General features: G+C 46.9%; 49 protein-coding genes, 1 other RNA gene and 2 pseudogenes (2 of these 52 only partly in view). 13 read left to right on the top strand and 39 right to left on the bottom strand.

All coding sequences use genetic code 11. The annotated features are described in order from the left end of the window. From ACESTD_RS01145 to ACESTD_RS01135, 3 genes are all read right to left on the bottom strand, one after another. Positions 1 to 548, bottom strand: the 5' portion of a protein-coding gene (locus ACESTD_RS01145; protein WP_016272851.1) for a CatA-like O-acetyltransferase. It extends 112 nt beyond the left edge of the window; 548 of the gene's 660 nt are visible here — the first part of the coding sequence; its start codon is at positions 546 to 548; the stop codon falls past the left edge of the window. 62 nt (positions 549 to 610) lie between these two features. Beyond that, positions 611 to 2,644, bottom strand: a complete 2,034-nt coding sequence (locus ACESTD_RS01140; protein WP_057097799.1) for a cytochrome c biogenesis protein CcdA — start codon at positions 2,642 to 2,644, stop codon at positions 611 to 613. Between the two features lie 17 nt (positions 2,645 to 2,661). Next, positions 2,662 to 2,970 (bottom strand): Dabb family protein, encoded by a 309-nt coding sequence (locus tag ACESTD_RS01135; RefSeq protein WP_008665385.1) that lies wholly within the window; start codon positions 2,968 to 2,970, stop codon positions 2,662 to 2,664. A 102-nt stretch (positions 2,971 to 3,072) separates the two neighbouring features. On the opposite strand from ACESTD_RS01135, the gene udk reads away from it, so the two are divergent. Together udk and ACESTD_RS01125 are read left to right on the top strand one after the other, a co-directional pair. Further along, entirely contained in the window at positions 3,073 to 3,684 is a 612-nt protein-coding gene (gene udk, locus ACESTD_RS01130) for a uridine kinase (RefSeq protein WP_022401974.1), read from the top strand. 69 nt (positions 3,685 to 3,753) lie between these two features. Beyond that, entirely contained in the window at positions 3,754 to 5,175 is a 1,422-nt protein-coding gene (locus tag ACESTD_RS01125) for a transglycosylase SLT domain-containing protein (protein ID WP_005832767.1), read from the top strand. Between the two features lie 40 nt (positions 5,176 to 5,215). On the opposite strand, the gene metH is transcribed toward ACESTD_RS01125, so the two are convergent. From metH to ACESTD_RS01080, 9 genes are all read right to left on the bottom strand, one after another. Further along, positions 5,216 to 7,981, bottom strand: coding sequence for a methionine synthase (gene metH / locus ACESTD_RS01120; protein ID WP_009038110.1), 2,766 nt, complete (start codon positions 7,979 to 7,981; stop codon positions 5,216 to 5,218). A gap of 1 nt (position 7,982) precedes the next feature. After that, positions 7,983 to 8,435 (bottom strand): SsrA-binding protein, encoded by a 453-nt coding sequence (gene smpB, locus ACESTD_RS01115; RefSeq protein WP_005831836.1) that lies wholly within the window; start codon positions 8,433 to 8,435, stop codon positions 7,983 to 7,985. 8 nt (positions 8,436 to 8,443) lie between these two features. After that, positions 8,444 to 9,016, bottom strand: coding sequence for a Yip1 family protein (locus tag ACESTD_RS01110; RefSeq protein WP_005832772.1), 573 nt, complete (start codon positions 9,014 to 9,016; stop codon positions 8,444 to 8,446). Between the two features lie 7 nt (positions 9,017 to 9,023). After that, entirely contained in the window at positions 9,024 to 9,896 is an 873-nt protein-coding gene (locus ACESTD_RS01105; RefSeq protein WP_005831838.1) for a hypothetical protein, read from the bottom strand. Between the two features lie 92 nt (positions 9,897 to 9,988). Beyond that, a complete protein-coding gene (locus ACESTD_RS01100) occupies positions 9,989 to 11,158 on the bottom strand; it encodes a hypothetical protein (protein WP_373158599.1) in 1,170 nt (389 codons plus the stop codon). Between the two features lie 29 nt (positions 11,159 to 11,187). Next, entirely contained in the window at positions 11,188 to 11,610 is a 423-nt protein-coding gene (locus ACESTD_RS01095) for a DUF3244 domain-containing protein (RefSeq protein WP_008665376.1), read from the bottom strand. A 143-nt stretch (positions 11,611 to 11,753) separates the two neighbouring features. Further along, complete coding sequence (locus tag ACESTD_RS01090) at positions 11,754 to 13,097, bottom strand: tetratricopeptide repeat protein (protein WP_373158598.1); 1,344 nt, start codon at positions 13,095 to 13,097, stop codon at positions 11,754 to 11,756. 24 nt (positions 13,098 to 13,121) lie between these two features. Continuing rightward, positions 13,122 to 13,439 (bottom strand): hypothetical protein, encoded by a 318-nt coding sequence (locus tag ACESTD_RS01085; RefSeq protein WP_373158597.1) that lies wholly within the window; start codon positions 13,437 to 13,439, stop codon positions 13,122 to 13,124. A 94-nt stretch (positions 13,440 to 13,533) separates the two neighbouring features. Beyond that, positions 13,534 to 14,031, bottom strand: coding sequence for a DMP19 family protein (locus ACESTD_RS01080; RefSeq protein ID WP_008665373.1), 498 nt, complete (start codon positions 14,029 to 14,031; stop codon positions 13,534 to 13,536). A gap of 443 nt (positions 14,032 to 14,474) precedes the next feature. Here ACESTD_RS01080 and ACESTD_RS01075 point away from each other — a divergent pair, with 443 nt between their 5' ends. Both ACESTD_RS01075 and ACESTD_RS01070 read left to right on the top strand, forming a co-directional pair. Then, positions 14,475 to 15,176 carry an iron-sulfur cluster assembly scaffold protein gene (locus tag ACESTD_RS01075; protein WP_005831848.1) on the top strand — a complete coding sequence of 234 codons (702 nt, stop codon included), beginning with the start codon at positions 14,475 to 14,477 and terminating at the stop codon, positions 15,174 to 15,176. An 18-nt stretch (positions 15,177 to 15,194) separates the two neighbouring features. Beyond that, complete coding sequence (locus ACESTD_RS01070) at positions 15,195 to 16,205, top strand: GGGtGRT protein (protein ID WP_373158596.1); 1,011 nt, start codon at positions 15,195 to 15,197, stop codon at positions 16,203 to 16,205. A 59-nt stretch (positions 16,206 to 16,264) separates the two neighbouring features. Here the strand turns inward: ACESTD_RS01070 and ACESTD_RS01065 are convergent, their stop codons facing one another. The 8 genes from ACESTD_RS01065 to ACESTD_RS01030 all read right to left on the bottom strand — a co-directional run bounded on the left by ACESTD_RS01065 (position 16,265) and on the right by ACESTD_RS01030 (position 25,667). Beyond that, positions 16,265 to 17,302 (bottom strand): alcohol dehydrogenase, encoded by a 1,038-nt coding sequence (locus ACESTD_RS01065; protein WP_005832802.1) that lies wholly within the window; start codon positions 17,300 to 17,302, stop codon positions 16,265 to 16,267. Between the two features lie 27 nt (positions 17,303 to 17,329). Further along, positions 17,330 to 18,127, bottom strand: a complete 798-nt coding sequence (locus ACESTD_RS01060; protein WP_373158595.1) for a TrmH family RNA methyltransferase — start codon at positions 18,125 to 18,127, stop codon at positions 17,330 to 17,332. Between the two features lie 51 nt (positions 18,128 to 18,178). Next, positions 18,179 to 20,866 (bottom strand): transglutaminase domain-containing protein, encoded by a 2,688-nt coding sequence (locus ACESTD_RS01055; RefSeq protein WP_009038104.1) that lies wholly within the window; start codon positions 20,864 to 20,866, stop codon positions 18,179 to 18,181. A gap of 85 nt (positions 20,867 to 20,951) precedes the next feature. Beyond that, positions 20,952 to 21,365 (bottom strand): DUF2141 domain-containing protein, encoded by a 414-nt coding sequence (locus ACESTD_RS01050; protein ID WP_005832808.1) that lies wholly within the window; start codon positions 21,363 to 21,365, stop codon positions 20,952 to 20,954. Between the two features lie 27 nt (positions 21,366 to 21,392). After that, positions 21,393 to 23,318, bottom strand: a complete 1,926-nt coding sequence (locus ACESTD_RS01045; protein WP_009038103.1) for a TonB-dependent siderophore receptor — start codon at positions 23,316 to 23,318, stop codon at positions 21,393 to 21,395. 137 nt (positions 23,319 to 23,455) lie between these two features. Next, a complete protein-coding gene (locus ACESTD_RS01040) occupies positions 23,456 to 24,367 on the bottom strand; it encodes a LytTR family DNA-binding domain-containing protein (protein ID WP_008665300.1) in 912 nt (303 codons plus the stop codon). A 66-nt stretch (positions 24,368 to 24,433) separates the two neighbouring features. After that, positions 24,434 to 25,036: a sugar O-acetyltransferase gene (locus tag ACESTD_RS01035; protein ID WP_005832814.1), complete on the bottom strand. Its 603-nt coding sequence runs from the start codon at positions 25,034 to 25,036 to the stop codon at positions 24,434 to 24,436. 55 nt (positions 25,037 to 25,091) lie between these two features. Further along, entirely contained in the window at positions 25,092 to 25,667 is a 576-nt protein-coding gene (locus tag ACESTD_RS01030) for a Crp/Fnr family transcriptional regulator (protein ID WP_373158594.1), read from the bottom strand. A 245-nt stretch (positions 25,668 to 25,912) separates the two neighbouring features. Here ACESTD_RS01030 and ACESTD_RS01025 point away from each other — a divergent pair, with 245 nt between their 5' ends. Beyond that, positions 25,913 to 26,053 carry a hypothetical protein gene (locus tag ACESTD_RS01025; RefSeq protein WP_005832819.1) on the top strand — a complete coding sequence of 47 codons (141 nt, stop codon included), beginning with the start codon at positions 25,913 to 25,915 and terminating at the stop codon, positions 26,051 to 26,053. A 79-nt stretch (positions 26,054 to 26,132) separates the two neighbouring features. Here ACESTD_RS01025 and ACESTD_RS01020 read toward each other — a convergent pair whose 3' ends face one another. The 11 genes from ACESTD_RS01020 to ACESTD_RS00970 form a co-directional block, all read right to left on the bottom strand. Further along, positions 26,133 to 27,698, bottom strand: coding sequence for a hypothetical protein (locus ACESTD_RS01020; RefSeq protein ID WP_227212788.1), 1,566 nt, complete (start codon positions 27,696 to 27,698; stop codon positions 26,133 to 26,135). A gap of 84 nt (positions 27,699 to 27,782) precedes the next feature. Then, complete coding sequence (locus tag ACESTD_RS01015; RefSeq protein ID WP_373158593.1) at positions 27,783 to 28,916, bottom strand: DUF4249 domain-containing protein; 1,134 nt, start codon at positions 28,914 to 28,916, stop codon at positions 27,783 to 27,785. A 12-nt stretch (positions 28,917 to 28,928) separates the two neighbouring features. Then, complete coding sequence (locus ACESTD_RS01010; protein ID WP_022401959.1) at positions 28,929 to 30,092, bottom strand: DUF4249 domain-containing protein; 1,164 nt, start codon at positions 30,090 to 30,092, stop codon at positions 28,929 to 28,931. A 6-nt stretch (positions 30,093 to 30,098) separates the two neighbouring features. Further along, positions 30,099 to 32,837, bottom strand: coding sequence for a TonB-dependent receptor domain-containing protein (locus tag ACESTD_RS01005; RefSeq protein WP_061412320.1), 2,739 nt, complete (start codon positions 32,835 to 32,837; stop codon positions 30,099 to 30,101). A gap of 1 nt (position 32,838) precedes the next feature. Beyond that, positions 32,839 to 33,522: a hypothetical protein gene (locus ACESTD_RS01000; protein ID WP_005832827.1), complete on the bottom strand. Its 684-nt coding sequence runs from the start codon at positions 33,520 to 33,522 to the stop codon at positions 32,839 to 32,841. Between the two features lie 241 nt (positions 33,523 to 33,763). Next, the gene (locus tag ACESTD_RS00995) at positions 33,764 to 34,138 is read right to left on the bottom strand and encodes a YccF domain-containing protein (protein ID WP_005832831.1); all 375 of its coding nucleotides are present in this window, start codon (positions 34,136 to 34,138) and stop codon (positions 33,764 to 33,766) included. Positions 34,139 to 34,175: 37 nt separating this feature from the next. Next, complete coding sequence (gene dinB / locus ACESTD_RS00990) at positions 34,176 to 35,282, bottom strand: DNA polymerase IV (RefSeq protein WP_057097794.1); 1,107 nt, start codon at positions 35,280 to 35,282, stop codon at positions 34,176 to 34,178. A 31-nt stretch (positions 35,283 to 35,313) separates the two neighbouring features. After that, the gene (locus ACESTD_RS00985; protein WP_057097793.1) at positions 35,314 to 36,660 is read right to left on the bottom strand and encodes an MATE family efflux transporter; all 1,347 of its coding nucleotides are present in this window, start codon (positions 36,658 to 36,660) and stop codon (positions 35,314 to 35,316) included. A 223-nt stretch (positions 36,661 to 36,883) separates the two neighbouring features. Next, entirely contained in the window at positions 36,884 to 37,972 is a 1,089-nt protein-coding gene (locus tag ACESTD_RS00980) for a 2-aminoethylphosphonate--pyruvate transaminase (RefSeq protein ID WP_022401953.1), read from the bottom strand. A gap of 36 nt (positions 37,973 to 38,008) precedes the next feature. Next, complete coding sequence (phnX, locus tag ACESTD_RS00975; protein ID WP_022401952.1) at positions 38,009 to 38,803, bottom strand: phosphonoacetaldehyde hydrolase; 795 nt, start codon at positions 38,801 to 38,803, stop codon at positions 38,009 to 38,011. An 11-nt stretch (positions 38,804 to 38,814) separates the two neighbouring features. Beyond that, positions 38,815 to 40,272, bottom strand: coding sequence for a DUF5690 family protein (locus ACESTD_RS00970; RefSeq protein WP_081106195.1), 1,458 nt, complete (start codon positions 40,270 to 40,272; stop codon positions 38,815 to 38,817). Between ACESTD_RS00970 and ACESTD_RS00965 the strand changes: the two are divergent. The 5 genes and pseudogenes from ACESTD_RS00965 to ACESTD_RS00945 form a co-directional block, all read left to right on the top strand. Next, positions 40,273 to 40,830: pseudogene (locus ACESTD_RS00965) on the top strand (hypothetical protein); the annotation flags it as partial. 97 nt (positions 40,831 to 40,927) lie between these two features. Next, positions 40,928 to 42,868 (top strand): heavy metal translocating P-type ATPase, encoded by a 1,941-nt coding sequence (locus ACESTD_RS00960; protein WP_061412306.1) that lies wholly within the window; start codon positions 40,928 to 40,930, stop codon positions 42,866 to 42,868. Between the two features lie 5 nt (positions 42,869 to 42,873). After that, complete coding sequence (locus ACESTD_RS00955; protein ID WP_005831909.1) at positions 42,874 to 43,308, top strand: Fur family transcriptional regulator; 435 nt, start codon at positions 42,874 to 42,876, stop codon at positions 43,306 to 43,308. A gap of 71 nt (positions 43,309 to 43,379) precedes the next feature. Continuing rightward, positions 43,380 to 45,021, top strand: a pseudogene (locus ACESTD_RS00950) (sigma-70 family RNA polymerase sigma factor). An 81-nt stretch (positions 45,022 to 45,102) separates the two neighbouring features. After that, a complete protein-coding gene (locus ACESTD_RS00945; RefSeq protein ID WP_098031974.1) occupies positions 45,103 to 45,900 on the top strand; it encodes a bifunctional 2-polyprenyl-6-hydroxyphenol methylase/3-demethylubiquinol 3-O-methyltransferase UbiG in 798 nt (265 codons plus the stop codon). A 199-nt stretch (positions 45,901 to 46,099) separates the two neighbouring features. On the opposite strand, the gene ACESTD_RS00940 is transcribed toward ACESTD_RS00945, so the two are convergent. Further along, positions 46,100 to 46,585, bottom strand: coding sequence for a helix-turn-helix domain-containing protein (locus ACESTD_RS00940; RefSeq protein ID WP_008665278.1), 486 nt, complete (start codon positions 46,583 to 46,585; stop codon positions 46,100 to 46,102). Positions 46,586 to 46,790: 205 nt separating this feature from the next. Beyond that, positions 46,791 to 47,189: a transfer-messenger RNA gene (gene ssrA / locus ACESTD_RS00935) on the bottom strand. A gap of 816 nt (positions 47,190 to 48,005) precedes the next feature. Here ssrA and ACESTD_RS00930 point away from each other — a divergent pair. The 3 genes from ACESTD_RS00930 to ACESTD_RS00920 all read left to right on the top strand — a co-directional run bounded on the left by ACESTD_RS00930 (position 48,006) and on the right by ACESTD_RS00920 (position 53,183). After that, positions 48,006 to 50,834: a beta-glucosidase gene (locus tag ACESTD_RS00930; RefSeq protein ID WP_022401947.1), complete on the top strand. Its 2,829-nt coding sequence runs from the start codon at positions 48,006 to 48,008 to the stop codon at positions 50,832 to 50,834. Between the two features lie 101 nt (positions 50,835 to 50,935). Then, positions 50,936 to 52,063: a lactonase family protein gene (locus tag ACESTD_RS00925; RefSeq protein WP_022401946.1), complete on the top strand. Its 1,128-nt coding sequence runs from the start codon at positions 50,936 to 50,938 to the stop codon at positions 52,061 to 52,063. Between the two features lie 70 nt (positions 52,064 to 52,133). Then, on the top strand, positions 52,134 to 53,183 hold the full coding sequence (locus ACESTD_RS00920) for a DUF4831 family protein (protein WP_016272886.1): 1,050 nt from the start codon (positions 52,134 to 52,136) through the stop codon (positions 53,181 to 53,183). Positions 53,184 to 53,190: 7 nt separating this feature from the next. Here ACESTD_RS00920 and ACESTD_RS00915 read toward each other — a convergent pair whose 3' ends face one another. From ACESTD_RS00915 to ACESTD_RS00890, 6 genes are all read right to left on the bottom strand, one after another. Next, on the bottom strand, positions 53,191 to 53,544 hold the full coding sequence (locus ACESTD_RS00915) for a PqqD family protein (RefSeq protein WP_005831929.1): 354 nt from the start codon (positions 53,542 to 53,544) through the stop codon (positions 53,191 to 53,193). Positions 53,545 to 53,563: 19 nt separating this feature from the next. Continuing rightward, positions 53,564 to 54,955: an MFS transporter gene (locus tag ACESTD_RS00910; protein ID WP_005832845.1), complete on the bottom strand. Its 1,392-nt coding sequence runs from the start codon at positions 54,953 to 54,955 to the stop codon at positions 53,564 to 53,566. A gap of 153 nt (positions 54,956 to 55,108) precedes the next feature. Continuing rightward, positions 55,109 to 55,498 (bottom strand): preprotein translocase subunit SecG, encoded by a 390-nt coding sequence (gene secG / locus ACESTD_RS00905; RefSeq protein ID WP_009038088.1) that lies wholly within the window; start codon positions 55,496 to 55,498, stop codon positions 55,109 to 55,111. 4 nt (positions 55,499 to 55,502) lie between these two features. Then, positions 55,503 to 56,276 (bottom strand): hypothetical protein, encoded by a 774-nt coding sequence (locus ACESTD_RS00900; RefSeq protein ID WP_005831938.1) that lies wholly within the window; start codon positions 56,274 to 56,276, stop codon positions 55,503 to 55,505. 4 nt (positions 56,277 to 56,280) lie between these two features. Next, positions 56,281 to 56,805 (bottom strand): LptE family protein, encoded by a 525-nt coding sequence (locus ACESTD_RS00895; protein WP_005831940.1) that lies wholly within the window; start codon positions 56,803 to 56,805, stop codon positions 56,281 to 56,283. Beyond that, positions 56,792 to 57,671, bottom strand: the 3' portion of a protein-coding gene (locus tag ACESTD_RS00890; protein WP_005831941.1) for a sigma-54-dependent Fis family transcriptional regulator. It continues 371 nt past the right edge of the window; the window shows 880 of its 1,251 coding nt (coding positions 372-1,251); its start codon lies off the right edge, out of view; its stop codon occupies positions 56,792 to 56,794. Before ACESTD_RS00890 ends, ACESTD_RS00895 begins: the two co-directional genes overlap by 14 nt.

The raw sequence follows: 57,671 nt of genomic DNA, 5'->3' as shown, positions 1-57,671 counted from the left end.
CGGCCTTCACGAGATACGGCCTTGCCGGCAGTCATCAACGGATAACTGCAACCGTTGCCTGCTTCGGCAAGTGTATAGGTTATCGAGGTGAAATACATTTTGGGAACCGCACTCAGATGGACCACATCGTAATCGCCTTGCTCGGCAAGAATCTTTTCGGCTCCATAAGGGTCACCGTCCTCGGGCATGTTTGTTATCAAGGCGTAGGCTTCGGCATAGAAACGTTCAAAGTCTTCGTAATAGGGAATGCGCACGGTATAGAATGTTTTCCCAGGAACGGCTATCGGAGAAATGATGTCCACCCGGTCGTGAAAAACAACCCGGCCTTCCTTGTCGGTACGGTAACGGAGTTCATCGACTTCATTGGCCGAACGCACCACAGCATACAGATAATAAAGGAAAAAGGAGCGCTTTGCAGCCCGGGCTGCAGCACTGGCTTCCGTGCAGTCAATCTCTGTGGTGACGGAATACCAGGAATTTACAAAACTGCGGAAAAAGCCGTAGTTATCCCGGCGTTCCCAAGCATCAATGTCTATAATGTGTTTCATACAAAAAGGGGATTTAGTGAAAAAAGGATGCCTTTTTACAAGCATCCTTTTTCCAATTCTATTTATTTCTCTTTCTTATAATTCTCCAGTCCGGTCTGCAGGAACTCGATATACTTAGGTATATCCTCGTCGTAGGAGTAGGACTTGTTGAGCGGCTTGCCTTCGTTGTCAATCAGCACGTAGAAGGGCTGCGCATTGGCGCCGAACTTGACACGCTGCAGATAGCTCCATTTGTCGCCTACGGTGCGCAGCGTGCGTTCCGTGCCGTTCTCCACAATCTTCACGGGAGAAGGAAGCGGGGTCTTGTTGTCCACGTAGAGCGTGATAAGCACATAGTCGTTGTTGATGATGTCGCTCACCTTCGGGTTGGTCCATACGGCAAGCTCCATCTTACGGCAGTTCACGCAGCCGTAGCCGGTGAAGTCGAGCATCACGGGCTTGCCATGCTGGCGGGCATACTCCATACCGAGGTCGTAATCGTCGAACCTGGCATGCACCTCATTATTGTAAAGGTTGAAATCCTGCGTCTGCATGGGCGGCGCAAAGGCACTGACCGCCTTCAACGGCGCTCCCCACAAACCGGGAACCATATACACCGCAAACGCCAGCGAGGCCAACGCCATGAAGAAACGGGGCACGCTGACCTTCGTATCGTCATCATCGTGCGGGAACTTGATTTTGCCCAGCAGGTAGAAGCCCAGCAGCGCAAAAAGCACAATCCACAAGGCGAGGAACGTCTCACGGTCGAGGATGCGCCAGCCGTAAGCCAAATCGGCCACCGAAAGGAATTTCAGGGCAAAGGCCAGCTCCAGGAAGCCGAGCGTCACCTTGATGATGTTCATCCATCCACCGGACTTGGGCATGGACTTCAGCCAAGACGGGAACAGGGCAAACAGCGTGAAAGGCAATGCCAAAGCTATGGCAAAGCCCAGCATGCCGATGGCGGGAGCCACCACGCTGCCCGTCGTGGAAACCTGTACCAGCAGGAATCCGATAATGGGTCCCGTGCAGGAGAAAGATACCAGCGACAAGGTAAATGCCATCAGGAAGATGCTGAGCAAACCGCTTGTCGCCTCGGCCTTGCTGTCTACAGCCGTACTCCACTTGGAGGGCAACGTTATCTCGAACGCTCCGAAGAAGGAAGCCGCAAACACCACCAGCATCAGGCAGAAAAGGATATTGAATACTGCATTCGTAGAGAGTGCGTTCAGTGCGCTGGCTCCGAAAATCAGCGTAATGGCCAGTCCGAGCGTCACATAAATCACTACGATGGAAGCACCATACGTCCATGCATCACGGATGCCTTTCTTCTTATCCTTGCTACGCTTCAAGAAGAAGCTGACAGTCATCGGGATGATGGGCCATACACAAGGGGTGAAGAGCGCTAACAGTCCGCCGGCAAATCCGGTAATAAAGATATAAATCCAGGACATATCCTCCTGCGAAGTAGTTTCGCCCAAAGATTGCAATTCATTGATGACTGGCTTCCAAAGGTCCACCTTGTCCGTCACATTGATTTCCGTCGGCCCGTCCGCACCGCCAATAGCAGCCACAGAAACCGTATCGGCGGCAGTCTCCTGCTCTGCGGACTGTGTTTCGGCTTTCATTTCAGCCGTAGCGGCAGCAGCTTCTTTGGCAGCCCCTTCTACCTTACCGGAGAATTGGAAAGGCACTTGTGTGGGCGGCAGACAATTTTCATCGTTGCAAGCGCCATACTCCAGATATCCTTCCAGCTGATAGGCACCACCCGTCAATTTTAGCTTCTGCACAAATTGGGCCGTATTTTCAAAATAGCGTACCTTCATTTCGAACAACTTATCGAAAGTAGAGATTTCCTTGCCTACGGGCTTCAGTTTGCCAACCACTTCCGCTCCGAATATTTTCTCCACATTGAAAGTCGCCGAGATAGGCCCTCCATCGCCCAAGTCGGTGGAATAGACATGCCAGCCCTTGTCAATAGCAGCCGTAAAAACGACCTCCGCTTCATCGGCAGCCAAAATCTTCAGTTCGGAATTGAACTTGACGGGGTCTTGTATCTGTGCCTGCATCGCCACAGCGAAGAGCAACAGAACGAAAGGGAACAGTAATTTCTTCATGTTCTCTGATTTAATTTTTAATTTTCAATTATCTCGTAGTCCACGCAGGCACGACTCTCTTTCACAGCAGCGATAAGCTTGCCGGCAGCTACATGGTCGGGATGGGTAGCATAGTATTTCACGTCATCCAACGTATCGAACTCACTGTAAAGAGCGATGCTCCAAGCCTCGGCAGGATTGATGTTCAATCCGACTTCAATCTTGCGGATAACGGATATTTTAGCCGGAAGCGCTTCGATAGCTGCCTTGAAACTGTTCATCGCAGCCAACTTTTCGTCAGCCGGTGCCTCATCTTTTAACTTAAATAATACAATGTGCTTTACCATAACTTTGCCATTTAAATGATTTATCACTATATTTGTCAGCCTAAGCGGCTGTTTTAACAACTGCAAAAATACTGGTTTTGTTTCAAATATACACTTAAACGGATGTTAATAATAGGAATTGCAGGCGGAACCGGCTCGGGAAAGACCACCGTCGTACGTAAAATTATCGAAAGCCTACCGGCTGGTGAAGTGGTATTATTGCCACAAGACTCTTACTACAAGGACAGCAGCCATGTGCCCGTGGAAGAACGGCAGAACATCAACTTCGACCATCCCGACGCCTTTGAGTGGAGCCTCCTTTCCAGACATGTTGCCATGCTGCGCGAAGGAAAAAGCATAGAACAGCCCACCTACTCATACCTGACGTGTACACGCCAGCCCGAAACCATCCATATCGCCCCCCGGGAAGTCATCATCATAGAAGGTATCCTTGCCTTGTGCGACAAGAAACTGCGAAGCATGATGGACCTCAAGATATTTGTAGACGCTGACCCCGACGAACGCCTAATTCGTGTAATCCAGCGTGACGTGGTGGAACGCGGACGCACGGCCGAAGCCGTCATGGAGCGCTATACACGCATACTAAAACCCATGCACCAGCAATTCATAGAGCCCTGCAAACGATACGCCGACCTCATTGTGCCGGAAGGCGGAAACAACCAGGTGGCCATTGATATATTGACCATGTACATCAAGAAGCACTTGGGGAGTTAATTTGTAATGGAGAATTGATAATGGAGGATTGATAATGGAGGATTAAGAACGCACTAAACCCTATGAGATATGAACAGCCTGTTTTCTTTCGCCAGACATAAATCATCCATTATCAATTCTCCCGTCCCAATTATCTTGCTGTTGTTGTTGTGCTGCATCGCAGGATGCCGTGGAGGACATCCTGCCGAAAAAGAAGAAGCGGATGACCTGCAACAGATAAAGGATAGCGGAGAACTGGTTGTATTGACACTGTACAGTTCCACTTCCTACTTCATCTACCGTGGCCAGGACATGGGATTCCAGTATGAGCTAAGCGAACAGTTTGCCAAGAGCCTGGGAGTAAAGCTAAGAATAGAGGTAGCCCGGAACGTGCACGAACTCATAGAGAAGTTATTGGCAGGCAAGGGAGACCTCATTGCCTACAACCTGCCTATCACTAAAGAATGGAAAGACAGCCTGATATATTGCGGTGAGGAGGTCATCACGCACCAAGTCATCGTGCAACGTAACGGCGGACGCACCAAACCACTGAAAGACGTGACGGAACTCATCGGGAAAGATGTATATGTGAAGCCCGGAAAATATTATGAACGGCTGGTCAATCTGGACGAAGAGCTCGGAGGAGGTATCCACATCCATAAAGTGACCAACGACAGTATCAGTGCAGAAGACCTCATCACCCAGGTGGCACAAGGAAAAATCCCCTATACCGTAGCAGACAATGACGTGGCACAGCTTAATACCACCTATTACCCCAACCTGAATATCGGACTCTCCATCAGCTTTGACCAGCGTGCATCGTGGGCAGTCCGGAAAGACTGTCCGCAACTGGCAGCCGCCGCCAACAAATGGCATGAGGAGAATATGACTTCACCTGCCTATACGGCAAGTATGAAACGATATTTTGAAATCGGCAAGGCCATTCCCCACTCTCCTATCCTCTCCCTGCGCGAAGGAAAAATTTCCCATTACGATGATTTGTTCAAGAAATATGCTCCCGAAATAGACTGGGACTGGCGTCTGCTGGCGTCTCTGGCGTATACAGAATCCAACTTCGACTCCACTGCCGTATCTTGGGCGGGTGCCAGGGGGCTGATGCAACTGATGCCTGCCACAGCCAGGGCTATGGGGCTACCCGAAGGAAAGGAACAGAACCCTGAAGAGAGCATAAAGGCTGCCGTGAAATACATAGGCGCCACAGCCAAAAGTTTTTCCAAGATACCCCAGGAAGAACGCATCAACTTTGTGCTGGCATCTTATAATTCCGGTATCGGCCATGTGCTGGATGCCATGGCACTGGCCGAAAAATACGGCAAAAACAAATATGTCTGGCGTGATAATGTAGAAAACTTCATTCTGCTAAAAAGCAATGAGGAATACTTCACCGACCCCGTTTGCAAAAACGGCTACTTCCGTGGCATCGAAACTTATAACTTCGTAAGGGATATTACGTCACGCTTCGAGCAATACAAGAAGAAGATAAAAAAATAGGGATTAAGGATTAATCCTTAATCCTTATTTTCCTTCCTATTTAAAACAGATTCAGTTTGTTCTTTCTCGCTTCTTCCAGGGAAACGGTTGTCACTTGTTTCTCCCGGTTCTTTTCGCACAACTGCCGATACTTCTCATGCAGTTCTTCTTCCAGCTCCTCCTTTGTCTTAGGATTCATCAGCTTGGCTGCTACTGTAGCATTCTGTGAAGCGTCCTTCAGATGGATTACGGGAGCATGATAGACCGGAGCAATTTTCAGAGCTGTGTGAAGCGGTGAAGTCGTGGCACCACCTATCAGCAGAGGAACGTCCAGACCTGCCTTTTCCAGCTCAATGGCTACATGCACCATTTCATCCAGCGAAGGGGTTATCAAGCCACTCAATCCTATCATGTCTACCTTTTCCTCTATGGCATGCTGTACAATGGTTTCGGCAGGCACCATGACGCCAAGGTCTATTATTTCGTAGCCGTTGCATGCCATTACTACCGAGACTATATTCTTGCCAATGTCGTGCACATCACCTTTCACCGTAGCCAGTAGTACCTTCCCGGCAGCAGTCGCACCTTCTTCTTTCTCCGACTCGATTACGGGCTGGAGGATGGCAACCGCCCTCTTCATGGTGCGCGCCGTCTTCACTACTTGCGGCAGGAACATCTTGCCTGCCCCAAACAAGTCGCCGACATGATTCATGCCTGCCATCAACGGACCTTCAATGATGGAAACAGCCTTGGGATACAGCTTCAGCGCTTCGGCAAGGTCTTCTTCCAGATAATCGCCGATACCCTTTGTCAAGGCGTACTTCAACCGCTCTTCCACAGAAGTCTCCTCTCTCCAGGCAAGTTGGGAATGGGCGGCAGCCTGCCGCTCTCCTCCGGAAGTTTTTGCCGCCTCTGCTTCCGCTTTCAAGCGTTCGGCAGTTTCTATCAGGCGCTCAGCAGCATCGGGACGACGGTTCAAGACCACATCCTCTATGCGCTCCAATATATCAGCGGGAATATCGGTGTAAAGAACGGAGGTAGCCGGATTGACGATACCCATATCCATGCCCTCGCGGATGGCATAGTAAAGGAATACGGCATGCATCGCCTCGCGAATGTAATTATTGCCGCGGAAAGAGAAGGAAAGGTTACTCACTCCTCCACTGACATGCGCACCGGGCAGATTCTTGCGTATCCATCCGGTGGCACGGATAAAGTCTACAGCATAATTGTTGTGCTCGTCCATACCGGTTGCCACGGCAAGTACATTCGGGTCGAAAATTATATCATGGGGATTGAAACCTATCTTGTCCACCAAAAGACGGTATGCCCGTTCGCAGACCTCAATCTTACGTTCGTACGTGTCTGCCTGCCCTTTTTCATCAAAAGCCATCACCACGGTCGCCGCACCATATTGCTTGATGGTACGCGCATGCTCCAGGAATTTATCTTCCCCCTCCTTCAAGGAGATGGAGTTGACGATGGACTTGCCTTGCAAGCATTTCAATCCGGCCACAATCACTTCCCACTTAGAGGAGTCTATCATGACGGGAACACGGGCAATCTCCGGTTCCGAAGCTATCAGATGGAGGAAAGTCGTCATCTCTGTCCGGGCATCCAGCAGTCCGTCATCCATATTGATGTCGATGACCTGCGCACCGTCTTCCACCTGCCGGCGAGCGATGCTGAGCGCCTCGTCGTATTTCTTTTCATTAATCAGACGCAGGAATTTGCGCGAACCTGCCACATTGCAGCGTTCACCCACATTCACGAAGTTGTTTTCCGGCTTCACTTCCAGAAGTTCAAGCCCGGAGAGCCAAAGATTTTCCGGTCTGGGAACCGGCTGATGGGGCGTTGCACCGGCAATCAGCGAGGAGTACTCGGCAATGTAGGCATCTGTCGTTCCGCAACAACCACCGATAATATTCACCAATCCCTCATGGATATACTCTTTTACTTCATGTGCCATATCGGCAGGAGTCTGGTCGTATGTGCCCAAACTGTTGGGCAGTCCGGCGTTGGGATAAGCACTGATATAATAAGGTGCACGGACAGCAAGCTGCTCCAGGAAAGGTTTCAGCTGGCGGGCGCCAAAGGAGCAGTTCAACCCAACTGAAAAAATATCGGCATGTTGCACGGAGGCGAGAAAAGCATCCAAAGTTTGTCCCGACAGAGTACGCCCTCCAATATCAGAAACAGTCACAGAGAGCATCAAGGGTACATGAACTCCTACAGTTTCCATCGCCTGCCCGGCGGCAAAAATAGCAGCCTTGGCATTCAGCGTATCAAAAATGGTTTCTATCAGCAAAGCATCCACACCACCTTCGAGCAATGCTTCCATCTGCTCACGGTAGGCATCGGCCAGTTCATCGTAGCTCAAGGCACGAAAGGCCGGATTGTTCACATCGGGACTCATGGAGCAGGTCTTGTTCGTCGGTCCTACGGAGCCTGCCACAAAACGGGGTTTGTCGGGAGTAAGAGAAGTAAACTCATCTGCCACTTTGCGTGCCAGGCGCACTGCGGCAAGATTCATCTCACGCACATAGTCCTGCACATGATAATCGGCCATACTGACGCGGGTGGAACTGAATGTATTTGTTTCGATAATATCTGCACCTGCCGCCAGATACTTGCGGTGAATGTCTTGTATCACATCGGGGCGTGTCAGACAAAGCAAGTCATTGTTACCTTTCATCTGTCCGGGAATCTGCGAGAAGCGTTCACCCCGAAAATCTCCCTCTGTCAAGTTGTATTGCTGTATCATGGTGCCCATTGCACCATCCAAAATAAGGATGCGCTCACGCACCAAACTACCAAGTTTACTCATATTATCTTTTAAACATACGCGCCATATCGCGTTTGTCATCTTTTTCCTTCAGTGATTCGCGCTTATCATATTGCTTCTTACCTTTGGCAAGTGCCACCACAAGTTTGGCCAGCCCTTTTTCATTGATAAACAAGCGCACGGGAACAATGGTGAAACCCGGATCTTTCGTGCCGCGCATCAGTTTTTCAAGTTCCTTCTTATTCAACAAAAGCTTGCGCTCCCTGCGTGCATTGTGGTTGTTGTACGAACCATAGAAGTATTCGGCCACATGCATGTTCTTCACCCACAATTCGCCGTTGGCAAAGTAACAGAACGTATCGACTAAGCTTGCTTTCCCCAACCGGATGGACTTGATTTCTGTGCCCGTAAGCACAATGCCGGCCGTATAGGTGTCCGTCAGTTCGTAATCGAACGTAGCACGCTTATTCTTTATATTTACAGGAGCTTGTTTCATAACATTTATCAGTTTAGCACTACCGTCAGCTTATTGAATATCCATTCAATGGCCACCGGACAAGCTATTAACAAAATAGAAGAAAGAATGGTGAAACGCAAACGGTCTTTTTCCGCTATCTGCATCACCTTTTTGCTTCCTTCCCACACAACATACACGATATAGAATTGGAGCAACAGAGCCATAATGCCGAAATCAGGCAATATGCCGATAACAATCCTCAGCATGAACACCACTACCAGTGCATAACCTGCAAACTGTTGCGCCAAAGGAATATCACTGTCCAGCATAAACATGCGGACACGCAACCCATTGATGAGATAGGCTGCCAAAAAATATCCTCCAAACAAGGATACAGCCACCGCACAGCATTGTGTCATGGCATATTGAAAGCTTTGCGGCCCGTCCCATCCCATCTTCATCAAAGAGCCGATGAAAACGGACAACCCGCATAAACCAATCATAGGATAGACAAAAGCAGTAAATACTTTTCGCCTATCCTCTAAACTAATTTCCTCCCAGGCACGAGCCGGAGAGGAAATCAGTAGTATTGCTATATGAAATAAATCTTTGTAATTCAATATCAATTTATTGATTAGTAGACGCAATTTTGTATTCTACAGTATATTCCGTATAGTTTTCCGGTATTTCTGTATTGCTATTATTTCCACTTTCATGCGACTTAATAACTAATTTAGTAGGAAGATTTCCTGCTTTTTCTTTAAACCTTTCTAAAGCATTTTTTATATCATACCCATACCAATTAGAATAATAAACATCTGTCTTATCATCAGCACCCTTATCATGACGTAGATAGAAAACAAGGTCTGTGGCCCCTGCTTCAATTTCATCCAGTACACAAGCTAAAGCAAATTTATGCATCTTAAACTTATCGTTGTCATTTTGCAGTCTCCAAGCTATAGGAGTTACAAGTATATCCTTGTTATACAAAAATGGCTGAACTGACCCATTTTCCAATTTCAAAGTTATCACCGGTGCTGTTTCCGGCGCATCAACAACCAAGCTTTCTGCTGTCATTGATACGACAGCGTTTGCAAAAGAAATAGGCTGAAAATTCTTCAAAGTGAAGTTGGTAGTTTTAGATTTTTCATTCGTCTCAGGTTCTATGCTCTTTCCTAAGATGATTCCCATTCGAGAATCTGAAATCTTCAAACTCGAATTTGCCTCAAATTGAGTAACAGAAGCCGATGTAGGTTGATAAGTGTTACCCGCAGCATCTTCAAAAGAGAGTAATCCCATATAGTTATTCACTAAAACCATGCCATAAATGTCATCATACTCTCCGTCATCTGAATTCAGACACGAAGTAAACGCAATGCCCATCAACAATGTCAAGGCAACCATCAAGAATTTTAATTGTTTCATCTTTCCTATAAATATTAGAGTTTGCAAATTTAGATAAAAGAATTGAGTAATATAGCACTCTCCTCGTTTTTTCATTGTTTTTAAGATTAAATGAAAGATTAATCTAAATACTGCACGCCCCAATATTTATTTAACATTTATAAACAACCATAATTTAGACAATCACATTATTCTAAAACATATTCTCCTACCAATTTCCCTGTTGTTGGATTATATGTTCTAGCTTCAAAAGAAGAAAAGCAGTCTCCACTCCATTTTCCTTTAACTCTAAACGTTTTAGTATCCCCTATTTTCCTTAATGTAGCAACGTAAGTCAAACTACCTTTGTACATGACTAACACCGCATCAAGTTTTACAGTTTCACCTGGTTGAATCGGGATTTGTCCAGTTCTCGTTTTTGTTACCGTTTTACTATCACTTGTACCATAAGTCCAAGATTTATTTGTCTGCTGCTGTACAGAAACATTTACTCCAAGCGAAGAATCATCTCCTACCACATTAGGTATACCCACGTTCAATCCTCCTGAAATAGCGACACTTACTCCTTCTGTTTTTGAAAAATCAGATTTTTCTGTATAGCTTGTAGATAAAGAATAGTTCCATGTATCAACGCTTAAATGTTCATTTGTATATTCATCATGGTCACAAATCACTTCTGTAGGTTCAAAGCTGTCAACCGTAGTCCGTACATACTCTAAACCAACAAGTTCATATTCACCAACAGGAACTATTTCCCATAAAGCGAGGCTTGAGGAATTATTCGTTTTAAACTTTACAGAGGAAGACGTTGAAGATTCTGATTGCAAATAATAAGAAGACAAACCAGTATTAAAGTTTCCATACATCGTATATATCATACAATTAGCATCAGCCAAACAATTAAAGCTTAAGCCAGGTCCAGCCAAAGGTGAATCAAAAGTTGATTTATTCCAATAACTCAAACGAAGATTATCAGGTATTTCTGAAGATAAATAGTTATTAGGAGTAACAACTCCATATGTATCGGATGTCACTCTATTATTTCCCCCAGCAACAACAATAGTTCTTCCATACTTCAGATACCATCTCTGCCTCAAAGATCCATCATCTTTATCTGTTAAACAAATTTCAGTACCTTTCTCTTTACAAGTAAGATACTTTTGTTTAGAGTTTCCAATATTCAAAATATTCACTGGAATTTCGGCAAGCTCACTTATCGGATCAAAATCCGCACTAGAACCTATCGCCCTTGTCATCACCTGCCCCACACCACTACTTTCCACAAAGTTATCCAATTCCTCTTGCTCACAAGAAAATAGAGCTAACACTCCTACCAACAATAAACTAATCTTTTTCATAAGCATTACATTTTTTAGTTAACAATATATCATAATTCAAAACAGCCATATGCATATGCCCCATTATCTCCTTTAATTTCTATACAATACTCCCCTGATACTCCGAAAGGAAGTTGCAAATATTTCCGAAGGGGAGATAGAATATTCTCGGAAGAAGAATAAATCACAGAACCATTTTGGGAAATGGCAATTTCCACTACCCCGATTCCTTCCATAAAATCCAATTCCACGGAATAATTAGAATCTTCAACGAATACAACAAATGGCACTAATGGTATAACGGAACGGCTTCCATCTTCTTTTCCCGTAGTCAGAATTTCAAAAGGAATATCATTTGAATGCAAAAAGACTTCTTCTTTTCCAGAAGCAATACTTATGTCGACCAAAGGATTAGCATCGACCTTTAATAAAGAAAATAACAACAATACAGATAAGATAATTTTCAGTTTCATAGTCTTTCATTTTTTATTTATACAAAATTAGGGACTATTCAACAATAATTCAGCAATAACTATGCGGACAAAAATAGGGTAGGTAATAAATTATATATCAACACACTACAAAGAAACATATAGGACAAAAAAACGTTTTTTTCTCAATACATCATTATCATTTGCTCTAAAGAATCATTCTTAGTAAGTCCTAAATCTGCTTTTAGTCTTTGTCTGTTTTTATATATGGATTTCATTTCACAATCAAAAACAATCATTAATTGCTTGTTAGAGAATCCCACTTTCAGCAACGCAGCCAACAATAATTCATTTTTTGTTAAATCAAACTCTTGTTTAAGTCGAGTAATAAAATTCGCATGAACCAAATCCAGAAAGTCAAATATATGTTGCCGTTCAGCAATAGTCATATTACTAATAATCAAATTTCCTTGCTTCAATTCCTCTAATACAAACAAGGCGTCAACACTCGAATTCTCACATACTCGCTTATTTTCTGCTATTAAACAAAGGATTTTTCTATTCAGGATTCCTATTTCCTCTTTTTTAGCCTGACGTTCTTGTAAGCTCACATTCTCCAATTCTGCAATTCTACAAGCATATCTATTAATAATTGCATTATTATTTCCAATAATCTCGACATTACGCAACAATTTTGTTCGATACCTTTTCCTAACCAGAAAGAAAGCGATGATGCCCAACCCTAATATGAATACAAATAAAAACAAATAAAAATAAGTCTGTTTCTCATTTTCCAGCCTTATCTGTTTATTTTCCAAAATAAGCTTATCATTTTCATACTTATTCTGCAAATCCAACAACTGCTTTTGCAGTTCAGCATTACGAGTCACCTCTAATAATGAATCAGACTTCTCTTTATACAAAAACGCTTTCAAATAATTACCATCTTTTTTATGCATATCAGCCAAATAGTAATATGCACCCGAAGACACAAAAATATTAGTTGCATTGATACAAGAAACAAAACAATCTTCAGCTTTTTTCTTTTGACCTACTTCAGAATAAACACGTCCCAAAGACAAACTATAACGATATTTATCATTTAAATTATCACAAACTTCCATTGCATTTGAAAAATACTCTATTGCTTGTGGATATCGTTTTTCATTATTGGCAATAAGTCCTAATAAATGTAGAAAAGATGCCTTCATACCACTAACAGTGTCACTCAACACAAGCCCTTTTTCAGCATACCAACCTGCACTATCATTATGATGTACCGAAAAATAGCCTCTTGCCATATTCCTATAACCATATAAAATACGACGTCTGTCACTCGCCAGTTCATAGTACCTGATAGAATGTTTAAAATTGTCTATAGAATTTTCATACAATCCTTGAACCGAGTTCAAATACCCTATATATTCCCAGACCATCCCTTGTACTTTATAATCCCTAGTTTCTTCCAAGAGACTCGATGCTTCCAGATAAGCCTGCATAGCATCTGAGAAGCGCTCCTTTAACAACATCACTTTTCCATAATAAAAGTAAGCCTACCCTGCCTTCAATTTATCACCTTCCTGTTTATAATATTCTACCGCTATCATTATCAATGAGTCTGACTGCAAATTATCCAAATAGTTTTTATCCAAAGCCTGCGTTAAAAGCAAAGCATAATCTGCTCTCTGTTGTCCTCTCATACATTCGGGACATTCAATTTGACTCAGAAGCGACAAGGCACTATCAGGAAATAATTCCATACACGCTTCCACACGTCTTAAGACATTATTGTCCTCTTTTTCTTGTACACATGAGATAAACAATACAAGAATCATCAATAAATTAATTCCATTTTTCATCCCGGCATTCATAGCTCGCATATTTTAGCTTTCAGATAGCACATCTCTCCAATACCGAAAGGCAAGAATGGGTATAGGCTAATATGCCTTTCCTCGTTACTCTCTATCACACAATCTTGGCAAACAGCTCCAAATGCTCATCCACATAGCCGGCAACCAAAGCTGTATATTCCTCCTCTTTTTCCAAAAATTCATCTTCCAGTTCATCGAAAGCCTCATATTGCTCGTACATTGCCATAAACTCCTCGTCTGTGCGTTCGCGTTCCAAGTCGTCACGATGGCTATCGTATATTTTCTTGGCAGCATAAACCAACTTACTCAAATCGCCCACTCCCCACAAACGCATCACTTTGGCAAACGGATTGTCGAAAATATAACCGCCATAACCATTTTGAATCAGTTGGCAGAAGCCCCCTTCCATCACTTCATCACGGAATATCTGATAGGCCAACAATGAATGCTGTTCACCGGTAAGCAAAGACATCGTCCCGGCAGTCATTTCTCCGCCTATTTCTTTCTTATAAGCACCGGTGAATACGCCGATGAATGCATCCATCCCTTCACCGGCAGCCTGGCGCAATGCCACATCTGTAACTTCTATCATAGTTTGTATTTTATTTAATGTGCCACAAAGGTAAGACTTTGCAGCCATAGTCAAACACGGACTCCCCTTTATTTTCTTCGCCTTGCCAACCAGTTGGCAGGATTTTGCCTTACCATTGGCAAGACTTTGCCACCGCGTTGGCAAAACTTTGCCATGGGCATGGCAAAAGTTTGCCAAGACGCAAGCAAGGGGTTGGCAAAATTACTTCCTGATTAACAAGCACATACCTTATTGATTCACAAACCCTATCAGAGACGAGAAAAAACAGTCAACTGCAAACTCCACTTTACATTCCGCAGAAATTCAGCTTCTTATTACTTCTTTTTAATAAAAAAGTCAAATTGAACAGTTGGCAGAAACGGGGAAAACAACTAACTTTGCACCCGACTAATAAAAGTGGACTACGTTTTTTTTAATTATATCACTTAAAAAAAGAGCTAATTATGACTTATTCACACGAAGTGGAACACATGTGTGTTGTGAAGAAAGGTCCTAATCACGGACCGGCTCCTATTCCCGAAGAAGGTAAATGGGTAAAAGCTAAAGAAATTGTTGACATCTCTGGTCTGACACACGGTATTGGCTGGTGTGCTCCTCAGCAAGGTGCATGTAAATTAACCCTCAATGTAAAGGAAGGCGTTATCCAGGAAGCTTTGGTTGAGACTATCGGTTGCTCCGGTATGACTCATTCTGCTGCTATGGCATCAGAAATCCTCCCGGGAAAGACTATCCTCGAAGCATTGAATACTGACCTCGTTTGCGACGCTATCAACACAGCTATGCGCGAACTCTTCCTGCAAATTGTTTACGGTCGTACTCAGTCTGCTTTCTCTGAAGGCGGTTTGATGATTGGAGCTGGCTTGGAAGACTTGGGCAAAGGTCTGCGCAGCCAGGTAGGCACATTATACGGAACGTTGGCTAAGGGTTCTCGTTACTTGGAAATGGCAGAAGGTTACATCAAGACTATCGCTTTGGACAAGAACGACGAAATCTGCGGTTACGAATTTGTTCATCTGGGCAAGTTTATGGATGAAATCAAGAAAGGTACAGACGCCAATGAAGCATTGAAGAAAGTTACCGGTACATACGGCCGCTTCACTGAAGAGCAAGGTGCAGTTAAACACATTGACCCACGTCACGAATAATATAAGGAGGAAAGACATATGATTAGAGAAGTAAAATTTGAAAGCCAAGACCGTCGTATCAAGCAGATTCTTTCTGCATTGAACGCAAACGGTATCAAAGACATCGAAGAAGCCAATGCTATCTGCGAAGCTCATGGTCTCGATCCTTATAAGACTTGTGAAGAAACTCAGCCCATCTGTTTCGAAAATGCAAAATGGGCCTACGTTGTAGGTTGCGCCATCGCCATTAAGAAGGGCTGCAAGAACGCTGCTGAAGCTGCTGAAGCTATCGGTATCGGTCTGCAGGCATTTTGTATTCCGGGTTCTGTAGCTGACGACCGCAAGGTTGGTATCGGTCATGGTAACTTGGCAGCCATGTTGCTGCGTGAAGAAACCAAATGTTTCGCTTTCTTGGCAGGTCACGAGTCATTCGCTGCTGCCGAAGGTGCTATCAAGATTGCCGCTAAAGCTGACAAGGTACGTAAAGAACCTCTGCGTTGCATCCTGAACGGTCTCGGCAAGGACGCTGCACAGATTATCTCTCGTATCAACGGCTTTACATACGTTCAGACTCAATTCGATTACTATACAGGTGAACTGAAAGTAGTTCGTGAAATCGCATACAGCGACGGTCCCCGTGCCAAAGTAAAATGCTACGGTGCAGACGATGTTCGCGAAGGTGTGGCTATCATGTGGAAAGAAGGCGTGGATGTATCTATCACTGGTAACTCTACGAATCCGACCCGCTTTCAACACCCGGTTGCAGGTACTTATAAGAAAGAACGCGTATTGGCTGGCAAGCCGTACTTCTCAGTGGCATCCGGTGGTGGTACTGGTCGTACTCTGCACCCGGACAACATGGCTGCCGGACCGGCTTCTTACGGTATGACTGACACCATGGGTCGTATGCACTCAGACGCTCAGTTCGCTGGTTCTTCATCAGTTCCTGCCCACGTAGAAATGATGGGATTCCTGGGTATCGGTAACAACCCGATGGTAGGATGTACAGTGGCTTGTGCGGTTGACGTGGCTCAAGCTTTGAGCAAGTAAGTAGCAAGTAAATAATTACATAGAAAAAGAGGATAGCCTTCATTGGCTATCCTCTTTTTCTATCTACCCACAATCGCCACCTTTATCACCCCCTCCAGCCTATTCTCAAAAATACGGTAGGCTTCGTCAATTTCCTCCAACGAGAAACGATGTGTGATAAGCGGTGTGGTATCTATCTGTCCCGCCGCTATCAGGCGCAGTATCTCGGCACAATCGCACCCATCCACACCACCGGTCTTGAAGACAAGATTCTTGCCATACATCTCCGGCAAGGGCAATAACTGAGGCTGGTCATAAAGCGCCACAATGGTGACAATGGCATTGGGACGGGCACACTCCCATGCCAAGCGGAAAGTATCTTCCGTGCCGGCAACTTCAAGTACGACATCTGCCCCACCATGGTCGCTATGCTTCCTCACAAAGTCTTTGCAGTTTTCCGGCCCAATGACCAGCACCTCCGGATAATGCTCGCGGACAAAACGGATTCTTTCGGCCGACTGCTCGCAGACAATAATGCGACGGGGCTTCTTCAGCATGGAACAAAGCAGGGTACAAATACCCGTCGGCCCGGCACCGATGATGAGTACAGTGTCTTCCTCGGTTATTTCGGAGATACGGGCAGCCCAGAAGCCGGTGGCCAACACATCGCCTACCAAGAGCGCCTGCTCGTCGCTTACCGTATCGGGAATACGGTTCAGTCCCTGGTCGGCATAAGGCACACGTACATATTCCGCCTGGCCGCCATCGATACGGCACCCCAAAGCCCAACCGCCATTAGTGTCGGTACAGTTGTTCACATATCCGTGACGACAAAAGAAACATTTACCACAAAAAGTCTCCACATTCACAGTCACACGGTCGCCGGGCTTTACCGACTCAACTTCGGCACCCACCTGCTCTACGATGCCCACCATTTCGTGTCCTACCGTAATTCCGGGTACGGCGCGCGGTACACTTCCATGCTTTATATGCAAGTCACTGGTGCATATGCTACCCAGTGTCACCCGCACAATAGCATCACGTGCATCTTCCAATACCGGTATCGGTTTCTCAAGCAATCCGAACTTTCCGTGTTCAATATAAGTATATGCCAACATAATATATGCTTTTTTGAGTTATCACTTTTAAATGCGAAGTTGCCAGAAAGCAACGGCCGCCGCGGCCGCCACGTTCAGCGAATCTACACCGTGCGCCATGGGGATACGAACCACATAGTCGGCTCCCTCAATCGCTTCGTGCGAAAGACCATCTCCCTCAGTACCCATCACAATAGCCAACCGGGGCTCGGTCTTCAAAACGGGATTGTCTATGGAAATGGAATTGTCCGTAAGCGCCATGGCCGCCGTGCGGAAACCCAACTCACCGAGCGTATCCAGAGGACCGTCCATCCACGTCCACGGCACAAGAAAAACCGTTCCCATTGAAACCCGGACCGCACGACGGTTCAGAGGATCGCAGGAATTACGCGTCAACAGCACAGCATCCATGCCAAGAGCTGCCGCCGAACGGAAGATGGCCCCAATATTGGTGGTATCCACCACCCCGTCGATAACCACAATACGCCGGGCTCCCCGGCAGACGTCCTCCATACTCTTCGGAACCGGACGGCGCATGGCACAAAGAACACCACGTGTCAAAACGTAGCCAGTCAGCTCGGCAAGCAATTCCCTACCGCTTGTGTAGACGGGTATATCGCCACAACGCTCAATGATTTCAGCAGCATCCCCATAAATGTGCTTGTGCTCACACAAAAGGGCCAAAGGCTCGTAGCCGACATCCAGAGCCACCTTGATAACCTTAGGACTCTCAGCTATAAACAGCCCTTTGTCCGGCTCAAAGCGGTTGCGCAACTGGGCTTCGGTAAGGGTACTGAATATCTCCACACCGGGATGGGTCAAAGATGATATTTCGATAACAGGCATCGGATGATTTACTATTTGACGATTACTATTTACAATTCATGGCAGAAAGCCCTATAACCCCTTTATTGTCTTCATCAGTTGTTCTCCCAGTCCGATGGTGTATCCTTGCGATACAAAGACCACCCGATTGAAAGTATCGGCTATGATGAATATCGGCAGGCTCTCTTTATGCTTCAACTTCATGCTTTCTGCAATCTGCGCAGCGATACCGTCCGTATCTATACCATAAATAATGGTAGAGGGCAAATCGGGGAATGACTCGCGGGCGAACTTGCCGGCTTTGGCCTCATTAGGGAACAGCAACACCATCTTACGCCCCCACTTCTCCAAATCAGCCTTGAATGAAGCGATGTCGCGCAACGCATGATTGGTTGGCTCTTGATTGACACCCAGAATGCCTACGACAAAGTAACCGCGCCCACAAGCCTGCAGCAGACTCTGCTGGGCTGCGGAGCCGGCGTCCGGCAGCGGAGTGAAGAGAGACTCCGAATTAAAGTTCCCGATAACCTGCACCTCATCCTCGCTCTCGCGCATCACCAATTCAATTTCCGTTGTCTTCTCCGGCAGAATATTGAAAAAGGTGGTTTTAGAAAGTACCGCACCGCTGGCAAGGCGTGTACCGGTCACCAAAACATAATCTCCGGCCTCCAGAGCTGTTCCTTCCTTCAGAAGATTGCTCCATGTAGTACCGCCGCCCATATCTGCATCGCCTTCGTCATAGGAAAGCAATTGCAAACTGCCCTGCGGGGTCTGTTTGGAAAGAGTGAAATGAGAATAGTATTTCGGGTTATCCAACGAACGGATAGGCTTATAGGAAGCCACCAACTTTCCCTTCGAAGCAATTCCTTCTGCCATAAAGACCGGCTCTTCCGGATGATGGTTCAAGTCCACATCCATCGCACCATCATCCCCTATCAACTGTACTTTGCCGGTCACTCCGTTGATACGGGCAGGGATTGCCATGCTGCGTGCCATGGAGACGAAGAAAATGTCACGACTATGGGCATCAGCCACACGGGCCTTCCAGACCCCTTCCGGAGAAATGGGAGCCCCTCCCAAATTACAGTCATTGTCTACCCGGATATTTTGGGCCACCCATGCCACCAGTTTCATCGGCTCTGCCTTGTATGCCTCAGCATCTTCCTTTGAGACGGCTTTCTTGAAAAATCCTTTATAGGGGGTCAGTATCTCGTTGCTTACGCGTGGATTGCGCACATATCTGCGGAAATGGTCGGCATTCTTGCACATACGGGATTGCATGTGGTCCATCAGAACTTCCAGTGTAACGTCGCGGAGGTCTTTTGCCGAAATCCGTTGGAGCAGGTCCAGACCTCCTCTTTTGGACTTTTCAGAGCGCAACCGTGCCATGAAGTCGGCAATAACCCGGTGGTTTCCTCTGGAAGCTACCAGAATCCGGGCAACGGCATCCTCGTCGAGCTGGTACTGCCGGGCAAAATAGCGAGCAGTCTCATCTGTCATAAACGTAGCCACATAGGCATTGCGGATAGAATCTTCATGAGCCATGCGGAGGTCGTTCTCAGCACGCTGTTCGGGAGTAACCTCCGGCAACTCCGCATTTTCGGGGGGCGGCACAAGTTCGAAATCCGCCGTATGACCGTCACCGGCAGTCTTGTCCATCTTCACAGCCAACTCATGGTCCTTGCCGAAAGACAGTTTGGCATAGCCGAACTGTCCGTCTTTCGATGCCCATACCAGCATGTCGCCTTTACCGGCTGTCAAAGAAGCCTTTCCCTCCGCATCGGTCCGCTTCCGGGCTACGGTATAAAACTCAGCATAATTGTAGAGTTTGAACTCCACACAAGCATCGGGCACCGGCTTGCCTTGCCCGTCCGTTACCGTAACCGTGGCCTTGGCCGTCGGTGCATAGTTACCGATTACATTGATTTCCGTATAATTGGGAGTGACGGACATCACTTCTTCCACTCCTTCATAACGTCCGAAAACTTTGGTATGCATCAACATGCCGCGGCTGGCCGGAGCATTGAACCAACCAAGGTTGAGTACCGGTTCGGGTTCGCAGGCTCCAAGAAAATACCATTTCCCGTCTGCCCATGCTTCTACCCACGCATGATTGTCGTCGGTATGCGCCCACCGGGGTGTGTAGACCTGACGAGCAGGGATACCCACCGAACGCAAGGCGGCAACCAGCAAGGTAGATTCCTCGCCACAACGCCCGTATGCCGTGCGTACCGTTGCCAAAGGCGAACTGGTACGGGCATCGGAGGGAGTATAGATAGCCTTCTCGTGGCACCAGTGGTTCACCTCCAGAATGGCATCATAGAGGGACAGAGACTTGACACGATTCTTCAGTTCTTCGTAAAACACTACCCGTGCACTGTCCAGATGCTCATTGTTGACCCGCACCGGAAGTACAAAATGACGAAACAAATCCTCAGGAATAACTTTTCCCCAAGGCATCTCATCGGCAGCCTTTTGGGAGGCGCGCACGTTCATCAGATGAAATTCTCCGGAATAATCGGCAATGTCTGCCAAAGGCATATAGGCATAAAGGAACTCCAAAGCTTCGCGTTCGTACGACGTCAAGTCCGTATCAAATATGGCAAACAAATCGCCCTGCGGCAACCTTTCTTTTTTTTGATTGAAGTCTTGCTCCACACGTTGGCGGTAAGAAGTGTCTGTAATGAAAGAACGTTTGCCGCAAGAGGCAAGCAAACATACCAGTCCGAGAAATCCCAGAAGTCGTGCAACTCGTTTCATAACGCAATTATTAAGGTTGAACCACAAAAATAGTGTAAATCGTCCGCAAAAGAAAATTAATTCCCGTTTTACTTACATAATCACTCTACTTCAGATGTATCACCAAAGTCGTGTCTCCGGAAAAAGTGAAGCTGCATTTGTCATAAGACGGCGGACCCATAACGCCTTGAGCATCATTACTGAACCCGTACTTCTCTGTAGGAATGCCGAAAACGGCAGTATCCAGTTTCCCGTTTCCGTTCTCGTCTTGAAACAACGAAATGGCATACGTACCCGTAGGTAACCCCTGGCAAGGAATGGAGAGCGACGTATCTTTCACATCTATCCGGAAGGCGGTCAAGGGTTTCTTCATGAATGTTTCTTCCGAATTGTAGATGGCGACATAGAGATGCCCCTCCACCTTTTCAATGTCACACACTTCAATAGTCAGGTTCTGGGCAAAGAGCAGCTGGGCGGCACTTTGCATTACAAATACTAAAAAAATAATCATTGCTTTCATCTTTGTTTATTTAAAAAGGGTTATTGTCTAAAAATTGGATACATCGTAGGCGGCCTTCTTGCCTAAAGTCACATATACTCCTACATAGAAAAAATGGTCGCTGGAAGCCAGGACAGCCTTGTTATCCACCTTACCGAACTCATTCTTCCGGCAAAGGATATTGCTGGTGGAAGCATGGATGATTACCTTCTTGCTTGCCAGGAAGGTCACACCCAAATCCAGACTGTTATAAGGCTTCACTTCATCGTTCATCAGACCCGGCAGCATGGAGTTATGATAAGGACGTCCGCTACTGAAACGGTCGGTCACGCTGACAATGGAACGCAGGCGAGGCAAGGAATACTTCACCACCCAGGCTGCATTATGCCGTGTAGCATACTGAGGAGTAGTCAGTTCCAGATACTCCCGATATTTACGTTTGGCTATATTATAGGTATAGGATAACTGGTATTCCAGATTCTTGAAGGACGCTCTATCACGGAAGAACAAGTCTATGCCTTTGCTGTGTCCATAACCGTTGGAGGTCAAGAATACAGCTTTCGTATCGGCATCCGTTTCCTCCAATGCCAGACGGTCATAATCCTTATAATAAAGTTCAGCTTTACAGAAACGCCCTTCATAGTCGTACTGAACGCCCAAATTGTACTGCATACATACTTCCGACATCAACTGCGGCCGACGCACCAAACAGTTGTTCTCGGGCAACTGTGTGTATCGCCCTACAATCCCCGACAGCATCATGTTTCCCCAATAATAGTTCGCCGCCAGCCGGGGAGAGAAATTCATCTTACGGTTCGGAGAAGTGTATTCCGTGCGAAAAGAAAACTCCATCTTCAATTGTTCCATCGGATAATAAGCCATCGAAAAGAAACCCGCACCAATGGTAGGCGACATGCGATTGCTGTCATCCGTCCCGCACAACAGATAATGATTCCTGTAATTGCGGATATAGCTCTCTATCCCCATATCCAGGCGGAATACCGATGACAGCCGTTTGGAAACTTTAGCCTTCAGATGCGTCTCTTGCTGACGTTCCAGCCAGTTATCACCCGAAACAACTGCTCCTCCGATTCTCCGGTTATAGTAAGAATAGGCCGCCCCTGCAAACCAACTCCACTCTCCGGAAGTATGCCTGCGAAAGGTTGCATTTACATAGATATTGTCTTCACCCAGCCCGAACAATCTGCGGTTATCCCCTTCGTAAGTGGAAAAGTCCGTCCGGTCGTATTGTGCGTAAACCTTCCATACCACTCTTTCATCAAGAGTATAACGGAACTGGACAGCTCCGGAAAACATCCGGTAAGGCTTCTCGAAATCCCTCCTGCCCGAATAAACCTTGTCATACAAACCCAGGTTCTGATAATTCAAGTCAACAGACAAGGATCCTCTGTCAAAAGTCTTTGTGCCCCCTCCACCAACACCGACAACGGAAGCGTTCACTCCGACTTTATCGACCTTGCTGTAATCTTTTGTTTCCAATGGCAAGACTGCCGAAAGCGCTTCTCCATATTCTTGTGAAGCGCCTCCCGAAGCAAGGTTTACCCCACTGAACATAAATGTAGAGTAACGGCTGCGAGCAGGGGTATTTATTCCGTTCGAAGTATAGGGATTCAGTACATGCATTCCATCAATAAAAGTCTGCGTCTCGTAACTGCCTCCACCACGTACCAGCAATTCACCGGTTTCACCCTGCACTTGCGTACCGGGCAAAGTCTGCAATGCCTTGTATAAATCACCGTTCGCACCGCCCACCGTGACCAGTTCCACCGGATGCATATCGCTCCAACGGCTGTTGGCAGCAGGAGTTCTGGCTCCTTTTACCACTACTTCTTCCAAAGCGACACTGTCTATATTAAAATTCAGACGTACTGTATCGGTCACTGATTTCTGCGCTACGGAAGGCTGTGTATAAAGTAATACACCCAATATCCCAAAGACTGTTTCCCGTTTCATATCTTTACATTCGTTGTGTTTCCTGCCGCAAACATAAAGGAAGGGTATAAGACAAAAAAATATCCGGGACAGACAGCCCGGATATGTGACAACCAACAAACTCTTTGTGACGAACAACGTATTTCTGTGACGAGTGACTAACTCTTTGTTCGGTTTTCAATCAATGCTTTCACCTCTTTGGCGTATGCGCGTGAAACCGGAACATCTTCTTCGCAACCCTCCAGATTCAGCTTATATCCCTGAGAGTTTCCATCTACTTTCACCACCATCCGGATGTTTACAAGAAAGGCCCTATGGCAACGGATAATAAAAGGGCAAGCAGAGACAGCTTCCTCTGCCTGCTTCATGGTGGCACGCAACAATCTCCATGTAATTTTCTTTTCTTTATCCGAATCTGAACGGTAACCTACTTTTACGTAATTCCCCTTTGCCTCTGCATAAAGGAAATCTCCGGCCTTTACTTCCAGCATTTCTTTGGTGCCACCGGCAAACACCAACGCTTCTTCCGAGGAAAACACCTTGTCTTCCAAGCTCGCTATCCCAACTTCCGGGGATATTCTCCTTGAAAGGTGACCGTTCATCTCCATAGCTTCTTTCAGATTGCGGGTCAGTTGCAAATTGCGGTTCCACATCAGAAAAAATATGGTAGGAAAAGGTGCCAGCACCATTACCCAAGACAAAGCCAGAAAGAACAACCGCTTGTCCAACCACATTCCCATCAACCATGATTGATAGGCCCAAATCCCCACTGCTATCAGCAACAACATCAGCAGCAAATTCAACACATGCTTACCCAATGTCCAGTTCTGCTCCTTGTAATAAGCAGGAAATAATGCCGGAAGCAAATAGGTGAAAACTCCCGAAGCACCTGCCGCAATCAATGCAGAACCGGCAACCACCCCAAACACACTTCCCTTTATCCGGGAAATACCGAACGGCTGAAGTATATATAATATCAGAAAAATAATGGCCGAAGGTATCACTACTGCCTTCCAGCGTTGATAAAACGTAGGATAAGGACTCCGCCAAAGTTCCACCAATTTCCCCATAAGTATATAGTCTCTCTTGTTTACATGGTAATATATGCAAAGATAATACATTTACTCAACACATGCTCATACAGATACTATATTATCAATCTGTTTTATCACACGACAAGGATTTCCCACTGCCACACAATTCGCAGGAATAGAACGGGTAACCACACTCCCCGCCCCGATAACGCTGTTCCTCCCGATGGTGACACCAGGCAAAATGACAACCCCTCCACCAATCCATACTCCATCCTCTATTCGTACAGGTAAGGCATACGTACGGCAGATTTCTTGTTCTTCCGGACAGTCCTGCACCATACGTTCATCTACTTTGGTAGAATGGGTTGCCGTATATATCTGTACATTAGAGGCTATTAAGACGTTGCTACCTATGTCAATACGATTGTTGTCCACAAAGGTACAATTCATGTTGACAATTACCTTGTCGCCCATAAAAATATGCTTGCCACATTCACAATGGAAGTCAATATCCACATGCACATTCTTGCCTACATGTCCCAACATCTCACACAACAACTCCCTCCTGCGCTTGCTATCGGCATAATCTGTGGCATTGAATTGTGCCAGGAGACGTTTTGTACGCAAAATCATCTCCACTATTTTCGGATCCCTGCTTCCTATAAAAGGTTCGCCAGCCATGCACTTTTCATATTCTGTTTTCATACACATCCTGTTTTTGCGGACAAAAATACAAAACTCTAATGTATAGGAATTTATCCTATGTTAAAAAATACCCCTTTGCCCTGATACGACTCAATGATTGTTGTGTAATGCCAAGGAAAGAAGCGATATGTCCCAAAGTCACTCTATGAAAAAGGGCCGGACACTCACTCATTAATTTTTCATAACGCTCATACGCAGACAAGTTGAGGCGAGATATATGAATATCTTGTAAGCGAAGAAAATTTTCCTGTTGTAACACCCTCATCCAATTTGCAATATCTATATCTGACTTATACAACTCATTAAGCGTTTCAATGGAAATAGAATAGACCAGTGTTTCTTCCAATGTTTCCACGTATTCAAAGCCTGCTTTGTTCCTATATAAATCCCACGAGCCACAAGCTACATCACCTTCCATAGAGAACCATGTCGTTATTTCTTTTCCATCGTGCAAGGTGTACGAGCGTGTCATTCCCTTCTCTATGAAGTGGACTTGCCTATCAAATTGTCCTGCACGGATAATAAGTGTTTTGACAGGAAACACTTGCTTTTCAAAACCATGTGCCAATATCGCCAATGCTTCATCTGAAACCGGATAATAAACTCTTATTGTTCTGACAATATTCTCCATACTAAAATATCCCTTTTTACAAAGGTATAAAACAAGGAAGAGTTTGCGAAACTTGCGTAACATATTTGTCATATATAGATTGCAAAATCTAGTATTTCTAAAGAAAATAAAGGATGAATGGCTATTTTTTATGTTATAAAACACATTTCTCGCAAACATTTCGTATCTTTGCAACGTTATAAGATAAAAGAAAAGATGTAAAAACCCGCTTTCCGAAACGCGGAGAGCACAAAAAGATGAGAATTATGAAAAAGAATGCAAATGAAATTTTTATGTTACAGTACCAAATCAAACGCTATCAGGCAATGGGTAATGGAACAATGTGTCAAACACTGAACGGTAAACTACAAAAGCTGCTTGCAAAGCAGTCACTCGTAACCATGTAAAAAAACACCTTTAAATACAATGAATAAAGGGCAGGGAACTTTTCTGTTCTCTGCCCTTTTTCTTTTTTATCCATCTATACTAATGGTTAGCACCAACAACAAACTCACTTTGCATCCTTATCTCCCTACCGTCAACCGAAATTCCTTGTAGGGTAATTATATATATTCCGTTCATATCCGAAGTATAAAAGTTGAGTGTACCCATAGCGGAAGTTATCTCCGGATTCCAATAAAGTGTATGCCGAAAATCCGGTAAGCGAGAACCGGCTTGTTTCTCTGAATTGTATGATGGAGCAACAAATGCGATTCTCTTTTGTGGAAACTCATAAGAAAACATCTGTGAATTCTTATCCAAACGTATATCAGGCAATGTTCCCCGATGGGTTATAAACGAAACAATTCCATCATACAACTCCCCGCCAAAAGTATATTTGCCAGTATAACGATGTATATAGTGTATCAAACGGGCATCATAGTTCAGAATGGTTTCATGGTCATCAAACGGAATCCCGTCTAACAACACCAGTGTTTTCATATTACTGAATCTCCTTATATCCGGTTGCAGTATCCGGATGACATCTTTACCTTCCAGCTGACTGATACGTATTCCCTTAACAAATTCCACAAAAACATCCCTCACAGTCCTGAAACGAACATACTCATCCAGATTATAAGTGGAAGCGGGAACAAAATCATAAAGTTGTTGCAATATACTCTTGCTATACGAAGAATCTACCGGCAAAAGAGAATGTAATTGCGCGCTGAAACCACGCTCTATCAAGTCTTCTTTCCGAAATGACACACAGACTTTAGGAAGTTTTTCCGCCAACACCCCGACAAAAGGAGAAATAAGCTCCAATCGGCAGGGACTTTCCTCCTCCGGTAATGCAGTTAATACAATCTCCTGCATATCCGTTATTCCGGTCGTATAAAAAGCATAAATAGCGTCAGCCTTAGGCTGTCCGCCAAAGACACGAATATCCTTGCCCACACATGCCAGACGTGCATTTACATTGTCAGCAGGCGCTCCCATCAGCCTGCCGGTTACAATATGCCCTTCACACTCTGCAGCAAATGACCGTTCCGGAACACTTGTATAGTTCTTCTGCCCGTCGGCTGATATTGGAAACCCCTTTAGCACATAGTCTTTTCGTACTACGGACAAAGTAAGCTCCTTGACATCAGCAGGCAGATTGGGTAATGTCAAGGCTACTTTACTCCGGTTCCCATAGACCGATTTATCTGTCCATAAGTCCGCTCCGGAAAGCTGATTGCCGGAAGCTTGTGAAACGGTAATGGAATCCGTGAAAAGTTCCACATTATCCTCCTCTGTTGTCTGAACAGTATTAAGCAAGGCTATATACTTCTTTGGGAAACAAGCCATAGGATAGTTCCTCATATAACGCGTATATGCCGTCAGTTGGTAAGCTCCGGTATGCATGACTTGCGGAAGTCTGATACGTCCCCATCCATTCCCGTTCTGCAAGTCGATTTTACCTTGTGCGTATACCAGCTTCGTGTCACTTATCTCTACATAAGCTACTTTGCTTAATACGCTTCCACGAGACAAGGAATCCGTCACACAAACTTTTATCCACAAATCTTCTCCAGCCACATAGCAGTCCTTGTCTGTATAAATACGCATATTCTCAACAATTTGAGCGTGTAATCCCAATACAAGAACCCAACCTATAATACAAAATATCACTCTCTTCATATCATTTCAATATTAATTCATTTCATCCGGCCAGAAGGAAGGCTTTTCCAAGCTGGCACCTAAATAGCGTACGTCTGTACAACCTCCGGAAACCCATGCATAACCTACCATCAATGGATAAGCAATAGCATATCCCATCACATATAAATCCATGTACGAATCTGCCCAACCTCTAAATTCTTGGCAATAACCGTCAGGAAACCTATAATATATATCATCGGCAGAAATGAAAATACGATATTTTGCCACATTCATGCTAACTCCCACATAACCAACTACATTTTTGCCTGAATTGTTGCAAATAATATTCGTAGGAAGTTCTGAAGGCTGAGGAATAAACAATCCACCCATTTCTTCATTGATTTTTATTTTCTCCTGATAATATTCGTATTCGCCCCTCGAAATCTTACGCTGCTTCACCAAAGTGCTATAATGATGAAAGACACGGTTATTATCCGCCTTTATAGAATAAAGCCACTTATCCTTCAATTGAGCATCCTTATTTGTTCCTGTATTACCTACTATGATTTTAGCCGACTTATTATGACACCATCCCCGTGCATATGGTGTAGCATCAAGATCAACCACCTCATCAGTGGTAGGGTCGTAACGGAACTTGGGATTATATACTGCCCTCACTTCCCAATCTTCCTCGTAACTCCAGAAATAACATCCGCCATCTTCACTCCGCATAGAAAAGCGGATAGAGATGTCACCGTATTTTTCCGGTTGCTCGTAGGTGACGTCATCTATTGTTTCTGTCTCCAATGGATATTGAGGCTCCGAAGTATAAATATCCCCTTCATACACAATCTTCAGACTATAGCTGGCATCCTTATTCAAAGAGCCAATTACAACTTGGTATTTTCCATCTCCCAAAGAAGTGCCATTAAAGCAAGAACCATCACTTCCTACTACACTGACTTCTGCATCTATCTTGTTATAATCTTGAGGAATTCCTTCTACATTCAAAGGAAAGGAACAGCTCAAGGAAAAAACGACTGTACTATCTGATATGATATTACCTTCAACTATAAGCACCCTCGTACTACTCTCCGGCAAGTGCGCATTGAATTTATCCACACAACTGCCAATAGTGAGCCACAACAAGCATATCCATGTTACTATATATTTTGCATTATTCATCGCTTTTAATAATCAAAACAGATTGATTTCAACTGGCCAGAAGGAAGGCTTTTCCAAGCTGGCACCTAAATAGCGTACGTCTGTACAACCTCCAGAAACCCATGCATAACCTTTGAATCCCGTACGTGGGTCCGGGTCCGGATATGCAATGGTATACCCCATCAAGTATAAATCTAAAAATGTATACTCTTCTTTCAGCCCTTTCGCTCCCTGACAATACCCCTCAGGAAGCCTATATTGTATATCATCTGTAGAAATGAAAATACGATATTCCGCCACATTCAAACTGACACCAACATATCCAATAGCCTGTTTATCTGAACTTTCACATCTAATGTTCGACGGCAATTCCGAAGGCTGGGGAACAAACAACCCACCCATCTCCTCATTAAGCTTTATTTTCTCCTGATAATATTCATATTCACCCTTCGAAATCTTACGTTGTTTCACTATAGTACTGTAACAACAAGAAAAACGAATATCATCTGCTTCAATGGAATAGAGACACTTATCCTTTACACGATTATCCTTGTTTATTTCCATATTACCTATTATTATCTCGGACGATTCACTGTGACACCATCCGCGTGAGTATGGTCTGGCATCATAATCAACAACCTTGTCTGTATCGGGATCATAAGCACACATAGGATTGTATACTGCTCTAACCTCCCAATCTTCTTCATAATTCCAGAAATAACATGCAGCATCTTTGCTTTGCATGGAGAAACGGATGCTGACATCACCATACTCCCCTTGCTGTTCGTAAGTGACATCGTCTATGCTTTCCGTCCCTATCGGATATTGAGGTTCGGAAATATAAGTATCTCCCTCATAGACAATCTTCAAGCTATAGCGAACATCCCTATGCAATGTTCCGACAGCAACCCGGTACTTTCCATTACCCAACGCAACACCACTAAAACTGGAGCCATCCTCACCGGTTACACAAACTTCAGCATCCACCTTATTGAAATCAGGAGGAACCCCTTCCACATCCAAGGAAAAGGAACGGCTCAAAGAAAACACGACAGCACTATCCGATATAATACTACCTTCAACTATGAGAAGGCCGATACTACTTTCCGGCAAATGGGCATTGAACTTATCCACACAATTACTAAGGAACAACCATAACGGACATATACATATCACCCAATATATTTTATTCTTCATACCCTTTCAAAATTTAATATTATAAGTAACAAAAGGAATGGGAGCACCGAATATGGACATCTTGTATCCTTGAATCCTACCCTCCTCGGACACAAAATAGACAGAGTACACATTCTTCCTTCCGGTCAGGTTATAGATACCGAAAGAAAGGGAACTGTGGGTCAACAATGTCAGGTGATGGCTGGGTTCAATATTGAACGACAAATCCATACGGAAATAGTCGGGAACACGATAACTGTTACGGTCGGTATAGTAAACCTGCATCTTTTTCAGACCCTGGTCGTAGTATTGCCCGGCAGGAATTGTGGTGGGACGGCCCGTACTGTAATCCATATTGAAAGACATGCTGTAACGACGGGTAAACTTGTAATTGCCTACAAGCTTGAAGTCATGCGGCTTGTCATACTCGGTCGGATACCATTCTCCACCATTGATGGGACGGGCTATGCGCGGATCATTCTGACGCAAGAAAGTGCGCGAATAAGTATAGCTCATCCATCCGTTCAGTTTTCCTACCTGTTTCTTCACCTGAAATTCTACGCCGTAGGCATATCCCTCCGTATTGATGACATCCGTCTCCAGATGGTGGTTCATCAGGATTTGGGCGGAACTGCGATAATCCAGATAATCAATCAGCTTTTTGTAATATCCTTCTACAGATAATTCCAGAAGTTGCCCCGGCGTATTATAGTAGGCACCTGCCGCCACCTGCCAGCCACGTTGAGGCTTGATGTTGGGGTCGCTCAGCTTCCAGGTATCCGTAGGAGACATAACGGCAGTATTCGATACCTTATGGATATACTGCCTCATCGTATTGAAACCGGCCTTTACGGAAAAATCATCTGTAAAGGCATAACGTGCCGACACTCTGAATTCCGGTCCGTGATAGGTCTTGATGACCTTTCCATTCCCCGCCGTGATAGAATCCGCCACCGAAGACATGGAGGGCAGCATACCTTCCTGATATGTATAGTAAGTGCGCGGTCCCAAAGCATTGAGCATGGAATAGCGTATACCCGCATTGATGGAGAGCCTGGAAGTTATATCCCATTCATCCCCTATATAAACGGCACTTTCCAGTGCTTTATCCTTTTGCAGTTCATCATATCTTACCAGCGAATTAGGCCCCACCGGCTCGTAGGTCCCGGAATTCACATTATACAGCTGGCTCATCAAACCAAAGTTCACTGCATGGCTATTGCCGGCTTGATAAAGAAAGTCCGCTTTTCCAAACCATTGGTTAATGGCAAAAGACAGCCGTGCGGCAGACGCTTCCTCCACCGTTTCATCATTTCGGTAATCGTAGTGGTCATAACCGAAAGAGAAGTTTCCGGTCAGCTTATCTGCAAAGACAGTCCGCCAGTTTGCCGAGAAATTCATATTGTTGTAGGCATACTTCTCATTGTCATTAAAGGCAAAACGGTCGTGACTATAATAGCCATAGACATTCAGCTTGTTGCGCTCGTTCACCGTATGCGAGAAGACAGCCCCCAAGTCATAGAAACCTGCTTTCCCGTCACGATACCCACTTTTGTTGGGCAAGGTCTTCATTATCCAGTCCGAATAGGTCGTACGTCCACTCAGCAGAAGGGAAGTCTTTTCCTTAATGATGGGAATCTCGAGATTCAACTTACTGGTCACAAGCCCGATACCTGCAGAACCGGTAAACTTTTCCTTGTTCGCCTCCTTGCTGGTGATGTTCAGTACGGAAGCGATACGCCCGCCATACTGGCTGGGGATACTGCTCTTATAAAGTTCCGCATCCTTTATCATGTCCGAATTAAAAGCCGTGAAAAAACCGAAAAGATGATTGGGGTTATAAATCGTTCCGTTATTGAAAAGAAGCAGGTTTTGGTCGGCGGCACTCCCACGCACATTGTATCCGCTGGATGCCTCTCCCACTGTCTTGATGCCGGGAAGTGTCTGTATCATCTTCAGCACATCCACCTCACCCATAGCCGTAGGAATGTTTTTCAGCAGGGCAGGCTGCAGCTTCTCCATTCCCAACTGCACACTTTTCACGTTCTGTATACGCCCCGAAACAATAAGCACCTCATCCAGCATATGGTCTTCCTCTTCCAACTCGATATGGACAATGCCTTCACCATAAAGCATAAATTGCCGATGGGTCACTTTGATATTCATCCCACTAATTTCAAGAATATTATAGCCTGCAGGCAGGTCAATGGTAAATTCCCCCTGACGGTTGGTCGTCGTAGCTACCCACGGCTCTCGATGAATGATGTTGATACCATCCAGATTCTGGCCGGTCTTAAAGTCAGAAACTCTTCCGGTCAAAGTTATCATATCTCCGGGGGCAGGCTTGTACTTGTTTCCTATCTCATAGACCTTATTTTCTGAAGAAGACTTCACAATAGGAATGTATGAAGGCAATAGTTCCTCATCCGTCTCCAACTTTTCCCCCATCAATACCGGTGGCAGCGAGGTGGCCAGAAAAACCTCCGGCAAGACAAATATTCTGTCACCATAAACCGTCACCTTATAGATAGTAGCTGCCAAAGCCTCTCTCAAGTACTCGGCAGTGGGGTTCTTCACCTCTGCCCGCTTCACTTTAAAAGGAACCGTTATCGTTGTATAAATACGGCAAGACGTGCCCTTTTCTACTGCATCCATCAATTCGAATATGGAAATGCTGTCCATAGCCATCTGTTGCTGTGCAAACATGCCGAAAGGCGACAATAGGAGGAAAAAGGCTACTGTATATTTAAGATTATGTGCTTTCATATTATTTTCCATGAATTAAGGAATCAATATATTCCGTTAACCGGGTCATTGCCCGGACACCGCCATCTTCCTTGAAGTCCAGCCGCTCTTTCCGGCAATAAGCCTTCAACTGCTTCTTGTATGTAGGAAAAAGTTTCAAGAAACCCGAACGGGAAGTTATCACATAATCGGTTCCGCCACTGCGAAGACTGAAATAGCTCTTTTTCTTGAACCGGCTGTAATAAAGATCGTTTTTCTTCACCTGAGACTCCATTGTGGATACGATATACTGTGTCAGGCACATTTGCGGACTATCATATAGCAACGCAGCGAAACAGTCACCCTGCGGTACAAACTTCTGTCCTTCTATGACAAAATAATCCACTTTCCGCATATCTACCTGCAAGGTTATCCGTTTCTCCGGAGTAACCACAATCAGACTCTTTTTATAGGTATCATAACGGAGCTGCAAATCCGAGTAAAGCCATCTGCCATAACAGACAGCCCCCTCGCGAAATTCATCCGTATTCCAATAGGGATGGTTAAGATACTTCTGCTGGTTATAATTTTCCTCTGCCTTACCGGAGTAAAGAGCAGCATAATCTCCTGCCGCTTTTCTGAATTCATCAAAAACGGCTTGTTGTGCACAAACCAAAGATGGAAAACATAGGACGCATAGTAGCGTGTAAAGGTGTGTTTTTCGCATATATGTGAAGTGTTATAGGTGAGGATAATCACAAATATAACATTTCACTTTTAAAAATAAAATTATTATTATATATAATTCAAATAAAAACAAAAAATAGAGCCATAATCGGATGCTAAACACAAAGCTAAACATTTAGCATGCAAGCAGAAGCACATTACAATAAGATTAAAGCACCATTCATCCTCCACCATCAATTATACTTACATATATTTATAAAAAAACGATACAGCACAATCGCTCAAGCCGCAACAATATCCTTCCCGAAAGGAGTCAATGCCAGCCCTGCCAGCTTAAAGTGTTGGATACCGAAAGGAATGCCTATAATGGTGATGCACAGCAATAACCCGAATCCCAAGTGCGAAAGGCAAATCCAAATGCCGCCCAAGAATATCCAAAGAATATTCATCAGCACATAGAGGCAACCGTTGGAACGTTCCCCGCTACGAACCTCTTTGCCGAAAGGCCACAAGGCAAGGCTTGCCATTTTCAAGGTCTGCATACCGAAAGGGATGCCAATAATGGTGAACATCATCAATAAACTTGCAATAAGATACTCCACAGCAGTGATGATACCTCCAAACATCAACCACAAAATATTCATAAAACAGCCCATAGCTTTCCTTTTTTTGATACTGAACACAAATATAGCATTATTTATTTGAATGTTCCGTCTCCCAGTCACTAAATTCAAAACTCAGCTGTTCCCAGACTCCTTTCTCCTCCCCCTCTTCACGGGGGTTGGAAACGGAAAGCCCAATCAAACGGATAGGATGATGTTCATAATCCACTTCCTGCAGCAATTGCTTTGCCAAAGGCAGAATCACGTCAAGGGCAACCAGCTCCTTTGCTTGGGTCATACTGCGGGTAATCTGGCTAAAATCATGAAACTTGATTTTCAGCGTCAGCGTATTCCCGCGGAAATTGGCGTGCTCCAGTCGCCCCACCAGCTCCACTGCCGCATGGTACAGCTCTATAATGACGGATGAACGCTTGCTGATGTCCTTCTCCAACGTATGTTCGCAACCCACAGACTTGCGGATGCGGACAGCCTCTACCGGACGGATATCGATGCCACGGGCAAAATCATAATAGACTGTCCCCACTTTGCCAAATTCGCGGGTCAGCATCTCCAAAGACTGCATACGCAGCTGTTCCCCGTTGTGAATCCCCAAAGTGTGCATCTTCTTCGCCGTTACCGGTCCCACTCCCCAGAAACTTTCAATGGGCAGCCGGGCAACAAAGTCCAGTGCCTGGGCAGGATGTATGGTGCAAAGCCCGTCCGGCTTGCGGTAGTCCGAGGCTATCTTGGCAAGAAACTTATTATAGGATATGCCGGCAGAAGCCACCAGATTCAACCTCTCCCGCATCTTCCGCTTTATCTCCTTCGCGATGTCTACAGCCAATGGAATGCCCGGTTTATTCTCCGTCACATCCAGAAAAGCCTCGTCCAGCGAAATGGGCTCGATGACATCCGTATATTCATGAAAGATTTCGTGTATCTGGCGGGAAACGGATTTGTAGACTTCCATCCGTCCCGGGATAAAGATAAGTTGGGGGCACAGCCGCTTTGCCTTCAGTGACGACATGGCAGAACGCACCCCGAAACGCCGTGCCTCGTAACTGGCTGCCGCCACCACTCCCCGCTCCTCCGCATGGCCCACGGCAATGGGCTTGCCCCGCAATGCAGGGTTATCACGCTGTTCTACGGAGGCGTAGAATGCGTCCATATCGATGTGTATAATTTTTCGTCCGGTCATTCTTCTTTCAACTCCCCGATACAAAGATACACTAATTTTTCTTCATCCGAAGTATCCGCCGATAGACATAAATGAAGGCTGGTATTAAAAAGGCATCTGCAAAAATCCATGCAGTAGGGTCACCAAAACACACGGCCAGATAGCCGAAAGCCGGAACAGCCAGCAGGCTGACCAGTATCCGGGCAATCATTTCCGAGACACCGGAAAGCATGGCAAGATTGGTATATCCCACCCCCTGGATAGTGTATCGCAGGATGCAGAGCAGTCCCAAAACCGGGAAAAAGGAAACGGAAATGTGCAGGAACAACTCCGTATTCTTTAAAATCTCCAACTCAGAGGCATCTACAAAGAACAGGGCAAAAGTCCTGGCACCGAACATCAGTACACAGAAAGTGAACGCCCAATAAACAATCATCATCAGGGTGCTTGCCTTGACTCCCATCCAGATACGTTCCGGCTTGCCCGCACCGTAGTTTTGCCCGCTATAGGTGGCCATTGCCATGCCCAGACTCTCGAAAGGACACATGAAAAACATCTTGATACGCATGGCTGCCGTGAATGCAGCCACACAAGCCGTACCCAAAGCATTATTGGCGCTTTGCAGCATAATGCTGCCAATGGCAGTAATGGAAAATTGCAGTCCCATGGGTACGCCGATGTACATCAGTGTGCGTGCCAAAGCACCGTCGAATTTCCGCTCGGCTGGCGTTGTCTTCAGAATGTCGAAACGACGCATCATATAGATGTAGCACAATATGGCCGAGACGCCTTGTGAAAATACGGTAGCGATGGCAGCTCCTGCCACTCCCCAACCCAGTACCAGAATGCAGAACAAATCGAGCAGGATATTCAGTACCGTAGAGAGAAGTAGAAACCAAAACGGCGTCTTGCTGTCACCCAATGCACGGATAATACTGGACAGCAGATTATAGAAGAAAGTAAAGGGAACCCCGATAAACGTGACAAGCAGGTAATAATAGGCTCCCGTGAATATGTTCTCCGGCGTACTCATCATGTGCAGAATGTCTGCACAGTAAAAGCTGGTAACCACGGCAATGACAACAGACATCACCGCAGCCAGCTGCAGGCTGACAGCCACATAACGGCGCATCGTGACATAATCCCGCGCACCGAACTTTTGCGCCACGGGAATGCCGAAACCTCCGCAACAGCCATTGCAGAATCCCAGAATAAGAAAAACGACCGAAGTGCTTGCCCCGACTGAAGCCAAGGCGTTGATACCCAGAAAGCGCCCCACGATGGCTGCATCCACCAATGAATAGGTCTGTTGCAGCAGATTGCCGAGCAGTAAAGGCAAAGTAAAGTTGAAAATCAACGGAAGAGCCCGTCCTTCCGTCATTTCTCTGGATGTTGCCATAAATCTAATACCTCCGAAATTGGGTGCAAAAATACGAAAAGATAGCGTTTACAGACTTGACGAAGGTCAAATTTAATAGGGAAGCTTAAGGAGAAGGAAGGCGAAGGACAAATCGTTCCATCATGGGGAAAATATTATTCCACCACTAGGAAAAAATCGTTCCACCATGGTGGAACGATTTTTCCTCCACGATGGAACGATTAAATCTATGCAGATTCGGAGCTTAGTATTTACACTCGCGAATTATCTCTATCAGCTGCCGGAAATCTTCGGGATGAACATCTCCGATATTGCCGATACGGAAAGTGTCGGCTTGCGAAATCTTTCCCGGATAGATGACAAATCCACGTTCTTTCAGTTGTGTGTAGAAAGTTTTGAAGTTGAAATCGGCATAAGGATAGAGGAAAGAAGTAATAACGGGCGATTGAATCTCGTCCGGCAGCAACGTTTGGAAACCGAGGGAACGCATGCCGTCCACCAGCACGCGGTGGTTCTCGCAATATCTGTTGTGACGGGCCTCCACACCGCCCTCCTCTGCCAGTTCGTCCATGGCTTGCTTGAAGGCGCGGACCACGTGTGTGGGAGAAGTAAAACGCCATTTGCCATGTCCTTTCTCCATGGCTTCCCATTGGTCGTAAATGTCGAGAGAGAGTGACTTGGAGACGCCCTTGCAGTGCAACAGCTCGGAACAGCGGGCGATGATGAAGCCAAATCCCGGAACGCCCTGGATGCACTTGTTGGCACTGCTGATGAGGAAGTCTATGCCCAGTTCGTGTACATCGAGGGGAACACCGCCGAAGCTGCTCATGGCGTCTACAATCAGTTTCTTGCCGTGCATCTTGACGAGGTGGGCTATCTCCTTGAGGGGATTGAGCACGCCGGTAGTGGTTTCGCAATGCACCACGGCAACGTGGGTGATTTCGGCATTGTGCGAAAGATAGTCGTCGACGTAGCTGACGGAGACTTGCTCTGTTTCGTCAAAAGCAAGCATGTCGTACGAGATGCCGTGATACTCGGCGATGTTGCCCATGCGGTCGCCGTAGGCGCCGTTGCTCAGTATGAGGAGTTTGTCGCCAGGCTTGATGACGCTACCGATGACGGCTTCCACACAATACGTGCCGCTGCCTTGCAGGAGGATGGAAGTATAGTCGCCGGTATGCTGGGTGGCGAGGGAGACGAGGGACTTGCGGATTTCTTCCACAATGTGGAGGTTGTAGTCTTCGTCCCAGGTACACCAGTCGGTCAGCATGGCTTCCTTGACGGTTTGTGAGGTAGTAAGGGGGCCGGGGGTAAGGAGAATGTAGGGTTTCATATGCATTGAGTTTTTAAGTTTATACGTTTATAAGGGTTACAAAATCTCAAGTTTACGGTTTATCTCGGCGATGACTGCGGGGAGCTCGGCAATGGTATCGACCACATAGTGGGCACCGGCGGCAAGCATGCGGCGGCAGACATCGGCCTTACGGGCTTCGAGCTCATCGGCAGGCAAGGAGGAGACTTCCTCTTGCGTCAGTCCCAGTTCGTTACTGCCGAGGACTACGCCGACGGTCCATGCTTTGGCATTGATACCCTCCTTGATGTCGGCGATGGTGTCGCCATACTTCAACACACAATCTACGGAGGGGATGGCGAGGTCTGCCATATTCTTATATATCATGTAGGGAGCAGGACGGCCTGCAGGCAACCCGTCGGGAGCGACGCAATTATCTACCGCATAGCCTTTGGCTGTGGCGGCAGGCAGCACAACATCCATCATAGAGCGGGTATAGCCGGTGGTGGAGCCAATGCGGATACCTTGCGCACGCAGTGCGGAAATCGTTTCCACCACACCGGGAATAGGGTCGGTATAATCTTCGAGCGAGGCAAACAACACCCGTTGGAATTCGGCATAACGTGCCTGCACGTCTTCCTCACCGGCGGGACGGCCGAATTTCCGTTCAAATTCCGCACGGACACGCTCTATATCGAACAGCGCACGGATTTCTTCTACTTTGGTCAGCCCCATGTGCGCACGTGTTTCGGCAGCTGTGACGGGAACGCCGATGGCCCGAAAGCTCTCGACAAAGGCGGCGACGGGAGCAAAGCAACCGTAATCGACGGCAGTTCCTGCCCAGTCCATAATGATACATTCAATTCTTTTCATACGATATATTATTATTCAGTCTCAAGAAGCAAGGAATTGCCCGGCCGGGACCAACGGCGCAAACGGAAAAGGGAAGAGCCCAACGGTCCCGAAGCATTCTCCTTGCGATAGCGCTGCACCAGGTAGACAGCCGAGCATAGGAAAGCCACGCTGCACACAATGCCGGCATAGCCCGACATCAGGTTATAGAAATCCAGCCAGTTGATGTCCGGATTGAAGAATTCTTTGAATACCAATACCACCACCGTACCGGTATACCCGATAAAATCGAGTGTGACAATAAAGAACCCCACATTCCCCTTGATGCGGAAGCAGGCGATGAAACGCTCGAAGAACAACGTCTGGAAGCTGAGGTAAACAGTATAGAGCGACAAACTCTGGAGGAACAGCCACGTCATGGGTGGCAGTTGCAACCCATCGTAATTGAAGGCCACGAATCCCAAGGTCGCTGTGCCGCACGTCACAAGCACCAGCAGCAGGCACAGCACCTTTATATTACTCCTCACCGCGGACATCAGTCCGAAAAGCAACAAGATAATCAGTGTCACCACCGCATCTACCTTGGCAAATGCCCACGACGACAGCTCCGCCGCCTCCACATCCAGAATCTTCACCAGGAAGTCCTCCTTGATGTCCTGCAAGACGGTGATGAACAAGTTTGCCGCAAACAGCATCAGCAATACCGGCATGAAGCTCTTGAAGAGGTCCGCACGCGCCCTGCCGTCCAGCGTCACCCGTTCCGAGCGCAGTGCCCGGTCTGCCGCGGTAGGTTGCGGCATTCTCGTCATCAGCCAGCCCAGCAACGACAGCAGCGGGAAGGCAAAGGCACCGATAAAGGCAGGCATCCAGAACTCACTGATGTGGAGATGCTCCATCACAAACAGCCCGACGGACTTTGCCGTGCCCGAACTGATGGCAATGCTCAGCCCCATTAGGCTCGCCAGCAGGTCCGTCACCCGCCGCCCCTCGAGGAAACTGAAAATCACTCCCCACATGCATCCCAACGAAAGCCCGTTGAAGAACAGCGCAAAGACATTCAGCGGCCGGGGCAACGCTCCGAACAGCACCAGCGAAAGCTCGGCCACCGCCACCGAGAGGATGATGAACTTCAGACGGTTCTCCTTCTTCAGTTCCGAAATTACCTTGATGCCAATCAGCTTGGAAATAAAATAGCCGGAAATCTGCACGATGCTGGTTGCCGTCTTGTAATCCATCCCGAAGAAGTCGAGCCCGTCGAAGCCCGCAGCCGTAAACGGCTTGCGCAGCGCATAGACCAGTGAATAGGAGAGCAAAGCCGCTCCACCCGCCCAAAGGATGAACAAGGCATCAGCCAGTCTCTTGCTCTGTATTATCTGTTTTTTCTCACCGTTGAACATAGTGTGTCGTTTAAGTTCGTTCTTGATTTCGGCGGCAAAGATAGAGGCGGGTGCTGACAGCAAAAATGAATTTCCATTATTAATAAACTTCATGAGATGCTCCACTCGGCGCAGGAAGTGTACAATTACAGCGGCATCTACATCAGTTACAGCCTCTCTTCCTCCTCCAATGCCTTAAAGGTAGAGCCTTACCTGATAACCCCTGCCGACAGCAACGACCACGTCAAAGTGGTGCACATGAGCGCCTACAACACCACCCACTTCGGCACTGCTGTCTTCAACAACCACCAGAATGCCTATATCTTCTTCAACGAACGCGAGGCGCCCCAACTGGCCTTGTCCACCATCTACCTGCAACTGCCCATGTACGACTTTCCCCACCTGCTCAAAGGGCTCTACCTCTGTCTGGACTACAACCGCAACCCCATAGCCCGCCGCATCCTCTTCATCAAACACTCGGACAGCACCTCCATGGACGACTTCCTGGAACTGAAAGGCCAGCTCATCCCCCAAGACCAGCTGACCGACGAGCAACGCCCCTACTACAACTACACCTGCCAGCCGGGCGACTTCATCAAAACCTGCTCCGTCCCCTCTCCCCTGCTGAACGAGAAAGACCTGGAACGGGAGAAGCGGATGCTGGAAATCTAAGACAGCCCGGACAGTCCGGGAATTTTCACTTTGCAACCAAGTTGCATCTCCTTTCCGCTACCTTTGCTGCAGAAAATAGAAAATAGGAGGAAACAATATGAGTTGCAAATGCTGCTGCACACACGGACATACAGCGATACAAGAAAAAAGAAACAGTCTGCTGAAAGATTATTGGAGAATCATCCTCTCCGCCCTATTGCTCTTCGGAGGGCTCATCCTGAATGCTACTGACACCACCTTCTTCAAGGGAGAGTATGTACCTTTTATATGGTACTTGCTTGCCTATCTCCCCGTAGGCCTCCCGGTGATGAGGGAAGCCTGGGAAAGCATCCTGCAAAAGGACGTGTTCAGCGAATTCACCCTTATGTCCATCGCCACCCTCGGCGCCTTCTATATAGGCGAATATCCCGAAGGCGTTGCCGTCATGCTCTTCTACTCCTTGGGAGAGCTCTTTCAGGACAAAGCCGTAGACAAAGCCAAGCGTAACATCAGCGCCCTGCTCGACGTACGTCCCGAAACGGCAACGGTCATCAGAAACGGCAGTACACTTGTCGAAGCTCCCCAACGTGTGCAGGTAGGCGAAACCATCGAAGTAAAAGCCGGAGAGCGCGTCCCCCTGGACGGAACGATGCTGGACGAAGTTGCCGCCTTCAACACCTCCGCACTGACGGGAGAAAGTGTTCCCCGCAACATCCGCCAGGGCGGGGAAGTGCTTGCCGGAATGATTGCGACCGACAAAGTCGTACGCATCCAAGTCACCAAACCCTTCGAGAAAAGTGCTCTTTCCCGTATATTGGAACTGGTGCAGAATGCCTCCGAGCGCAAAGCGCCGGCAGAACTTTTCATCCGTAAGTTTGCCCGTATCTATACGCCCGCCGTCACCGGACTGGCGGCATTGATTGTACTGCTCCCCTTCCTCTATTCGCTGGCAGATGCACAATTCTCGTTCATCTTCAATGACTGGCTATACAGGGCATTGGTCTTTCTGGTTATCTCCTGCCCGTGCGCCCTCGTCGTAAGCATTCCGTTAGGCTACTTCGGAGGAATCGGCGCCGCCTCCCGCCTGGGTGTCCTCTTCAAAGGTGGCAACTACCTTGATGCCATCACCCAAGTCAACACGGTGGTATTCGACAAGACGGGTACGCTGACCAAAGGTACCTTCGATGTACAATCCTGCCAGGCACAACCGGGAGTTACGGAAGAGAAGTTGATACAGCTTGCCGCCTCGGCAGAGCGAAACAGTACGCACCCCATAGCCAAAGCCATCATAAGCTATGCCAAACAAAGAGATATAGAGCTGATTGCCACAACGGACGTTACGGAGATTGCCGGCCACGGACTGCAAGCCACTATGGATGGAACGCGTGTCCTGGTGGGCAACACCCGCCTGCTGACTAAGTTCGGGATAGAATATCCCGATGAATTGTCATCAATTGTCGATACGATTGTGGCCTGCGCCATCGGAACAAAATATGCCGGTTATCTGTTGCTATCAGACACATTGAAGGAAGATGCCGTCAACGCCGTCAAAGAATTAAAAGCTTTAAATATCAATAATATTCAGATATTATCGGGAGACAAACAAGCCATTGTTACTAACTTTGCAGAAAAGCTAGGCATCACCCAGGCATACGGAGACCTGCTGCCGGACGGAAAGGTGAAGCACATCGAGGCACTCCGCAGCAACCCTGCCAACCGAATAGCCTTTGTGGGCGACGGCATCAATGATGCCCCGGTTCTTGCCCTTAGTCATGTGGGCATCGCCATGGGCGGACTTGGCAGCGATGCCGCCATCGAAACCGCCGATGTAGTGATACAGACAGACCAGCCTTCGAGAGTGGCCACCGCCATTCATGCGGGCAGGCAAACCCGCCGGATTGTCTGGCAGAACATCTCGCTGGCTTTCGGAGTGAAGCTGCTTGTCCTCATCCTCGGTGCCGGTGGAATCGCTACACTTTGGGAAGCTGTCTTTGCCGACGTAGGCGTCGCCCTCATTGCGATAGTGAACGCCATACGCATACAAAAACTTATTAAATAGAAAAAATGGAAGAAAAGAAATATTTGGACCTATTGGCCAAAAGGGACATACAGCCCACTGCCATCCGCATCCTGGTATTGCGCACCATGATGCAGGCAGGCCGTTCCGTCTCATTGCTCGACCTTGAAACCATGCTGGATACGGTGGACAAATCCACCATCTTCCGTACCCTTACCCTATTCCTCTCCCATCATCTGATACACAGTATAGATGACGGGACGGGTTCCTTCAAGTATGCCGTGTGCAGCGACAGTTGCTCTTGCGACGTAAGCGACCTGCACACCCATTTCCATTGCGAGAAATGCAACAAAACCTTCTGCTTCACCAACATTCCCACTCCGGTGGTGAAGCTGCCTCAAGGATTTACACTGAACAGCATCAACTATGTACTGAAAGGCATTTGTCCGGACTGTGCAGCAGAAGTCAACCGGGAGGCTTAGTTAAAAAATAAAAATCCATGCAGTCATTCATGTTCTTCTCTATCCTTAAGAAATAACATTGAGACAAACACATGGATACAAAAGCTCTTGTCACTTTATGCCAGAAGGGAAACGGGCAGGCCTTGAGCCTGCTCTACGAAAACTATTCAGAGAAAATGCTGAAAGTATGCCTACGCTATATTCCCGACCCAACGATAGCCCAAGATCTTCTTCACAACGGTTTTGTCATCATATTCACTTCCATTCATTCGCTGCGCAACCCGGAGAAACTGGAATACTGGATGAAAAAGATTATGAGAAACCTGGCACTGCAATACCTCAACCATGCCAATGCCAACCCCCACCATCCCATTGACAGATATTCCGGAAGAGGAAGAGCCTGCTGAAAATCCTTTTTGTCCGGATTTCATTTCGTACGATAAGATGCTGGATATAGTGGAGAGCCTTCCGGAAGGCTACTGCAAGGTATTTAAACTGGCAGTACTGGAAGGATTGTCCCACAAAGAAATCGGAGATTTACTGGGTATAGCGCCACACTCCTCTTCCTCCCAATTGTTCCGGGCGAAAATTTTACTTAAAAAGATGCTGGCAGGATACCGTGTATTCATTGTTTTGACAGTATTGCTTCTCTTTCCAACGCTGTATGACTATCTGTACAGAGAGAAAAAGAGTATCAGGGAAAACCGTTTGTCCAAAGTTTCTTCCAGGCAAGCCGGGAGTACGCAACAAACAAAGAAAACCGATACTCCCCGAACCGACGAACAATGCTATACCAAAGAAAATCTGAACAAAAGGGAACGAATCATCCCTCCCGTTCCAGTTTCCACAGAATGGCCCCTTGCCATACCCACAATGAAAGATAGTATCCACAAATATCCCATACCTTCTCCATTCACCGGACAGACCATCACCAACCGACAGATGGCTTTCGTCTTCTCCCCTTCCCTGATGCCGCCAACCCGCAAGAAGAAATCCGGAAAATGGAAGTTGATGCTGGCAGGTTCACTCGGACCGCAACTGGCACAGAACTTATATAAGCTGATTGCCACTCCACATACCGACGGCATTTCAAGTGACTTCCCTCAACAAGTCAGCACGTGGGAAGAGTATTATTCTTATCTGCACACCCGCTATCAGCAGGGTACTCTGGGAAAAGATTCCATCGGACTCATGCAGATTGCCCAGAATAACAGCGGCAGGATTGTTGAGAACCAGCAACATCATGCCCCCATCGTCGTGGGACTCTCTCTCAGCAAGAAATTGAATGAGCGTTGGAGTCTGGAAACCGGATTGCAATATACGCTTCTCAGGTCGGAGTTCACTACCGGCGAAGCATTCCGCATTCAAGACAACCAGAAGTTGCATTATATCGGCATTCCTCTCCGGCTTTCCTACCGTTTCTGGCATTACAAACGTTTCTCCGGTTATGCCACGGCAGGCATGCAGGTGGATATCCCCATAAAAGGGACACTCCAAAGCTTCCATGTCACGGACAGTATTCCACACAAGCTCGGCAGTCATCCGGTAAGTGCTCCCTGGCAGTGGTCGGTCAACACAAGTATAGGCATACAATATCACCTCACACCCCAGGCAGGCATCTATCTGGAGCCGACTGTAAACTATTACATCCCCGACGGCAGCCAACTGCGCACCATCCGAAAGGAACACCCGTTCATATTCACCCTCCCGGTAGGCCTCCGCATTTCCTGGTAAAAAAACGATGCGCCACGCAGTCTTTTACCCGACTGATTATCTATTTATATGGATAATCAAACTCAAGAAGGAACAAAGAACATGCAGAAACGACATACCGACCGGGAAAGCTACTTTGATGAACAGTCACAGACCAGCAAGAACTATTATATCCCCTACATAAAGGAAGTCATCGGACACATCCCCGATAAAGTGCTGGAAGTGGGCTGTGGAGAGGGAGGCAATCTGCTTCCCTTTGCCAAAGCCGGTTGCCGGGTGATGGGCGTAGACATTGATGCCATGCGAATAGAGCAAGCCAGGACCTTCTTCACCCAAAGGCATCAGCAGGGACAGTTCATTTCCACCGACATTTTCCAGCTTGAGGACAAGGCTACGAATTTTCCCCTGATTCTTCTACACGATGTGATAGAGCATATCAGAGACAAAGAACGGTTCCTCTCCGGCCTACAAAAACATTTGTCTGCCGACGGAGCTGTATTTGTAGGATTTCCCGCCTGGCAAATGCCATTCGGAGGCCACCAGCAGATAGCACACAGCCACATTGTTTCACATTTCCCTTTTCTCCACCTCCTTCCCCGCACTTTATACAGATGGATATTAAGACTATGCGGTGAGCAGGAACGCGTAATCACGGAGCTACTGGATATAAAGAGCACCGGATGCACCATCGAACTGTTCAATCGCATCGCCCGGCAAGCCAACTATCAAATCATTGACCGGAGACTGTACCTTATAAACCCACATTATAAAATCAAATTCGGCTTGTCCCCACGAAGGCTCAACGGAGTTATTGCTGCTATCCCGTACATAAGAAACTTCTTTTGTACAAGTTGCTTTTACATATTAAAGAAAGGGACTAAAACTGTTAATCACTACTGATTTCCCAGCTTTAGAATTGATTCCGAACCATCAATTTAAGATTATATATTCAGAAGAAACCATTAAATTTTTGAATAGCTCTGATGAAAGAGGGGGTGTAGAAACCCTCATAAACTAAAAAATCACCCTCGCTGCAGATGGTTGTAGCGAAGGTGATTTCAATAAAAGGGGAACTTGCACTTCCTCCCTTTTAATGTTTTTACATCGTTACTTGGTTCATTACAGCCTCGTCAGGTGTCGTTCCTATTTCATCGGCAAATAATATGTGGGTGATAGACCCTCTCGGGGTCGGAGTTTCGATTTTAATTCTTTGACCTTGGTACATCTCCGGAATATCCACCAGCTTACATCTATGGGCTTCGTTATTGCCAAAACTGACATAATAATCTTCCCCTATTACCAGCTTTACAGGTTTACGTTGAGAGAAATGAGTCGGACAAACAGAGCTATCCACTTTTATATCTATCACAAAACCAAGAGCGGATGTTACCTTAGATAGTATATCAATGCTCACATTATAAGCCCCTTTCTCTATCTTGGCTATATTAACACGATTAACACCACAAAGATTAGCCAATTCCTCTTGGGTCATATTTCTCTTCTTGCGAAGAATGGCTAACCGACTACCAATCCGTTCACGTTCTTTCAAAATCTTCTCTGTACATTTTCCTTCGTGAATTTTCATAAATCTGTTGCAGAATTTAAAGTGTTGCCCCCACTTCTAATAGTTATTGATTTTTGAACAGACAAAAGTAGATATTAATTTTAAATTGTAGCACATTTACTACAACCGTTTTCTAAATGAATATAAAAGGTAGGGGGAGTAGAAGAAAAGAGAAAGCCCCTGAATTACTGGAATTCAAGGACTTACAAACTTCTTTTTACTATATCCGTGGAGCTGGAGGGAATCGAACCCTCGTCCAAACGAGGAAATCATAAGCTTTCTACATGCTTATCTTTGCCTAAATTTTCGTGCAGCGGCAGAACCAAAGCCATCAACCGTTGCCTTATCCTCTAAATTTTCACCCGCGCCACGAGGCTGACACGAACTATCCCCGATTTGACTGCACCACTTTATCGGAATGCTTCGGAGCAACAGCTTCCGAGTGATGTCACGTCCCAGCACCTGGTGCCGGGATTAAGCTTCAATCTACTATACTTCGATTAAGCAGCGAGAGCGTAACGAGTTTCGCCAGATAAAATTTTGAGGACTGAGATTAAAGTGCAAATCAACGACGCACTGCATGCTTACTTACCATTTCTGCCCGCTGTCAAATCCAGTCAACCCCATGACTTTGTAACGGTCTGAAATTTAAAAGATTGCGTAACTCATTGCTAAGTAGGGAGGGTGAAAAAGGGATAAATGCTACTTTATTTTTCATCCTCTACCGCTTTCTTTGGCCCAAAGATACATATTCTTTTATTAGCAATCACCATATATTTACAAATATTAGCTAATACTGACTTTTCGTGATAAAAACAATAATCTTCCATACATAGAATATGTGCACCCCATTGTCATCAATGTTCAAACAGCTACCAAAGCCAGTATCCGTTGACGGAATTACCCCCTGCAAGAGGGAATATCTATCTTCTGTAATGGATATTTGCACAAAAGAGATGGGAAGTTAACGGAAAAAGTCTCTGAAGTTAACTGAAAAACCGGAAAGAATTAAGGAAGCAATCTATCCCAAACTTTGGTTTTTCCATACCCAGCCTTGAGATGTCTAAACCAAGGTTTGGTTTAGACATCCCAAGGTTGAAAAGAAAGTTCTTCCGTACAAGCAACAATTCCGCCAACAGATTCCTATTATATAAATACACCCTCGTTTAACAGATGTAGCCGTAATACTTGTATACACCGCGATTGCATCTACTTTTCAGGTTATTATAGTGTTCTTTCTTTTTAAAAGTGAATGATATGTTTCGTCTAATAATGATTTGAATTCCCCGGTAGCGTCTTGGAGGATATTTTTAGTAAGAGGAAGACCCTTCGGACAATAAAAGCCGATACTTCGGACTATTTTATCCCTTTATTTCACACATTAGCCGTATTTTTGTCAACAAAAGAAACAATAATAACCAAGAGATTTTTAGAACATATCATGAAGAACCTTATTGCCCTAACCCTGCTGCTTGGAGGAAGCACACTGCTCTGCGCACAAAAGCCTGCCAAAACACCGGCAACCTACAAGCCGGTGAAAAGTGAAATGTACCGCAAAGGTTGGATAGACTTCAACAAAAACGGAGTGAAAGACGTGTACGAAGACCCCTCCGCCCCGCTCGAAGCACGCATCGAAAACCTGCTGCAACAGATGACGCTGGACGAAAAGACCTGCCAAATGGTCACCCTCTACGGCTACAAACGCGTACTGAAAGACGACCTCCCCACCCCCGAATGGAAAGAGCTGCTCTGGAAAGACGGCATCGGCGCCATCGACGAACACCTGAACGGCTTCCAGCAATGGGGGCTGCCTCCCTCGGACAATGCCTACGTCTGGCCCGCCTCGCGCCACGCCTGGGCACTGAACGAGGTGCAACGGTTCTTTGTGGAAGATACCCGTCTCGGCATCCCCGTAGACTTTACCAACGAAGGCATACGCGGCGTGGAAAGCTACCGCGCCACCAACTTCCCCACCCAACTGGGACTGGGACATACCTGGAACCGTGAACTGATTCGCCAAGTAGGACTCATCACCGGACGCGAAGCCCGCATGCTGGGCTACACCAACGTCTACGCCCCCATCCTCGACGTAGGACGCGACCAGCGCTGGGGACGCTACGAAGAAGTTTACGGCGAATCTCCCTACCTCGTAGCCGAACTGGGCATCGAAATGGTGCGCGGCTTGCAGCACAACCACCAAGTGGCCGCCACCGGCAAGCACTTTGCCGCTTACAGTAACAACAAAGGCGCCCGCGAAGGCATGGCACGCGTGGACCCGCAAATGTCGCCGCGCGAAGTGGAGAACATACACATCTACCCCTTCAAACGCGTCATCCGGGAAGCTGGCATGCTGGGCGTAATGAGTTCGTACAACGATTACGACGGCATCCCCGTGCAGGGCAGCTACTACTGGCTCACCACCCGCCTGCGTGGCGAAATGGGATTCCGTGGCTACGTCGTATCCGACAGTGACGCCGTAGAATACCTCTACACCAAGCACGGCACCGCCAAAGACATGAAAGAAGCCGTCCGCCAAAGCGTGGAAGCCGGGCTGAACGTACGCTGTACCTTCCGCTCGCCCGACTCCTTCGTCCTTCCCCTCCGCGAACTGGTGAAGGAAGGCGGGCTGAGCGAAGAAGTCATTAACGACCGTGTGCGCGACATCCTCCGGGTAAAGTTCCTCATTGGTCTGTTCGATGCCCCCTACCAGACAGACCTTGCCGGTGCCGACCGTGAAGTGGAAAAAGAAGAGAACGAAGCCATCGCCTTGCAGGCATCCCACGAGTCCGTCGTTCTGCTGAAGAATGCCGATGAGCTGTTGCCCTTAGACATCAACTCCACCAAGAAGATTGCCGTCTGTGGTCCCAATGCCAATGAAGAAGGCTACGCGCTGACCCATTACGGCCCACTTGCCGTAGAAGTGACCACTGTACTGGAAGGCATTCAAGAAAAGACAAAAAGCAAGGCAGAGGTGCTCTACACCAAAGGCTGCGACCTAGTGGATGCCCACTGGCCCGAAAGTGAAATCATAGACTATCCTCTGACCGACGACGAGCAAGCCGAGATAGACAAAGCCGTAGAAAATGCCCGCCAAGCTGATGTTGCCGTCGTAGTATTGGGCGGCGGACAACGCACCTGCGGCGAAAACAAATCGCGCACCAGCCTCGACCTGCCCGGCCGGCAGTTGCAACTGCTTCAAGCCATACAAGCCACGGGCAAGCCCGTCGTACTGATACTCATCAACGGACGCCCGCTCTCCATCAACTGGGCAGACAAGTTCGTCCCCGCTATCCTCGAAGCCTGGTATCCCGGCTCCAAAGGCGGAACAGCCCTGGCCGACATCCTCTTCGGCGACTACAACCCCGGTGGAAAGCTGACGGTGACCTTCCCCAAGACCGTAGGGCAAATCCCCTTCAACTTCCCCTGCAAACCTTCTTCACAGATAGACGGCGGTAAGAATCCGGGACCTACGGGCAACATGTCACGCATCAACGGAGCACTCTACCCCTTCGGTTACGGCTTGAGCTACACCACCTTCGAGTACTCCGACCTCGACATCACCCCCCGAGTCATCACCCCGAACGAGTCTGCCACCGTCCGCCTGAAGGTGACCAACACCGGCAAACGTGCCGGAGATGAAGTAGTGCAGCTCTATATCCGCGACGTACTGAGCAGCATCACCACCTACGAAAAGAATCTTGCAGGCTTCCAGCGCATCCACCTCGAACCGGGCGAAGCCCAGGAGCTGTCCTTCACCATCGACCGCAAGCACCTGGAGCTTCTGGACGCCGACATGAAATGGGTGGTGGAACCCGGCGACTTCGTGCTCATGGCCGGCGCCTCTTCCGAAGACATCCGCCTGAACGGAACGCTGACCGTAGAAGACTACCAGACCCGTGCCAAAGCCATTGAAGCCCAAAAACCAGCAAAGCGTGTGAGTGCCAGCACCAACCCAGAGGATGCCGAAAACGTGCTCGACGAAAAAATCAATACCGCATGGCAAGGAAATAAGGGAGATTATATTACCTTTGCCTTGAAGAACGGAACCCAGGTAGATAAAGTTACCATCGCCTTTACACGTGACAACAACCTGCCGGCAACCTTCGAAATCCAGCTCTCGGGCGGTGGCGGACAGTTCCTCACCGTATATTCGGGCACCGTCAGCGAATACGGCAAACTGATTTCCTATCCGTTCAAAGGCACTACCGCCAGCGACCTCCGCATCGTGCTGAACGATGACCGCGTCAGTATTGCCGAAGTTAAATTTTAATGTGCTAATGTGCCAATATGCTAATGTACCAATGACCATGCAGCATATACAGCGCAGCCAATTAGCACATTAGCATATTGGCACATTAACACATTAAATTAATGAAAACACTTCTTTTCTGTATGCTCGGATTAGGTTTGACAGCATGTGGCTCTTCTCCAAAGGGCACTAACGGTGACCAGGACGAACTCGCCATGCTAATAGGTACTTACACGAATGGCTCAAGCAAGGGTATCTATACCTTCCGCTTTAATCAGGAGACGGGAACAGCCGTTCCGCTCAGTTCAGCGGCATTGCCCAATCCCTCCTACCTCGTCCCCTCGGAAGATGGCGAATTTGTCTATGCCGTCAGTGAAATGAACGACAGCACAGCAGCCCTCAGCTCCCTTGCCTTAGACCGGGAAACGGGAGAACTGCGCCTGCTGAACACCGTTCCCACCTTCGGCGCCGACCCCTGCTACGTGGCCACCAATGGCCGGGAAGTGTTGACTGCCAACTACAGCGGTGGAACCATGTCCGTCTTTCCTTTACAGAAAGACGGTACTTTGGCTCCTGCAGACACGCTCTTTCAAGGCTCTGCCACCGGTCCCGACGCCATACGGCAAGCCACTCCCCACATCCATTGCACGGTCTTTTCACCGGACGGAAAGTATATCTTCGCCACCGACTTCAGTGCCGACCGCATCCTGCGCTTTGTGATGCACCCCGACGACCCTATTCCTCATGCTTCTCTGGAAGCCGTTGACATTGAAGCGGATTCCGGCCCGCGCCATCTGACATTCAGCCCTAACGGGAAGTTTGCCTATCTCATCACCGAACTGTCCGGTAAGGTCATTGCCTTCAGTTACGACGACGGCTGCCTGGAACAGATACAGACTATCACAGCCGACACCGTAGCCGCCCGTGGAAGTGCAGACATCCACCTCAGTCCGGATGGGAAATACCTCTACGCCAGTAACCGTCTGAAAGAAGACGGCATTGCCATCTTTGCCGTGAATCCCGAAAATGGAACCTTGGCAAAGGTAGGTTATCAGCCCACCGGCATCCATCCCCGCAACTTCAACATCACGCCCAACGGCAAATACTTGCTTGCCGCCTGCCGCGACAGCAATGTCATTCAGGTATACAAACGAAACGAAGTTACCGGACTCTTGGAAGATACTCATCAGGACATTGTAGTCGACATGCCGGTTTGCGTACAGTTCGTCAGCTCTGTTAATAATTTATAAAGCAATATTTAGCAAAGATAACTTCATTAACTTTGTCCCTTAGCTAAATCAGTCTAAACGAATGTACATTATGAAGAAGAATATATTGATGCTCTCAGCTCTGTTCTTGTCTATCACTGCCATGGCGCAAACAGACGTAACCACCGGTGTGATGCGTGGCAAAGACTACGGAGTGACTTATATGTTGCCCAAAACAGAAATAGAAATCGTATTGCAAGCCACCAAACATACTTACACTCCCGGAGAATTTTGCAGATATGCCGACCGCTATCTGCGTCTCAACAACGTGTCTGCCGAACCCGAGGAGTTCTGGACACTGGATAAGATAGAAACCCGCATAGCCGGTGTACCGGATAAGGACAACGTCTATTTCGTGAAGATGAAAGACAAGACCGTAGCACCCCTTATGGAGCTTACCGAAGACGGAATTGTCCGCTCCATCAACATTCCGTTCAGCGGTAAGCCTGCTGCCAAGACGCCCGAAGCCAAAGCCACCGAAAGCAGCATTGACCCACGCAGTTTTCTGACGGAAGAAATACTGATGTCCAACTCCAGTGCCAAGATGGCCGAGCTGGTGGCTAAGGAAATATACAGCATCCGCGAAAGCAAGAATGCCCTCCTGCGCGGCGAAGCAGACAATATGCCCAAGGACGGCGCCCAACTCAAGCTGATGCTTGACAATCTGAACCAGCAGGAAACGGCTATGACGGAAATGTTCTCGGGCAAAATAAAGAAAGAACCCAAGACATTCACCATCCGGCTGACGCCTAAAGAGATGAAAGATGAAGTGGCTTTCCGTTTTTCCCGAAAGCTGGGAGTGGTGGCCAATAATGACCTTGCCGGTGAACCGTATTATATCAGCGTCACCGACCTCAAAAGTCCCGATGTATCTGCCACCGAGGAAGGCAAAAAGAAAGTGGACGGTGTAGCCTATAACCTTCCGGGCAAGGCACAAGTGACATTGATGTATAACAATAAGAAATTGTTTGACGACCAACTTCCCATTACCCAATTCGGCACCGTAGAATACCTCGCACCGGTACTGTTCAACAAGAATTCTACCATCAAAGTGCTGTTTGATACGGCAACGGGAGGATTGATAAAAGTGGATAGGGAATAAAGGAATTCTAATTCCGGATTGTCAACTGGATAAATCCATCCTTACGCAACTGCATTACGTAGGCGGTGACCCGGGGAATATAATTCTCTTCCTCCCCAAAGTGCCTGGCAAGTAGAGAGATGATTTCGCGCACGGTACGATGTCCATCTATCAGATTCCAGACAGCTGTACCGTGTTCTTCCAGCCTCACATGGATGTCAGGAGACATCCCCTTCGGCAATAAAAAACGACGCATCCATTCGTATTTAAACCGTGGGTAGGCGAGTACGGCGCACTCACCTTCCCATTCGGTTGTTATATGTCCACAGCGGACCGGAACAGCGTCCAACAGACTTACTTTTCCTTCGGGTATTTCCATCATACGGTATCCGCTTTTCCTATTATTTCTGAATATTAGGCTCTTCCAGCTTATAACCATACTTCTTGTCTGCCTTCTTCAGCAGTAGAGCCACTATAAGGGACAAGCAGGCAATACCGGTAAAAATGCACATAGGCACCGTATAGTCATACATATTCGTTCCATCTGGTTTCTTGCCGGATATACAATAGGCATCAAGCACCCACCCTATCAATGTAGGAATACCCCAAAGACCGATATTCTGGATAAAGAAAATCAATGCGTATGCCGTACCCAACTGGCTTACCGGGAATATCTTGGCCACAGCCGGCCACATGGCAGAAGGTACCAGCGAGAAAGCGATACCCAAAATTATCATCAGCACAATAGCTACCAGCCAATAGTTTATATCGGGAATAGCATAAATGAAATGCACACATATCAGCATGGCCGAGCCCAGCAGCATGATAGATGCGGACTTGCCCCGCTTGTCAATGAAACCACCAAAGACCGGAGTCAGAATCAGCGCTCCCAATGCCGGAAGTCCGGCAAATGTACCGGCTACATTCTCATTGATACCGTATTTGATAATCATCAACTCGGAAGCAAACTTCTGGAATGGGAATACACAAGAGTAGAACAATACACACAGCAATGCTATCAGCCAGAAACCGGGATTGACCAGAATATTCTTCACATCCTTAAAAGAGAACTTCTCTTCCTCATCTTCCGTACCGGCAGCAATGGCAGCAGCTTCCATCTGTTTGTCCAGCTTCTTGTCCATCACTGCAAAGATGAAGAAAGCAATCATACCGCCCAACAACAGAACCAAACCCAACAACACCGGTGTGGAAATACCGAAAGCGCGGGCCAAAGGAATGGCTACGGCATAACCGGCTTGCGAACCGATACGTGCTAAAGCGACTTGTACCCCCATAGCCGTGGCAAGCTCTTTCCCCTTAAACCACTTGGCTATGATTTTGGAAACTGTAATACCGGCGACCTCCGCTCCTACTCCAAAAATGGAATAACCGGCAAAAGCAACAAACACACCCGTTTTATAGCCAAATATTTCATTGATTCCGAATAAAGTCGCGTCGGCACCGGCAAGTCCCGTCATTGCATAGTATTCAAGTGCTGTACCACCTACCATCAGGATAGTTGCCAGCTTTCCGGTGAAACGGATACCAAAGCGGTCGAGGATTAATCCTCCCCAAATCAACATCAGGAAAAAAACATTCAGAAAACTATAACCACCGGTAAAGAATCCGAAATCGGTACTCGACCAAGCCAAGTCCGTTTCCAACATTGTCTTCAACGGTGCTACCACGTCGTTTACATAATAAGCTGCCATCATCGTGAAGGCAACAATCACCAATGCCCCCCAACGGGTAGCCTTGGAATCATTCAATTTAAGTTTGAGTTGTTCTGTCATTGTACTATTTGGATTTCAATTTATTAATCAGATTGCATAAATTGCTGACAAAGGTAAATAAATACTTCATCAAAACGAAAAAAGGCTGACACCTTTTCAGTATCAACCTTTCTCTTATTTTTCCAAGCGGGAGTCATCCGCAATATCCTTATCTTATTCTGCTGCAGGGGCTTCTGCTGCAGGAGCAGGAGCTTCAGCCGGAGTTGTAGCTGCAGGGGCCTCCGATTGCGGAGCTTCTGTACCTACGGGCATGTTATAAGGATTAGTTTTTTCTTCTTGTTGCGCCTGTTCCAGAATCACATCACCGCCCTTGCCTGTGGAAGAAGGAATAGTGTAAGCAGAAACAATACTGAAGACTACCATGACAGCTGCCAGAGTCCAGGTTGCTTTTTCCAAAAAGTCCGTAGTCTTGCGCACACCCATAATTTGGTTGGATGATGAAAAGCCTGATGCCAGACCACCTCCTTTAGAATTTTGAATCAATACAATGAAGCACATCAGCACAGATGCAATCAGCATTAAGATAACTAATAATAAATACATTTTGTTATTTTGATTTAGCGTTAATAATCAATTTCTCCAAAAATCTGATTTGGTCTGCAAAGTAAGCATTTTTTTTTGGATAATTCAAACTTAATTTTTTAATAATTTCAAGCGCCTTGTCATATCGGTGCTGTTTTATATAGATTTTGGCTAAAGTTTCCGTAAAACAGCTATCGTCCAACTCTTCCGTTACCGGCGATACTGAGGGTTCTTCCTCTTCTTCAGTCTCTTCCTCCTTCTCTACAAGAAACTCCCTTCTCGTATCCGAGGCATCCGAAGACTCACTCTTTTGGATAAAGTCATCTATCAATTCATGCCCACGCAGTTTAGGCACTTCCGACTCATCTTCTGCATCCACACCGGGTTCTTCCTGCATTAAATAGGCCGTATAATCCACCGCATAATCCAGCTCCGTATGCTGTGAATGCTCTTCGGGAACAGTAGCCAGAAATGCGTCAATCAAGGAAAGGGTACGGTCCACACTCGGCTCTTTCTCCAAATCGCCGGAAAACAGCGACGAGACCTTCCGGGATTTCAAAGTATAGCGGTCACCCTCTATAAAGTAAAACAGCACACGACGGTCTGCCACATACAACACAGCCTTGCGCAACTCCGCGCCAAAGTTGATGTCGTGCAGCAGATAGAGGTTTTTCAGATAGAGCAAACGGAGCGACTGGAAATAAGGATAGCGTGCCACCAATGTGCGAAGCTCGTACAAAGTATCCCTATTCAGCGTCTCGGGATGCTGAATCCATTGTTGCAAATGGGTAGGCGTCATGAGTTTACCAGTTAGCTACAGTTGCATTGAAAATCTGTTCGGCAATGTCTTTCACCATCAAGGTTATCAGCTGGTCCTGCACTTCGGTCAGCAATTTTGAGGAATCATAGGTCTGGAAAGCCGAGAACTGCTGTTCAAAGTCCTCCTCATGGTTCGTGTTATTGGTGTAGCGCACGTTGACAGTCAGCGTCACCTTCACCTTCGAAGAGTAGCCGCTGGCATCCACCGATTCATTATATTGATTGTAGCCGGTTATTTCTCCGTCTATTTCCAGGTCTCCTCCGGAATTCACCAGTTGCAGGCGAGTCTGCTGAATGAACATATCCTTCATTTTCTGGTTAAATTCTGTTGCCAGCGGTGCATATACATACTCTGCCCGGTTCTGGAAATCGGCAATGGAAATCGTTTTTACCTTTGTATAGTCGATAGAGCTTATCGGAGCAAGTCCCAACTTCATACTACATGAATTCACCAGAAATAACAAGCTTACCAACAAGGAAGCAAATGCCGCTTTTTTAATCCAATCCATATTCTTTTATCTTTCTGTATAACGTACGCTCAGAGATATTCAAATCCTGAGCCGCACTCTTACGCTTGCCGTGATGTTTTTCAAGCGCCTTACGTATCATTTCTTTCTCCACTTCATCCAGGGAGAGTGACTCCTCCACATATTCTTCCGTATCCTGGAAATCATCGTCCACCGGAGTAACCGGCTTTACCGAAGGATGTATAATGGTGGGAACACTGGATGTTACCGGAGGTACCACCGCCGGAGTAGCCGGCGTATAGTAGGCCGATGTGGCAACCGCCGGATTGGCTACCGTTCCCCTTTCAGCCATAATCTCATGCACCAACTTTTTCAAGTCCGTTACATCCTGGCGCATATCAAACAGAACCTGGTAGAGAATTTCCCGTTCACTCCCAAAGCTCTTGTCCTCCTTCACTCCAAACAAGGCAGGCAGGCGCTGCATATTGTTCTGCTCAGGCAGATAGCCCTTCAGTATGGATGCATTGATTTCACGATTGGTCTCAATGATGGATATCTGCTCGGTGATATTCTTCAACTGGCGCACATTACCCGGCCATGAGTAGCCCAGCAACACTTGCTTGCCGTCTTCCGTCAGCTGAATGGCAGGCATACGGTACTTTTCTGCAAAGTCCGAAGCAAACTTTCGGAACAGCAGCACCACGTCTTCACCGCGTTCGCGCAATGGAGGGACCTGAATAGGAACTGTGTTCAAACGGTAATACAAGTCTTCACGAAAACGTCCGTCAGCAATGGCTTGTGTCAAGTTTACATTGGTAGCGGCAACAATACGCACATCGGTCTTTTCCACCTTAGAAGAACCTACTTTGATGAATTCACCGCTCTCGAGCACACGCAACAAGCGTGCC

It is taken from the genome of Bacteroides sp. AR20 (assembly GCF_964250605.1).
GTDB lineage: Bacteria > Bacteroidota > Bacteroidia > Bacteroidales > Bacteroidaceae > Bacteroides > Bacteroides uniformis.
The sequence above is the reverse complement of the archived record's forward strand: the minus strand, read 5'-3'. Positions and strand labels throughout refer to the sequence as shown.

Bases quoted from the DNA above. Each gene is read 5' to 3' on its own strand.
- ACESTD_RS01140 (WP_057097799.1), bottom strand. From the start codon at position 2,644: ATGAAGAAATTACTGTTCCCTTTCGTTCTGTTGCTCTTCGCTGTGGCG.
- ACESTD_RS01135 (WP_008665385.1), bottom strand. From the start codon at position 2,970: ATGGTAAAGCACATTGTATTATTTAAGTTAAAAGATGAGGCACCGGCT.
- udk (WP_022401974.1), top strand. From the start codon at position 3,073: ATGTTAATAATAGGAATTGCAGGCGGAACCGGCTCGGGAAAGACCACC.
- ACESTD_RS01125 (WP_005832767.1), top strand. From the start codon at position 3,754: ATGAACAGCCTGTTTTCTTTCGCCAGACATAAATCATCCATTATCAAT.
- metH (WP_009038110.1), bottom strand. From the start codon at position 7,981: ATGAGTAAACTTGGTAGTTTGGTGCGTGAGCGCATCCTTATTTTGGAT.
- smpB (WP_005831836.1), bottom strand. From the start codon at position 8,435: ATGAAACAAGCTCCTGTAAATATAAAGAATAAGCGTGCTACGTTCGAT.
- ACESTD_RS01105 (WP_005831838.1), bottom strand. From the start codon at position 9,896: ATGAAAAAACGAGGAGAGTGCTATATTACTCAATTCTTTTATCTAAAT.
- ACESTD_RS01100 (WP_373158599.1), bottom strand. From the start codon at position 11,158: ATGAAAAAGATTAGTTTATTGTTGGTAGGAGTGTTAGCTCTATTTTCT.
- ACESTD_RS01095 (WP_008665376.1), bottom strand. From the start codon at position 11,610: ATGAAACTGAAAATTATCTTATCTGTATTGTTGTTATTTTCTTTATTA.
- ACESTD_RS01090 (WP_373158598.1), bottom strand. From the start codon at position 13,097: ATGTTGTTAAAGGAGCGCTTCTCAGATGCTATGCAGGCTTATCTGGAA.
- ACESTD_RS01085 (WP_373158597.1), bottom strand. From the start codon at position 13,439: ATGAATGCCGGGATGAAAAATGGAATTAATTTATTGATGATTCTTGTA.
- ACESTD_RS01080 (WP_008665373.1), bottom strand. From the start codon at position 14,031: ATGATAGAAGTTACAGATGTGGCATTGCGCCAGGCTGCCGGTGAAGGG.
- ACESTD_RS01075 (WP_005831848.1), top strand. From the start codon at position 14,475: ATGACTTATTCACACGAAGTGGAACACATGTGTGTTGTGAAGAAAGGT.
- ACESTD_RS01070 (WP_373158596.1), top strand. From the start codon at position 15,195: ATGATTAGAGAAGTAAAATTTGAAAGCCAAGACCGTCGTATCAAGCAG.
- ACESTD_RS01065 (WP_005832802.1), bottom strand. From the start codon at position 17,302: ATGTTGGCATATACTTATATTGAACACGGAAAGTTCGGATTGCTTGAG.
- ACESTD_RS01060 (WP_373158595.1), bottom strand. From the start codon at position 18,127: ATGCCTGTTATCGAAATATCATCTTTGACCCATCCCGGTGTGGAGATA.
- ACESTD_RS01055 (WP_009038104.1), bottom strand. From the start codon at position 20,866: ATGAAACGAGTTGCACGACTTCTGGGATTTCTCGGACTGGTATGTTTG.
- ACESTD_RS01050 (WP_005832808.1), bottom strand. From the start codon at position 21,365: ATGAAAGCAATGATTATTTTTTTAGTATTTGTAATGCAAAGTGCCGCC.
- ACESTD_RS01045 (WP_009038103.1), bottom strand. From the start codon at position 23,318: ATGAAACGGGAAACAGTCTTTGGGATATTGGGTGTATTACTTTATACA.
- ACESTD_RS01040 (WP_008665300.1), bottom strand. From the start codon at position 24,367: ATGGGGAAATTGGTGGAACTTTGGCGGAGTCCTTATCCTACGTTTTAT.
- ACESTD_RS01035 (WP_005832814.1), bottom strand. From the start codon at position 25,036: ATGAAAACAGAATATGAAAAGTGCATGGCTGGCGAACCTTTTATAGGA.
- ACESTD_RS01030 (WP_373158594.1), bottom strand. From the start codon at position 25,667: ATGGAGAATATTGTCAGAACAATAAGAGTTTATTATCCGGTTTCAGAT.
- ACESTD_RS01025 (WP_005832819.1), top strand. From the start codon at position 25,913: ATGAAAAAGAATGCAAATGAAATTTTTATGTTACAGTACCAAATCAAA.
- ACESTD_RS01020 (WP_227212788.1), bottom strand. From the start codon at position 27,698: ATGCGTATTTATACAGACAAGGACTGCTATGTGGCTGGAGAAGATTTG.
- ACESTD_RS01015 (WP_373158593.1), bottom strand. From the start codon at position 28,916: ATGAATAATGCAAAATATATAGTAACATGGATATGCTTGTTGTGGCTC.
- ACESTD_RS01010 (WP_022401959.1), bottom strand. From the start codon at position 30,092: ATGAAGAATAAAATATATTGGGTGATATGTATATGTCCGTTATGGTTG.
- ACESTD_RS01005 (WP_061412320.1), bottom strand. From the start codon at position 32,837: ATGAAAGCACATAATCTTAAATATACAGTAGCCTTTTTCCTCCTATTG.
- ACESTD_RS01000 (WP_005832827.1), bottom strand. From the start codon at position 33,522: ATGCGAAAAACACACCTTTACACGCTACTATGCGTCCTATGTTTTCCA.
- ACESTD_RS00995 (WP_005832831.1), bottom strand. From the start codon at position 34,138: ATGGGCTGTTTTATGAATATTTTGTGGTTGATGTTTGGAGGTATCATC.
- dinB (WP_057097794.1), bottom strand. From the start codon at position 35,282: ATGACCGGACGAAAAATTATACACATCGATATGGACGCATTCTACGCC.
- ACESTD_RS00985 (WP_057097793.1), bottom strand. From the start codon at position 36,660: ATGGCAACATCCAGAGAAATGACGGAAGGACGGGCTCTTCCGTTGATT.
- ACESTD_RS00980 (WP_022401953.1), bottom strand. From the start codon at position 37,972: ATGAAACCCTACATTCTCCTTACCCCCGGCCCCCTTACTACCTCACAA.
- phnX (WP_022401952.1), bottom strand. From the start codon at position 38,803: ATGAAAAGAATTGAATGTATCATTATGGACTGGGCAGGAACTGCCGTC.
- ACESTD_RS00970 (WP_081106195.1), bottom strand. From the start codon at position 40,272: ATGAAGTTTATTAATAATGGAAATTCATTTTTGCTGTCAGCACCCGCC.
- ACESTD_RS00960 (WP_061412306.1), top strand. From the start codon at position 40,928: ATGAGTTGCAAATGCTGCTGCACACACGGACATACAGCGATACAAGAA.
- ACESTD_RS00955 (WP_005831909.1), top strand. From the start codon at position 42,874: ATGGAAGAAAAGAAATATTTGGACCTATTGGCCAAAAGGGACATACAG.
- ACESTD_RS00945 (WP_098031974.1), top strand. From the start codon at position 45,103: ATGCAGAAACGACATACCGACCGGGAAAGCTACTTTGATGAACAGTCA.
- ACESTD_RS00940 (WP_008665278.1), bottom strand. From the start codon at position 46,585: ATGAAAATTCACGAAGGAAAATGTACAGAGAAGATTTTGAAAGAACGT.
- ACESTD_RS00930 (WP_022401947.1), top strand. From the start codon at position 48,006: ATGAAGAACCTTATTGCCCTAACCCTGCTGCTTGGAGGAAGCACACTG.
- ACESTD_RS00925 (WP_022401946.1), top strand. From the start codon at position 50,936: ATGAAAACACTTCTTTTCTGTATGCTCGGATTAGGTTTGACAGCATGT.
- ACESTD_RS00920 (WP_016272886.1), top strand. From the start codon at position 52,134: ATGAAGAAGAATATATTGATGCTCTCAGCTCTGTTCTTGTCTATCACT.
- ACESTD_RS00915 (WP_005831929.1), bottom strand. From the start codon at position 53,544: ATGATGGAAATACCCGAAGGAAAAGTAAGTCTGTTGGACGCTGTTCCG.
- ACESTD_RS00910 (WP_005832845.1), bottom strand. From the start codon at position 54,955: ATGACAGAACAACTCAAACTTAAATTGAATGATTCCAAGGCTACCCGT.
- secG (WP_009038088.1), bottom strand. From the start codon at position 55,498: ATGTATTTATTATTAGTTATCTTAATGCTGATTGCATCTGTGCTGATG.
- ACESTD_RS00900 (WP_005831938.1), bottom strand. From the start codon at position 56,276: ATGACGCCTACCCATTTGCAACAATGGATTCAGCATCCCGAGACGCTG.
- ACESTD_RS00895 (WP_005831940.1), bottom strand. From the start codon at position 56,805: ATGGATTGGATTAAAAAAGCGGCATTTGCTTCCTTGTTGGTAAGCTTG.